The following is a 56,229-nucleotide window of genomic DNA, read 5'->3' on the forward strand; positions in this document are numbered from 1 at the left end:
GGCGTCGTTGCGGTCGAGGGCGCTCATCAGCACGTGCATGTCATGCCCCTTCGCGCTCGGCGTGAATCAGGAAATTGAGGCCGTCGCCCTCCGCCATCGGAGCGGGGCGCACGCGTACCTGCATGCCGCGTTGGCGAAGCGCCTCCGAGACCGCCGCCACCCGCCCGTCCCGGTCGTGGACGTCGAGGATCATGCGCTGGATCAGAGGCCAGTGTCGCGCGTCGATCCCCGACAGTACCTCCAGCTCCGAACCGGACGTGTCGACCTTCATCAGATCGATCCGGCGGTCGTCCGGCAGGTAGTCGGAAAGCCGTACGATGTCGACCGTGACCTTGTGTCCCTTGTACATGCGGTCGAGAACCCGACTCGGGAACGTGCGTTCCATGGACACCCGCAGATTCTCCTGAATGGCGGGGTAGCGGGTGGAGCTGCTGGGAAGCAGGGGATAGTACGTGAATTCCGCGCCCTCGCGCGGTTCCTCGCCGAGGGCGACCTGGTGCAGGGTCACGTCCTCGTACGAGTGCAGCTCGATGTTCCGACGCACGGTCTCGGCGAGCGCCGGCATCGGCTCGAAGGCGAGAATCGTGGCGGACTTCCTGCTCATCTTCACCTTGAGCATGAACATGCCGATGTTGGCGCCCGCATCCACGACGAAGGGTGCCTCCGGCAGGTCCAGATCACCGTAGCCGTCGAAGTCGAAGATCTCACGGCTGAGGAAGCGCGCGTCCAGGGCGCTCACGGTGTGCATCCGCACACCGTTGTCCAGGGTGACGATGGTCGTTGCGAGGTCCGGGGGCGGTTCGTCGCCGGTCACGCGCGGCCGACCAGGCGGTTGAGCCAGGTGTGCTGATGCTGGAGAGCCAGCTCATTGCGGCCGAAGATGAGATGCGAGTTGGCGCCACTGCCCAGGCTGGCCTGGGCGCCGTAGGCAACCGTGTAGTCCTCGTCTCGGGTGCCACGAAGCATCATGTCGGTGTAGGCATCGGCCATCTTGAACTGCTCCGGGGACTCGACGGGGTGCTTCGTCAGGATGATCTGCACGGTCTTGCTCTCGTCGATCCGCGTACCGGGCAGGATCTGCGACACCATCGCGAAGTCGTGCCAGGTACCGGCGATCGACACGTTCGGGAAGATGGTGTAGATCGGCGCCGCCGCGATGTCCGGATCCCACTCGCTCTCCGGCAGATCCAGCAGCTGGGGCAGCGACTTGGTGCCGAAGAGCACGCGCTGGTGCTTGCCGAAGGTGTCCGCCACCATCAGGTTGGTAATGGTGTTGGTGGCGAACGTCAGCTTGTGCAGGGTCTGGAAGTGGTAGCCCTCCAGGAATCCGTCATAGCAGAGCTTCCAGTTCGGGCCCGGGAACTCCTGGGTGGTGTAGAGATGCCACTTGTCCAGCTCCAGTTCGTCGAGCACCGGGCCGAAGTCGTCCAGCCAGGCGTCCAGGTCCATCGGCTCGTCAGGAGTCAGGGTCACCCAGATGATGCCGCTGCGCTCCACCGTGGGCAGCGCCCGCAGACTGAACTGAGCGTGGTCGATGTCGCCGAAGGTCTCCTCCCGCAGCACCGCCACCAGCGCGCCGTGGTCGTCGTAGACCCACGCGTGGTACGGGCAACGGAAGCGACGCCGGTTGCCGAGGCCGGGCTCGCACAACTGGGCGCCGCGGTGCCGGCAGGCGTTGAGGTAGCTGCGGACCACCCCGTCGTGACCGCGCACCATGAGCAGGGGTACGCCGTACACGTCCATGGCTTTGTAGTCGCCGCCGTTGCGCAGCTCGGCGGAGACCGCGAGCGCCTGTGGCTTCCGCTTGAAGATCGTCTCGATCTCGGCGCGCCAAAGATCCTCGTCGAGGTACTCCTCAACCGGAACCAGCATGGTGTCTGGCGCCTGGTCGGTCGTGCGGGACCTGAGGTGGGCGATGGCTCGCTTGAGCAGCCCGATTCGTTCGGCTCGATCGAACATCTTCACACCATGCCACAGAGGCGAGGGGCGGGCTACCCCGTGCCGCCGCCCGCGAGACCCTGCGGATTCCCTTGCCCAGAGCCGGATCGAGCCGGGCGGTGCAGCTCGGCGTCGATGCCGCGGCACCAGGAGAATTCCTGGACGGCGGTCTCCTCGACCATCCCTGCGACCCGTTCGACGGCCGCGGTCCCGTCCACTGTCGCCCCCGGGCGATCCTGGGCACTGAGCCGGATATAGAGGTAGTTGCGGACCTTCTCCCACTGGCGGGACAGTGCGGTGGACCGGTCGGCGTGCTCCTTCAGCGACGGCGCGGCCAGCAGATCCGCCGCCCAGGTCAGGAACGCCGCGTTCAGGGCGCGCTGGCTCGCCATGCCCCCGAACCAGGCGCTGATCTCGGCCACGTCGGTCTTCGTCCGCTGCGCCAGCCCGGCCGCGTCGGCGCGGATCTCCGCCGCACAGCGCAGCAGCAGGTCGTGCCCGCTGCCGTCGCCGTGCGCCCGCCCGGCCGACAGGTACTCCGTGACGTTCTCCCGCAGGGACCGGCGGGTGTGCTCCGCGGTGACCTCGGTCAGCGGGGCGTCCGGCACGGGCACGGTGATGACGGTGTTCCGGCCATCGATGAACATCCGCCGCGGGAACAACAGTCCGTCCGACGTCATCGCCGCGCACAGGTCGTCGAGGGCGAGCGCGCCCTCGTACCGGGAACCGCGGTAGCCGTCGCTGATGACGACCGAGTCCACTCCGTACGCGGTGAGCACGATCCGGTGTGGACTGTGCTGTTTGCCGAACTGCCAGCAGTACGGCAGGCAGAAGGCGTCGGCGACGACGACGGCCGGCTGACCGGCGTCCAGGGTGGCCCGGATCTGCCGTGTCGCGGCGTCCCAGTCCGGGTGGTGGGTCCACACCACCTGAAGGTCGTACCAGTCGGCCATCAGCTCGCACGGTGAGCGCCGGCTGGCGTTCAGCCGCTCGAACGGCCACTCCACATCGGCCTTCCGGCCCGGCCGGAAACCCCACTGTGAACCGAAGATCGCCGGTTCGCCGCCGAGGTGGCGCACCAGAGTGCCGTACGTCGAGGTGATGCAATCCGCCGATTCGAACGCGTCGACCTGCACTGTCATCATCCGACCACGCCCCCATGCCGTGTCGAGAACCGGTGGCCGGTGCGCGCGCACGGCCGAGGGCAGCATAGAACACCTTCAGTGCCCGGAAAGCTCCGAACGGTCCTTTTTAGGCCGACCGGGCCGGGCCGCGGGCACCTCGTCCGGGCGCGCGAGCCGCAGCGGGCGGAACCGGTTCGCGCCGCAGTTCGGACAGCCCTGCTCCTTGAGGGTGGCGATGTACGGCCACTGGCCGTGCGGCCCCACCAGGTGCCGGGCCGAGCAGTTCAGGCACAGGAACTCGCGGTCGGCGGCCCGCTTTTCGGCGGTGTAGAGCCGGCCCGAGTACGCGCCGTCCACCGTCGTCCGGCTCCGCTCGGTGGTGGCCAGATAGCGCAGGTGGCTGCGACCGCCGATCACGCCGGCGCCGAGGTACTCGTTGAAGTTGCGGTGCATCGCCTCGACGGTCAGCCCGAGCTCGCCGATCGACTGCTGGACGGTGAGTGAGTCGTCGGGGCCCTTCGCGCCGAACGAGAAGATGATGCTCCGGCCCGCTCCCGCGCGCAGCCCCTCCACCGCGCGGGCGAGGAACAGCCGCGCGCCCTCCGGCGTGTACGGCGGGTCCGTCATCGCCACCTCGAACCGTCCGGCCAGCCGTTGGTCCAGCGGCTGGCGCAGGTCCTGCTCGACCAGCTCGACGCGCTGGTCGAGCCGGGTCAGGTGGTCCTGACTGAAGTCCAGGATCTCGGTGGAGATGTCGACGATGCCGAGCCGGTGCACGAGCGGGCGGCCGAGCGCCGCCGAGACCAGCCCGATCGCGATCCCGACCAGGTCGTCGTCGCCGACCAGCAGCAGGTCGGAGGTCGGCAGCACGCCGTAGCGCAGCATCAGCAGCACCCGCCGGATCTTGGTCTCGGCGGTGCAGTGCGACTGGTCGAGGCTGAGGTCGGCGCCCGGCCCGGCCGCCATGATCTCGGTCAGCTCGGCCGCGACCGGGGTCAGCTCGGCCGGAATCAGCACCTCGTGCCCGCCGCAGCACGTGCAGGTCGGGTCCAGGCCGGTGTCGACCGGGAGATCGGCCAGTAGCCGCACGCCGTACGACGTGAGGTGGCTGGGCCGGTCCCGGGTGAGGATGCCGCGGGCGCGCAGCTCGTTGCCGACCGCCGCGACGAGCGGCAGCGGGAGCCCGGAGTGCCGGCTGACCGCCTTGGTCGAGGTGACGTCGAGCTGCCGGAACGCCTGCAGGACACGCTGCACGCCGACGCCGCCCTCCTGCAGCCGGACCGCCTCGGCCACCTGCTCCAGCAGTTCGGGAAGGGACGCGGAGGAGTCGTTCATCGCCATGGCGGGCCGGACGTCAGCGGACGTCGCGGATCGTCCGGACGATGTTCGACCGGGACGGTTCCAGCGTGGTGCGCAGGTGCTCGAGGATCAGCTCGCCGTGCAGCCGCCCGCAGGTGAGCAGGTCGAAGTTGGCGAGCCCCAGCTCCGGCCAGGTGTGCACGCTGAGGTGCGACTGGGCGAGGAGCAGGACCGCGGTGACCGCCCCGTTGGGGAAGATGGCCGAGGTGTGGTCGAGCACGGTGGCGCCGCCCGCCTTGGCCGCATCCCGCATGACCTGGACGAGGGTCGCCTCGTCGGTCAGAATGGAGATGTCATCGAACCACGCGTCGATGGCGTAGGAGCACATCTCCCTGATATTTTCGGGCGCGGGCTCAGTGGTGTGGACGGGCACAGCAGTCATAGTGTGACCAGTATAGCTTGGCGCCGTCCGGTCCCGGGTCTGCGCCTGTGCGTTCGCACCCCCGCCGCCGCGCGCCTTGCCGGGGCGTGTTCCGCTCCGATGATCAGGACATTTCCGTGACTTCACGCGCGTTCCGGTTCGGCACGGTCGTCTCCACCGATCCCGGCGGCGGCAACTGGCCGGACCTGGCCCGGCAGATCGCGGAGCGGGGCTACCAGACGCTGCTGATGACCGATCACGTCAGCGGCCAGCTCGCCCCCGGACCGGCACTCGCCGTGGCCGCCGCCGCCGCGCCGCAGCTGCGGGTGGGCAGCCTCGTCTACTGCAACGACCTCTACTCGCCGGTGCTGCTCGCCCGGGAGGTCAGCACGCTGGCGAGCCTGACCGGGGGCCGCTTCGAGTTCGGCCTGGGCGCCGGGTGGCAGGCTGTCGACTACCTGCGCACGGGGGTTGAGTTCCGGACCGCCGGCGTACGCGTCGACCGGCTCGCGGAAAGCCTCGAGGTCATCGAGAAGTGCCGGCTCGGGGAGGCGTTCGAGCACCACGGCCGGCACTACGACGTCGAGGTGGACCGGCGGGTCGTGCCGGCGGTCGACGCGGCACACCGGGCGCCGGTCATCATCGGCGGCGGCGGCCCGCGCGTGCTGCGGCTGGCCGGCCGCCGCGCCGACATCGTCTCGGTCAACCCCGCACTGCGCGACCCGGACGGCCACAGCTCCACCTTCTACCTGGACAACGACGCCGAGGCGACGGACCGCAAGCTGCGCTGGGTCCGCGAAGGCGCCGGCGACCGCTTCGCCGGGATCGAACTGGCCCTGACCGTGTACCTGGCGATGGTGTGCGAGGACCGCGACGCCGTCGCCCGCGTCCTCGCCCGGCGTGCCGGGGTGGACCCCGAGCGGCTGCTGGCGAATCCGCACGTGCTGATCGGCACCCCGGAGCAGATGGCGGACACCCTGAGCCGCCGGCGCGACCGCTGGGCCATCTCGTACGTCATGGTCGACCAGTGGCAGCACAAGATGCTCGGACGCGTGGTGGAGAAGCTGTCCGGTCAGTGAGCCTCGGCCGGCCGGGCAAGCTCGGCCAGCGCGGGGTTCCGGGCCAGCAGCGCCGCACCCGCCAGTGAGGCGGACTCGCCGAGCCGGCCCGAACCGACCAGCGGGAGGCGGTGACCGGGCCGGCCCATCGGCGCCAGCGCCGCCGCCACCCGCGCCGGCAGCAGCGGCAGCGCCGCTCCCAGCCCACCGCCGATCCGCACCTCGGCCGGCTGGACCAGCTCGCTGACGGCCAGGATCGCGCGGGCCAGCGTGCCCGCCGCCTCGTCGACGACCCGCAGCGCCCACCGGCGTCCCTCCGCTGCCCCGGCCACCAGCTCGCCGGTCGAGGTGTCGCGCCCGCGCAACCGGCCGGCCCGGTGCGCCAGGGCCGCACCGGAGACGCGGGCCTGGAGGCAGCCGCGGCGACCGCACCGGCACGGCGGCCCGGCCGGTTGGACGGGCAGGTGACCGAGTTCGCCGGCGCCGCCGTACGCGCCGAGGATCAGACGCCCGCCGAGCACCAGGCCGCCGCCGAGGCCGGTGCCCAGTCCGAGGTAGACCAGGTCGGCGCAGCCGCCGGCGTGCGCCTCGGCCAGCGCGGCCAGGCTGCCGTCGTCGACGGTCAGGACCGGCCCGCCGGCGGCGTTGGCCAGCACCTCGGTCAGTGCCGCGCCCACCCAGCTCGGGCGGCTCGGCCAGGCGACGACGGTCCCGGCCGGGTCCAGTGTCGGGGCCGCGGCGACCGCGACCCGGTCGAACGGCCCGCCGGCCTGTCGCCGAGCCGTCAGCACCACGTCGCGGAGCGCGGCGAGGTCGGCGGCGACATCGCCGGCCGGCCACCGGAGCGTGGTCGTCCACTCGCCAGAGTCCGTCTCAACGCGAACCGCCAGCTTCGTTCCACCTATGTCGACACCCAACCATCGCGACTCCGGCTGTGCCATGGCCGGAGCTTAGGGGACACCGCGGAACCGGCCGAGCCATTAGTCTGTCGCTATGTCAGCGGGTCCACCCCTCCGGCGTTCCCTTCGACCCCTCAGCGACACCGACCGGCCGCTCGCGCTGCCCCACCTCGAGACCGGAGACGGCCCTTTCCGTTTCCTCGGTCACGAGACGACGCTCGTCGACGAGCTGACTCTGCCACTGTGGAACGACTGCGCCGGCGCCCGGGAACTCGGTTCCTGGCCCGAGGCCGAGCGCGTGGTCATCGCCGGTTGGTACGCCGCCGGGCTGCTGGTGGCGGTTCCTCCGGCGCGTACCCGGGGCAGGGGCTCCTTTCTCGTCGTCTCGCCGCATCCGGACGATGCCCAGCTCGCCGTGGGTGGCCTGCTCGCCGCCGGGGGCGGGCACGTGGTCGACGTGTTCACCGAGGAGACGTGGACCAGGCGGGCGTACTACACCGAGCGGCCAGAGCTGACCGCGTCGCTGCTGCTGGCGGAGGAACGGGTCGCCTGCCGGGTCCTCGGGGCGGAACTGACCCTGCTCCGGCACGTCGACGGCGAGGCCCGCCCGGCGTGGAAGGAGTCCTTCTTCCTCGACGACCCGGCCCGGAGCCGGCCGCAGGACGTCGAGCCCGACCTGTTCGCCGCGCTGGTGGCCGATCTCGGCGCGGCACTGCCGCCGGCCGGCGACGTACTGGCGCCGCTGGGTGTGGGCGGGCACGTCGACCACGTACTCAGCCGGGAGGCGGTGCTGGACCTGGTCGCCGGCGGCGCCCTGGATCCCGCGCGGCTGGTCTTCTACGAGGACATGCCGTACTCGGTGTTCGGTGACGCGGGCGCCGCCGCCACCGCGCTCTCGGCCCGCCGGGACGTCGGCCCGCTGCGGTCGGTCCTCGTCCCCAGCCGGGCGGCGGACGTGAAGCGGGAAGCGCTGTGGGCGTACCGGTTGCAGACGACCGAGGGGATGACCACGCGCGTCATGCGGTACGGCGCGAAGCTCGTACCGGACCAGCCGTTCGCGGAACGGCTCTGGGTCACCCCCGAGCGGACCACGCCGCTGTTCTCGGCGACCACCGAATGAGCGAGAGGCGGAACGTGCCGACCGACCGATTGCGGTACGGCGTCGTGGGCGCCGGCCGGGTGTTTCAGCGCTTCCACCTGCCGGCGGTGACCGGCCATCCGGACTACGCCCTGGTGGCGATCTGCGACGCAGACCCGGCGCAAGCCCGCGCCACGGTCGGCGATGCCGGGCGGGATGCCGTCTTCACCGACAGCCTCACCGAGTTCTTCGCCTCGGGCCGGCTCGACGTGGTGGCGGTCTGCACGCCGAACGACTCACACGTGGCGCCGGTGCTGGCCGCGCTGGCGGCCGGCGCCGCCGTCCTGTGCGAGAAGCCGCTGGCGGCCGGGCTACCGGACGCCGAGCGCATCGCCGCCGCGGCCGGGACGTCCGTGTTGGGGGTGAATCTGCCCTACCGGTTCCACCCGCTGCTCCCGGCCTTCCGCGAGGAGATCGGTGGGCCGCCGGACCGGGTCACCCTGACCTTCACCACCGCCGGACAGCGCCTCTGGCGACCGGTGACGAAGTGGTACGGCGATCCCGCCCGTGCGGGCGGTGGCGCGCTGCTGGATCTCGGCCCGCACGCGCTGGACCTGCTCACCGCCCTGTTCGGGACGCCCGAGGTGGTCGGTTGCCGGCTCGACGGCGAGCCGGTCGAGGAGCGGGTCGACGCCGAGGTGCGGTTCGGCCGGACCCTGGCCCACCTGGTCGTCGACCGGGCCGCCCGCACCATGGGCCTGACGGTGGAGGCCGAGGCCGGCGGGCGGACGGTGACCCTGGACCTGCGCCGCAACGAGGTGCGCGCGGGGGCGGACGTGGTCGCGAGATCGGACGGTGCCGGCGTCGAGCGGGCCGCGATCGACCGCTTCCTGGACGCGGTGGCGGGCCGCGGTGGCGAGGTGGTCGGGGTGGCCGAGGCCGTCGCGCTCCAGCGCCTCATCGAGCAGATGTACGGGTCGGCGAAGGGAGTGGAGGCGCCGTGACAGATTCGGAGTCATTGGTGCGCGCGGCCTGTGCGGAGGCACAGGAGACACCGGTCGAGGCGGTCGACGTGGATGCCGACATCGAGTCCGTGCAGCTGATCAGGATCGTCATGCTGCTTCAGGAAAAGGTCGGCGCCGAGTTGCCGCTGGAGTCCATACTGGACTGCCGTACGGTGCGGGACATCGCCGCCGTCCTGGACTCCTCCCCGGCGGGCGCGTGACGTCGACCACACTCCGGTGCCGGTGGGATGGCATGCGGACCCCCCGGTCCGACATCGAAGACCCTGGACGCGCAGCGCCCGATGTGATTTGCTGACGGAACTCGATCCACCGTAAGCGAACAGCCGAACGCGATAGATGGGAAACGTTTAGTGGACCGTGATGAAGTATTGACGCTCGTACACAAGGCCGCCGCTGATTTCGCCGCGTCGAACGGCCGTGAAGTCGTGCCGGACACCGCTAACGACAATCTCCTCACCGCGTACGGCTTTTCGTCGCTGGACGCCCTGGAATACCTGCTGGTGCTGGAGGAGAAGTTCGGCATCACGCTGGAGGACGAGGACCTCACCGAGGACGTGTTGTCGTCCGCGACCAAGCTCTCCGACTACATCCTCACCAAGGATCCGGTCTAGCACGTCTCGGTTCGCGGCAGGTCACGCCTCGGGGGGAGAAACCGCATCATGCTCGCACTGGGTCTCGGCGGATCGAATCACGATTTCGCCGCATGCCTCGTCGACGGTGGCGACATCGCCGTCGGTATCGAGGAAGAACGTATCGGCCGGAAGAAGTATTCCGTCGGCGTCAATTCGATGTTCAATCAGTCATGGCGGTACTGCCTGGACGCCCACGATGTGCGCCTGGACGACGTCGACCACATCGTCGCCGACGACACGCTGCTCGCTCCGGCCTATTTCCATTTCCGCAGTCGTATCACGCTGATCCGCCATCACCTCGCCCATGCCGCCAGTGCGTTCTATCCGTCACCGTTCGGCCGCGCCGCCATTCTGGTCGTCGACGGAGCCGGCAGCCTGTTCGACGGCCAGGGCGTGGAGACGCTGACCACGGCGGTCGGGGACGGCACGACCATCACCGAGCTGTCCAAAGTGTTCGGGGTCAACTGGAGCACCGACGGCCTCAGCCGGGCGCGGGTCTACCAGGCCGGCGACAGCGACAACTCGCTGGGCTACATGTACAAGGCGGTCAGCCGCGCCATCGGCTTCGTGCTCTACGAAGAGGGCGACTGGTACCTGACCGAGGACGGCAAGACCATGGGTCTCGCGCCGTACGGCACCGACCGGTACTGCGCGAAGTTCCGCGAGTACGTCGATCTCCTGCCGGACGGCCGCTACACGTTGCACCTGAAGAACGGCGGCCTGCTCGACTTCATCGAGACGGCGCTGGACGGTCTGCAGGGTGACGAGCGGTTCGCTCGGGCGGCCGATCTGGCGTACGCGGGTCAGGATCTGCTCGAAGAGACGTTGCTGCACACCACGCGGCAGTTGCACCGCGACACCGGGCTGACCGAGCTCTGCCTCGCCGGAGGGGTGGCGCTGAACTGCGTCGCCAACGGGCGGCTGCTGCGCGAGACACCGTTCGAGAACGTCTTCGTGCAACCGGCCGCGGGCGACGGCGGCTGCGCCGTGGGCAACGCGTACTACGGCTACCACGTGCTCGGCGGCCAGCCCCGCGATCGCGGCCCCAGTTCACCGCAGCGGCCGCAGCGGCACGCCTATCTCGGGCGTACGTACGTCGACTCCGAGGTGGTCGCCGCGCTGGAGGCGTCCGGGCTGCCGTACCGGAGAACCGACCGGCCGGCCCGGATCGCCGCCGAGGTGCTGTCTCGCAGCAAACTGATCGGCTGGTTCACCGGCGGCTCCGAGTTCGGCCCGCGCGCACTGGGGCACCGGAGCATCCTGGCCGATCCGCGGCAGGCCGAGATGAAAGACATCCTGAACGCGAAGGTGAAGCACCGCGAGGGTTTCCGCCCGTTCGCGCCCGCTGTTCTCGCCGAACACGTCAGCGAGTTCTTCGACATCGCCATCGAGTCGCCGTACATGCTTCTGGTGGCGCCGGTGCGGGCCGAGAAGCAGCACCTCGTCCCGGCGATCGTGCACGTCGACGGAACCGCCCGGGTGCAGACCGTCACGCGGGCGGAGAACGGCCGGTACCGGGAACTCATCGAGTGGTTCCACCGGCTCACCGGAACGCCGGTGGTGCTCAACACGTCCTTCAACGACCGGGGCGAGCCGATCGTGGAGACCCCGGAGCAGGCGTTGAACTTCTTCGGCCCGAGCCGGCTCGACTACCTGTTCGTCGAGGACTACATCGTGGCGCACAGCGAGGAGGAGCTCGACATCGCGGTCGAGTACGCCCGTACGGCGGGGGGATCCTGACCATGCCCGTGGCCGGCGAGCGACCGGAGCCGTTCTACGAGCCGACCCGGGGCCTGGCGCTGTGGGACTCGACCGAGGTGGACGCGGCCGTGGAGGTGCTGCGGTCGCGGTCGTTGTTCCGGTACTACGGGCCCGAGCTGCTGCACCGCACCGACGAGTTCGAGCGGCGGTTCGCCGAGCACCTGGAGGTGCCGCACGCGATCGCGGTGTCGTCCGGCACCGCGGCCATCACCACCGCCCTGATCGGGCTCGGCATCCCGGCCGGCGCCGAGGTGATCATCCCGGCGGTGACGTTCGTCGGCTGCGTCAACGCGGTGGTCCAGGCGCGCGGCATCCCGGTGTTCGCCGACATCGACGACACGCTGACCCTGGACCCGACGTCGGTCGAGGAGCGCATCACCGACCGCACGTTCGCGATCATGCCGGTGCACCTCGCCAACGTCGCCGCCGACCTCGACCCGCTGCTGGAGGTGGCCCGCCGGCGCGGCGTGAAGGTGCTGGAGGACGCGGCCCAGGCCGCCGGGGTGCGGTACCGCGGCCGCCGGGTCGGTGCGATCGGGGACGCCGGCGCGTTCTCGTTCCAGCTGGAGAAGAACATCACCGCCGGTGAGGGTGGGACGGTGACCGCGCTCGACCCCGAGGTGGCCGACCGGGCCCGGCGCTACCAGGACCAGGGCGGCCAGTTCACCACCTCGCGGGGCCAGGAACGCGGTGGCGTCGCCGACGCTCCGTTCGTCGGAGCCAATCTGCGGATGACCGAGCTGGCCGCGGCGCTGCTCACCGTGCAGCTGAGCCGGCTCGACCCGATGCTGGACCGGCTGCGCGCGGTCGCCGCACACGTGCGGTCCGAGCTGGCCGACCTCGGACTCACCTGGCGCCGTATGCCGGACGAGGCGGGCAGCGGCGGCGACCTAACGCTGCTCACCGCCGGCCGGATGGAGGCCCGCGCGCTGGTCGGGGCGCTGGCCGCGGAGAGCGTCCCGGCCGGGACGCTCTACCAGGGCCAGGGGGTGTACGCGAACCCGGCGGTCAAGGCCGGCCGCACCCCGTGGGGCCTGGAGTGGCCGCCACCGGCCCGCCTCCGGGCCAGCGAGCAGATCGCCGGGCGGGCGGTGACCGTCAGCCTGGGCGCGGCAATGACCGACCAGGACGTGGACCGCCTGGTGGCCGCGATCCGCAAGGCACACGCCAATTCGGGTACGGCGCGATGACGGCCGGCGTGCACGCCGTCGTGTTCGACCTCGACGGCGTGCTCATCGACAGCATCACCGTGATGCGGCAGGCGTTCGACCTGGCCTACAAGGAGGTCGTCGGCAAGGGCGAGGCGCCGTTCGAGGACTACCTGCCGCACCTGGGCCGGCACATGCCGGAGACGCTGCGGATCATGGGACTGCCGGCGGACATGTACCCGGCCTTCGTCCGGCACAGCCACGACCTGGTGGGCGAGGTGCCGCAGTGCGCGGGCGCCGCGGCGCTGCTGGCCGGGCTCCGCGCGCGGGGCCCGGCCCTCGCGGTGGCGACCGGCAAGACCCATGACCGGGCGGTGCACGTGCTGGCGGCTGTGGGACTGCTCGACTCGCTGGACGTCGTCGTCGGCAGCGACGAGGTGCCTCGCGGCAAGCCGGCGCCGGACATCGTGCTGCTCGCGCTCGCCCAGCTGGGGGTCGACCCGGCGCACGCGTTCATGGTCGGTGACTCCCCGCTCGACCTGCTGGCCGGCCGAGCCGCGGGAACCCGGGTGGCCGCCGCGCTGTGGGGCCAGGGCGCGGAGGCCGACCTGCTGGACTGCCGGCCGGAGCTGACCGCCGTGTCCTGCGCCGACCTCGCGAGCCGGCTGCACGACCTCCCGTTGCAGGCGCCGCCCCGGAGCGCACGATGAGCGACCTCCTGCTGCTGAACGGCCCCAACCTCGGCACCCTCGGCACCCGCCAGCCGGAGGTGTACGGCACCACGACGCTGGCTGAGATCGAGGCGGAGGTGCGCGCGTCCGTCGCGGCCGAGGGCTTCGGCCTGCGGGCCGAGCAGCACGACGACGAGGCCGGGATGCTGGCCGCGCTGCGCCGGCACGCCGGCACGGTCGGCGCGGTGGTCAACCCGGGCGCCTTCATGATGGCCGGATGGTCCCTGCGGGACGCGTTGGCCGACTACCGCTCCCCGTGGGTCGAGGTGCACATCTCCAACGTGTACGCCCGGGAGAGCTTCCGGCACGTCTCGGTGCTGTCCCCGCTGGCCACCGGGGTGATCGTCGGGCTCGGCACGGCCGGTTACGCGCTGGCCGCCACCGCGTTGATCCGGCACGTACGCGCCGCGAACGGCGACCGATGAGCACCGACCTGATCGATCGGATCCTGGCCGCCGGGCCCACCATCGGCGAGCATTCCGGCGCGGAGCTGGGACGGGTCCTGGGCCGGGTGACCGATCAGCTGGTCGCGGCCGGCGTGCGGCCCGGCGAGGCGGTCGGGTTTCGCGGCGCGAACCGTCCGGAGTGGCTGGTCGCACTGCTGGCCCTGCTGCGGGTGGGTGCCCGGCCGCTGCTCATCGCCCACGACAGCCCGGAACCCGACGTCCTGCGCACGCTTCGCACCGCCCGGGGCGGTCGGTGCCTGGTCGTCGACGACCTCGACGCGCTCACCTGGCTGGAGGCGCCGGCCGGTGCGGTCCCCGGGGCGAGCGGGGAGGCGCCGGCCGTGCTGCTGGCCAGTTCCGGCTCCACCGGCGCGCCGAAGATCGTGCCGCGCAGCCCGGCGAGCCTGCTCGACGAGGGCCTGCGATACGTCAACGCGGGCCTGGTAAGCCGCGCCGACAGGGTCGTCGTGCCGCTGCCGATGAGCCATTCGTACGCGCTGGGCTGGGTGGTCGGGGCGTTGCTGGCGGGCGCCCGGGTGCAGCCGCTGCCCCCGCAGGCGCTGGGCGCCACGCAGCGCGCACTGGCCGACGGCGCGACCGTCCTGACCGTGGTGCCGGGCCTGGCCCGGCTGTTGCTGCGTCGGCTCGGGCCCGCCGCGAAGACGCCCGACCTGCGGCTGGTGATGGCCGGCGCCGGTTACGTGGACGCCGAGCTCGACGCCCGCTGGGCGGCCGCGACCGGCGTGGGCCTGTCCCGCAACTACGGCTCGACGGAGACCGGCGCCGTGCTGTCCGGTCCGGCCGGCCTGCCGTCGGGGTTCGTCGGCGCCCCGATGCCCGGCGTCGACCTGCGGTTGCGCTCCGACGACGGGGCGGGTTCCGCTGAACCGTCGGTGGGCGAGGTGGTGGTCACCCTGGAGGACGGGTCCACGCACGCCATGGGCGACCTGGCCCGCCGCGACGAGTCCGGCTGGGTGCAGATCATCGGCCGGCGCACCACCAGCGCGGTACGCCGGGGCGCGCGCTGGGTCAGCACCCTCGAACTGCGGTCCGTGCTCGCCACCGCCTACGGTGTGGCCGATGTGGCGGTGACCGGGTCGGCCACCGACGACGACGACCAGACGCTGACCGCGGAGTTCGTGCCGGCCGGGGCGACTGTGACCGCCGCCAGCCTCGCCGAGTACGCGCGGGCGCACCTCGCGCCGTACAAGGTCCCGAACGTGTTCGTGCCCCGGCGGCGGATCGTGCGCAACCCGCTGGGCAAGACGCCGAAGCCGCCGGCGTACCGGCTCACCTCCGCGGCCGTGGTCGCCGAGGCGGTGTCGGCGTACCGGCGTAGCGAGTTGGTGCTGGCCCTGGCCGAACTCGGGGTGCTGGAGCGCCTGGCCGACGGCCGGACCGCCCCGGAACTGGCCGACGACCTCGGGCTGGACGTGGATGCGGTCACCGAGCTGATCGCCGTGGCGCACCACCTGGGCCTGGTCACCACCGGTGAACCGGGCGAACCGGTCGACCCTGCCGCGATCACCGGCCTGGTCGACGCGGAGCGGGAGCTTCGTACCGGGCTGACCGCGGCCGCGCTGACCTCCGCCACCCGGGGCGAGGATCCGGTGGCGGCGCCCGGCCGGAGACCGCGCGACGCGGCGCACATCGCCGAGGTGCGCCGGCTCGCCGCCGCGGGTCCGCACGACGTCGCGGCGCAGTTCGGTCCGGGCCCGGCGGACTACGCGGCACCCGGCGACCCGGCGGCCCCGCCGGAGTCCTACGACGTCTGCTACGTCGTCGACGCGGTGCACGGTCCCGGCGCCGATCTCGTCTGGCTCGCCGAGCGGCTGCGGGTGGGCGGCCGGCTGGTGGTCGAGGACCGGTTCATCGACGGGCCGGGACAGTTCGACCTCTCCGTGTCGCTGGCCTGGCTCGCCGGCGGCAGCCACGCCTGGTGGTACCTGAGCGACTTCCAGGCCGGCCTCGAATCGGTCGGGCTCGCGGTGGAGGCCGTGGAGAGCGTGCCGGACCCGCCGCGCATGGTGGTCGTGGCCCGCCGGGGCACCCCGTGACGGCGAGCGTCGTCGTGCCGACCCGCAACAAGGCGGACCGGCTCCGGCTGACGCTGCGCGGCCTCGGTCGCGGCGCGTCCCGCCCGCACGAGGTGATAGTGGTGGACGACGGCTGCACCGACACCACCGGCGAGGTGCTGGCCGAGGCCGCGGCGACCGGTCTGCCGATCCGGGTGGTGACCGGACCGCAGCGGGGCCGGGCCGCCGCCCGCAACGCCGGGGCCGCCGCCGCCACCGGACGGCTGCTCGTCTTCCTCGACGACGACATCCTGGTCGGCCCGCAGTTCGTCGCCGCGCACGAGAAGGCACACGAGGACGGCTACGGAAGCCGGATCGGCGCGGGGGCGTCCGGGCAGCCGGCCGTGGTGCACGGTCCGCTGCGCGAACTGCCGATGGCCGCCAGGCTGGTCGCGGCGGCGCCGCCGGACCCGTACCGCAGCGCCACGGACCGGACGTTCGGGCGCACCGTGGTCAACGCGCTGGAACGGCTCATCCTCGCCATGGCCGAGCGGTCCGCCCCGCCGGTCGCGCCGTGGCTCGTCTGCGTGGGCGCCAACGTCTCGCTCCCGGCATCGCGCTGGCACGCCGACGGCGGGTTCGACGAAAACTTCGGCACCACCTGGGGCTGCGAGGACCTGGAGTACGGCTACCGGCTCTGCGCCGCCGGCGCGGCGATGGTCGTCGCGCCGGACGCGGACGGCGTGCACCTCACCCACGTACGGGCGGACCGGTGGGAACAGCACACCGTGAACCTGCGCCGTTTCGTCGCGCTCCACCCCGATCCCGCCGTGGCGGCGCTCACCTCGCTGCTCGCCCCGGACGGCAGCCCCGCGCGATATCTACAGGCCGCACAGACGACTCCGCCCGATCCGGAATCCGTGTGAAGGAGTGCCCACGATGAACCTCGCCGTGCACGGTGGCCCACCCGTACGCACCACGCCGTTCCCCGAGTGGCCCCAGTTCGACGACACCGAGCGGACCAACCTGCTGCGCGCCCTCGACCAGGGCCAGTGGTGGCGGGTCGGCGGCTCCGAGGTGAGCGCCTTCGAGGAGGAGTTCGCGGCGTTCCACGGCGCGCCCGCGGCGCTGGCCATCAGCAACGGCACCCACGCCCTGGAACTCGCCCTGGAGATGATCGGGGTCGGGCCCGGTGACGAGGTGATCGTCCCGGCGTTCACGTTCATCTCCACGTCGAACGCCGTGCAGCGGCTCGGTGCGGTGCCGGTGCCGGTGGACGTGCTCAGCGACACGTACTGCCTGGACCCGGCGGCGCTGGACGCGGCGCGGACCGCGCGTACCCGGGCGGTCATCCCGGTCCACCTGGCCGGTCAGGTGGCCGACATGGACGCCATCGACGCCTGGGCCGCCCGGCACGGCGTCGTGGTCATCCAGGATGCCGCGCACGCCCACGGCGCGTTGTGGCGCGGTCGCCGCCTCGGCGAGCTGGGCAGCATTGCCTGCTTCAGCTTCCAGAACGGAAAGCTGATGACCGCCGGCGAGGGCGGTGCGCTGCTGCTGCCCGACGCGGAGATGTATCCGGACGCTTTCGCCCGGCACAGCTGCGGGCGCCCGATCGGTGACACGCATTACCGGCACACCACCCCGTCGTCCAACTTCCGGCTCGGCGAGTTCGGCGGGGCGGTGCTCCGGGCCCAGCTCGCCCGCCTGCCGGGGCAGACCGAGCGGCGCGAGGAGCAGTGGAAGCACCTGGCCGCCGAGCTCGCCGAGATCCCCGGCGTGGTCCCGCAGGGGCGGGACTCCCGGTGCGACCTCAACCCGCACTACATGGCCATGTTCACGCTGGAACCCGGGGTGCTGCGCGGGTTCGCCGCCGACCGCGTCGTCGACGCGCTGAAGGCCGAGGGCATCCCGGCCTTCGTCAACTACCCGCCGGTCTACCGTACCCAGGCGTTCTGGATCGGCCCGCACGCCGGCCTGCCGGCGGCGGAGGAGCTGGCCGAACGGTGCCCCAACAGCGAGCTGCTCGGCTCCTCCGGGCTCTGGCTGCACCACCGGGTCCTGCTCGGCGGTGAGCAGGAGGTGGCCGACGTGGTCGCCGCCGTGGCCAAGGTGCTGAGCGGACTGCCGGGAACCCCGTGAGGACGGTGGTGATCGGGCTCGGCTGGGTGGCCCGCGAGGTGTGGCTGCCCCGGCTGCTCGGGCATGCCAAGTTCGACGTGGTGGCCGCGGTGGAGCCCGATCCCCGGGCCGCCGCGCGGGCGGCGGGCCTGCTGGGCCAGATCCCGGTGCTGTCCCGGCACACCGAGGTCGACATCGAGCAGGTTGACCTGGCGTTCGTGCTGACCCCGAACCACACCCACGGCGCGCTCGGGGAGTGGTTCCTGCGGCGCGACTGCTCGGTGTTCCTGGAGAAGCCGACCAGCCCGGATCGCGGGCAGCTCGAACTGTTGCGTACGGCCGGCCGGCAGGGCCGCGGACGGCTGGTACTCTCCGCCGCCGCCCGGCACCGGACCGACGTGGCCGCGTTGCGCCGGCTGGTGGCCGAGGGTCGGATCGGCACGCCACGCCTCGCCGAGGCCAGCTGGGTACGCGCCCGCGGCATCCCCGGCAGCGGCTGGTTCACGCACCGGGCGACCGCCGGTGGGGGCGTACTGCTCGATCTGGGGTGGCATGTCATCGACGTCGTGCAGGAGTTGTGGGGCAGGTCACCGGTCCGGTCGGCGGCGGCGGTGACCGGCGCCGACTTCCTCGGCCGGCGCGGCTGGGACGCGGGGTGGCGCGGCGACGCCGGGGACACCGCGGCCGAGCCGGACGTGGAGGACCAGCTGACCGCGCTGGTCACCACCGACGCCTACGCCCTGCAACTGCGGCTGGCCTGGGCGTCGCACGAGGAGGTCGACGTGACGTCGATCGCGCTGCACGGCAGCGAGGGGTCGGCGTCGCTGCGGACGACGTTCGGGTTCAGCCCGTTGCGGGTGCCGGAGCCGGCCCTGGTGCTGAAGCAGAACTCCACGGTGGAGCGGGTGCCGTTGGACGCGCCGGAGGTGGGCGCCGAGTACGACACCCAGCTCGACGCCGTGGTCGGGGCCCTGGAGCGGCCCGACACCACCCAACAGTCCTTGGCCGATGCGACCGGCGCGCTGGCCGTCGTGGAGGCGTGTTACCACGCCGCCAGGTCGCGCTGAGATCACCCGCTTTCATTGACCGTCATGGAAGACCTGCCTACTCTCGGACGAGAGCGCGGACTTCACAGCAGACGACCACTGCGCAAGGGATGCCTTCTTTCGCCCGCGCGCCAACGCCCTCGGGCGGAAACGGGGAGAGTCACGTGCGAATGAAGGAGCGGTTCCGCGAGGTGGCGCTGAACCAGCGCGACGAGCACGGGCGCGTCAAGTTCCTGATGAACGACATGGTCATCGAGGAACAGCTGTGTCAGATGAAGTGTTCGTACTGCCTCACCGAGGAGTACAACCTGCTGATGAACGTGCCGGACGCGCGGCTGCGGCTGACCACCGATCGCCGCAGCGACTGGCACAAGGTGCTGGACGCGTACCACGAGCATGTGGACAGCCCGGTCATGCGGCTGTCCGGCGGTGAGTTCTTCTGGCTGAAGGGTTCCACGGAGTTCGTCGAGGAGTGCGGCCGGCGGTACGAAACCGTTCAGGTGATCACCAATGGCGTGTTCCTCAACCCGCAACGGCTGGAGGCGCTGGCGGCGATCGGCAACTGCCAGCTCAACATCTCGCTGGACGGGCACACACTGGAACTGAACCGGCACCGGCTCCCGGAGAAGCAACACCGGCTGCACGACGTCATCATGAAGAACCTTGACGCGGCGGTGAAGATCGGCCTGCGCGTCGAGATCCAGTCCGTTCTCACCGACGCCAACGTGCAGGGTCAGGTAGCGTTCGCCGAGTTCCTGCGCGAGCGTTACGACGGTCGGGTGATGCTGTACTTCTTCCCGGTCCGGGGCGACACCGCGAAGCGCATGGGTCCGCCGCCCGGCCCGCACCTCGATCCGCTGCTGGAGCACTACGACGAGTTCGCCGGGGTGCTGCCGCCGAAGGCGTACGTGGCGCACATGGTCGAGCAGTTGCGCGACAACGTACGCACCCTGCCCTGCTACATCACCGCGACCATGGTCCAACTGTTCGGGCAGGGCGACGTGTCGGCCTGCCCGCACGCCTGGGTGAAGCCGATGGGCAACATCACCCAGAACGTCCCGCTGGTGCTGGAGCAGTACGGCAGCCACCAGCACTACGACCTGTTCATGCAGGAGCGTCCCCGGTTCGCCTTCTGCAAGACCTGCGCGACCCCGTCGGACGTGATCAACCTGTACTTCCTCGACCGGATCAGCGACGAGGAGATCGGCTCGACCGCCCTCTACTCCGGGCCGCGCACCCGGGCCCGGCTGCGGGAGATGAAGGAGAACTTCCGTCCGGTGATCGCCGCTCCGGTGGCCTGATCCGGGCGGTCCGGGTGGTGCGGCGACAGGCATCGCACCACCCGGACCCGGGTCTCACTCCTCGACCGTCCGGATCACGTCGTCGATCAGCTCGGTCATGATCTTCTCGTCGTAGCCGCCCTCGGGATACATCAGGGCGACCAGGTTCCGCTCCGGGCTGAGGTTCGCGTACAGCATCACGCCGCCCATCACCATCTCGAACGGCTGGATCCCGCGGTCGTACGGCGACGACTCGATGCCGCTGAGCGTGAGCAGCGGCGCGGGGTCCGGCCCGTCGATTCGCAGCTCGAACGTGGCCGTGCCCCACAGGCCGCTCAGTTCCCGCACCCGCTCCGGCGGCGGCTGGCCGAACATGCCGGAGAGCAGGGCGTGCGCACCGGTGAGCATCGGCAGGCTGTCGTCGATGGCGGCCACGGTCGCCGCGGTGACCCGCCGCACCACCTCGGGGAACGAGGTTGCGTCGTCGAGGTCGGCCCAGATCGGTATGGCGGGGGCCAGCAGCCCCACCAGCCGCTCGGTGCTCGGGTCGTCGCGGTCCGCCAGGGCGACGACCGTTCCCAGCCGGGACTCGCCGGTCAGCCGGGCCCGGGCGGCGGTGTACGCGGCGAGCAGCACGTTGAACGCGGTGGTGTGATGCTCGGAGGTCTTCCGTAGCAGGGTGGTCAGCCACTCGCCGGGCAGTTCCCGGATGACGACGTGCGCGGGTGCGGCACGGCCACCGTGCTCGCCGCCGAGCGCGGGCAGCGCAGCCGGGGGGAAGACGCCGTCGCGGGCGTACCGGTCGGCCCAGACCTTCAGGCGCCGTCGCCCCTCGGGCCCGTCCAGAAACGCCCACTGCCGGTCCACCCACTCGGCGTACGACGGGGCCGGCGGCAACCGGGGCGCGATTCCGGCCGTGGCCGCGTCGTGGACCTCGGCCACCTCCTGGAGGAACACCGCGTGGGATTCGAGGTCGTACACCATGTGGTCGACGGTCAGGACGAACAGCCAGTCCTCGGCGTCCAGTTCCAGCAGCAGGGCGCGCAGGCGCGGACCCCCGACCAGATCGTGCGGTGTGCCAGCGTGTGCGTCGATCCGCGCGTCCACCTCGCTCTGGTCCGCGCCGATCAGGGAGGCGACCTCGAAGCTCAGCGCCTGTTCCGGCTCGGCGAGGGAGACGGTCACTACGGCCCGCTCGTCCGGGCTGCCGGTGAACTGCCGCGGCGACGCGCTGGTGCGGAACAACATGCGCAAGCCGTCGTGCCGGCCGGTCACCGTCAGCAGGGCCTGGCGCAGCAGCTCCGGGCGCAACGGACCACGCAGCCGTACGGTCGTGGTCATGCCCTCCTGCGTGGCGCCGCGCTCGTCGTAGTAGCGGAGTCGTTCGATCTGCAGGATCGACGGCTGCGGGACGACCCGGCCGGCGCTGTCGTCGTCAACCGGGACCGGGGCGTGCTCGTCCGCCAGGGCCTGGACGAAATCCTCGAACCGGGGGTTCTGGAACAGCGTCTTGAGCGGTACCCGCCACGCCAGGTCACGCTTCAACCGGGTCAGCGTGCGCAGGGCGCCCAGCGAGTCGCCGCCGAGCTGGAAGAAGTTGTCCGCCGGGCCGACCTCCGTCTGCAGAGTGTCCTGCCAGGCCGCCCGCACGGCGTGCTCGATTGTGGCGTACTCCATCGCCGCCATGCCTCTCTGTGCTGTGGTGGGCCGGCTCAGGTTCCGGCCAGCCGTTCGGCCACCGGCGCCAGCGCCTGGTGGATGAGCTCGTCGGCGATCACGTAGGACACGCCCCAGTCGTCGCGGCGGCGGCGCAGGGTGTCCGCGATGTGGTCGACCGAGCCGACCAGCACGTGCGCGGACCGCAGTACCCGCTCCGGGTCGGTGCCGATCTGGCGCGCGACCAGCCGGGCCGCGCGGTCCGTGTCCGGGGTGACGAAGGCGGCGTAGACGCTGACCGACAGCTCGATCCGGTCCATCCGGTCGCCGGCGCCCTCGCGGACCAGCGCCACCTTCGCGGGCATGTCGTCGACGTCCGCCGGGTTGATCATACCGCCGGTGACCGTGTGCGCCCCGAGCCGCGGATTGACCGAGACGATGTCGGCGAGCTCGCCGGCCAGCCGCAGGGCCCGCGGCCCGCCGGCGCCCACGATGATCGGCGGGCCCGGCGGCTCGACCGGCGCGACGGCAGGTTCGTCCATCCGCACCTGGTAGTGCGCACCGGTGAAGCTGAACGGCTGCCCGGCGAGATAGCTGCGGACCAGGCGGATGCTCTCCGCCAGCCGGGCCAGCCGGACCGCCGGCCGTTGCAGCTCGACACCGAGCGGGTCGTAGTCGCGCGGGTCCCAGCCGGCGCCCAGGCCCAGCTCGAACCGGCCCTCCGACAGGTGGTGCAGGGTCGCCGCGTCCCGGGCGATCATCGCCGGCCGGTAGAAGTCGTTGTTCAGCACCAGGCAGCCCAGCCGGACCGTGGGCGACGCCATCGCCGCCGCGGCCAGCGCGGGCGTGGGAGACAGCTGACCGTCCATGTGGTCGGTCAGGAGCACCGTCTGGTAGCCCATGCCCTCCAGGTTGCGGACGTACTCCGGCCAGGGCTTCTTCGGCGGCGGCCCGGAGTGGACCATGCCGAAGCGGAACATTCGTTGCGTGCCGGAGCCGGCCAATGTCGGAGCCTTTCGTCGCACGGGCGGACGGGGTCAGGTGCCGGCCGGGATCACGAAGGAGACCAGGCGCGGGGTGTCCGTACCGTCCTGGTGCACCACGGTGACCGCATCGGCCACGGCCGGATGCCGGCGCAGCAGCGCGGAGATCTCGTCCAGCTCGATGCGGTGGCCGTTGATCTTGACCTGGTTGTCGGCCCGACCCAGGATGACGAATTCCCCACTGGCGGTCAGCCGGACGTTGTCACCCGTGCGGTAGAGGCGTTCCCCGGACGGGCCGGTCACGAAGCGCTGCCGAGTGACCTCCGGCAGGTCGTGATAGCCGACCGCCAGGCCGGCCCCGCCGATGCAGAGCTCGCCGGCCACCCCGATCGGCGCGAGTTCGAGGTGCCCGTCCAGCACCCAGGCGGTGGTGTTCTCGATCGGACGCCCGATCGGCACGACCCCCGGGTCGCCGGCGGTCAGCGGGGCGATCAGCGACCAGACGGTGGTCTCGGTCGGGCCGTACATGTTCCACGCCTGCTCCGCGATGGCGGCCAGGCGGTCGGCCAGCGGCCGGGTCAGCCGTTCGCCGCCGCACAGGGCCAGCCTGATCCGCAGGTCGCCGGCCACCCCGGTCAGCTGGTTCCACGTCACCGGGGTGGCCTGGACGACGGTGACGCCCTCGTCGCGGATCAGCGCGGCGAGCCGGACCGGGTCGACTGCCTCCTCCTGGCTCGCCACGACCACCACCCCGCCGACCAGCAGCGGGAGGAACAGCTCCAGCACGGCGATGTCGAACGACGGACTGGTCAGCGCCAGTACCGTGTCGTCCGCACCGCAGCCCGGCAGCCGGGACATCGAGGCCAGGAAGTTGACCACCGCCCGGTGCGGCACCTCGACGCCCTTCGGCGCCCCGGTCGAGCCGGACGTGTAGATCAGGTACGCGGCGCTGTCCGGGCGGCTGCCGCCGCGGTCGACGGTGACCGTCACCGGCGGGCCGGCGGCGATGAGAGCCGCGACGTCGACGACCGGAAGGTCGAGTTCCGGCAGCTCGTCGGGATGGCCGGCCGGATCGGTGACCACCAGGCAGGCCCCGGCGTCGGCCAGCATGTACCCGGTCCGCTGCCGCGGATAGGTCGGGTCGACCGGCAGGTAGGCGGCACCGGTCTTCCAGGTCGCGAGCATGGCGGCGAGCATCTGCCAGGACCGGCCGAGGTGCAGGGCGACGACCGTTCCCGGGCCGGCGCCCTCGGCGCTCAGCCGGGCGGCCAGGCGGTCGGCCACCGCGTCCAGTTCGGCGTACGTCAGGGTGGTCCCGCCGGCCCGGACCGCCACGGCACCCGGCCGGCGCCGCACGGTCGCCTCGATCAGGTCCATGGTGCTGGGCACGGCCGGCAGCGGCACCCGGGGTCCGGCGGCGAAGCCGTCAATCATCGCCCGTTCCGCGTCGTCCAGCAGCCGGAGCCGGCGCACCGGGCGGGCCGGGTCCGCCGTAGCGTCGTCGAGCACCTGCACGAAACGCGCGAGCATCCGGCCCGGCACGGACGGCTCGAACAGGTCGGCCCGGCACTTGAGGGCGATCCCCGTCGCCGGCCCGGCCGGGCTGTCCTCGACGGTCAGCACCAGGTCGGTCTCGGCGTACGAGGTGTCGACCGCCACCGCGCGGGCGGCGACTCCCGGCAGGCGCAGCTCGGCCCGGTCGCCGTAGGACAGCAGGGTCTGGAACAGCGGCGTCCGGTTCACGTCGCGTTCCGGCTGCAACTCCTCCACCAACCGCCCGAACGGCACCCGGCCGTGCGCCTCGGCGGCCCCGATCTCGTCGTGGACCCGGCCGACGAGTTCGGCGAAGGACTGCTCGTCGGCCACCCGGACCGGGACGGGAAGGACGTTGCGGAACGAGCCGACGATGCCCGCGGGAGCGGCGGTGACCGGCATCCCGACGGCGAGTTCCGGTCCCGCGCCGTGCCGGCACAGGGTGGCGGCCCACGCCGCGGTCAGCACGGCCGCCGGCGTGACCCCGCTCGCCGCGGCGTACGCGTGCAGGCGCGCCCGCACCTCGTCGGGCAGGACGGCGGCGGCAGCGAAGGACCGCAACGTCGGATGCGCCGGGCGGGTCCGGTCGGTGTGCAGGTCCAGCTCGGCGGGAATGCCGGCGAGCGCGGCACGCCAGTGGTCGAGGTCGGCACGCCACCGGTCCGGCGGCGCCTGATCGGCGTACGCCGCAGGGACCGCCTCGGGCGACCAGTGTCCGACGTCCCGCAGCGCCCGGTAGGCCGCGCCGAGCTCGGCGAGGACCACCCCGAGACCGGCCTCGTCGGCCACGATCCGGTGCAGCACCAGCACCAGCAGATGCCGGGTCTCGTGCACCCGCAGCAGCGCCGCGCGCCACGCCCCCCGTTCGCTCAGCCGGAACGGCCGGTCGGCGATCTCCCGGGCCCGGCGCAGAGCCTCGTCGTACGACCCGGCGTGCTCCTGCTCCCAGTGCACGACGGCCTGCTCGGACACGGTCACCACCGGCGTGCCGTCGACCTGCGGGAAAGCGGCCCGCAGCCCGTCGTGCCGGCCGGCCACCGCGCCCAGCGCCCGTTCGAGCGCGGCCGCGTCGACCGGCCCGGACAGCTCGGTCGCCGAGACGAGGTGGAAGGCCGAACCGCCGGGACCCAGCTGCTCGGAGATCCACACCTGTTCCTGCGTCGGCGACAGGCGCCGGTGATCAGCCATCGTGATCGTTCTTTATGTAGGCCGCCAGCGCCGCGACGGTGGGTTGCTCGAAGATGACCCGCACCGGCACCGTGGTGCGATAGGTCTTGCGCACCTCCGACGCGATCCGCATGACGTGCAGGGAGTGCCCGCCGAGCCGGAAGAAGTGGTCGTGGATGCCGACCCGGTCCCGGCCGAGCAGCCCGGCGCAGAGGACCGCCAACTCGCGTTCGAGGTCGCTCTCCGCGCGGCCGTCGTCCGCCTCCAGCTCGTCCCGATCGGGCACGGCGGCGGCCAGGGCGGTGGCGTCGACCTTCATGTTCGGGGTGAGCGGGAACTCCGGCACGGTGATCACCGCCGCCGGCACCATGTACCGCGGCAGGTGCTGGCGGAGGTACTCGATGAGTTCCGCTTCCACGTCAGATCCGTTCGCTCGGGGTGCGGGTGCGCCGGGGCCACCCGCACCGGTCGGTGCGGGCCGGGTACGGTCAGGACCGGCCGGTCAGGCACCGGGCGACCGCGACGGCCACGGCGGGGTCGGCGAGCAGATCCTCCCGGGACACCCCGAACACCTCGTCGGCCGCCCAGCCGTCCGGCGCGGTGTGCTCCGCCGACGTCAGCACGACGGTGCGCGGCGGCCGGGACCCCTTCACGCCGGCCTGGGCGGCCAGCGCCAGATAGCTCAGGTAGAGCTCGAAGTAGTCGGTGAACTGCTCCGCCAGCTCGTCGTCGAGGCCCAGCAGGTCGCTCGACGCGGTGACCACCCGTTCGTACCCGGCGGCGATCGTCGCCACCGTCGTCGCCGGGTCGTCCAGCGCGCCGGGCGCCCGGGCGGCGGCCAGGGCTTCGGCCCGCACCCCGGCCATCTCGTCCGGGTCGACCACGTCGGCGAACGACTCGACGGCCGTCTCGAAGTTGGCGTACAGCCCGGCCGAATCGATCACCAGCGGGTCGAGCAGTACCACCACCGGGGCCTCGACCGCCGCCGAATAGGCCAGTTCGTCGGCCAGGCCGCAGGCCAGCGCCGCGCCCGCGCAGTAACCCAGCAGACCCACCACGGGGCGTCCCCGGTCGCGCAGGTCGGCGGCCCAGCCGGCGATGTGCTCGGCGACCGGCCGCCTGAGCAGGTCGTCGCGGGCGCCGTCGAAGATCGGTTCGAGGATGGTGGGACCGGGGCCGAGCGCGCCGGCCAGATCGGCGAAACTCGCCTCCCGCCGGCCGGGACCGAAGTCCATGGCGACGACTACCCCGGAATCGTTGCCTTGTCGAACTTCTTTCCAACGAAAGTCGCTCATGCAACCCCCCGTGAGTCGCGCCCTGTACCGATGCCCCGACCGGAACCTATCGACGCAGCTCAGCAGTGGCGCCGGGATCCATCGATGAACATCGGGGATGCTACTAGTCGGGCGCAAGCTTGGAAACCCGGGCCACCCGGCGGCAGCAAGGGCGTCCGGAGGCCCGCAGTACGATGGCAGGCACCATGACGCCGCACGTACCGATCCGCACCGACTTGAGTGCCCCGGCGGACATCACGGTCATGTATTCGTTCGCGATGGACGCCTGGTTCGACGACGCGGCGGTGCTGACCGACGAGCCGCTGCTGACCTCGCTGATGCACGAGTCCTGCGAGGCCGGCGGTGCCGTCGTGCTCGACTGCACCTCGGCGATCGGGCCGGACGGCGCGATCACCGCGGCGCTGCTGCTGTCCCAGTCGCACTTCAGCGTGCGAACCTGGCCGGCGTCCAAGGTCGCCAACTTCGACCTGCTGACCTGCGGCCGGTTGGACGGCGACCACATCCTGGAGCACCTCGAGGCCAAGATCCGGCCGGTACGGTGCAGTGTCGTCCGGACCGTCCGGCGGGTCAGATGAGAAAGCGGCGTTCGTAAAGCGTGATGAATGGCGCATCTTTGTTCGTTGTCCGGCAGGCCGCAGAGCGCGATCTCGACGCCCTCACGGCTTTCGAGATCACCATCGCGAAGATCTCGTTCGGTGACGGGGCGATCACTGATCCCGCCGTGCACCGGGGGAAGCTCGAAAAGGCTCTGGTGCGTGAGCAGGAGAACATGTTCGTGGCGGCCGACGCGGAGGACCGCGCGGTCGGTTTCCTCTGGCTCGCGCTCAACATCAACTTCCTCACCCAGGACCGGTACGCCAACCTGCGCTCGCTGGCGGTGGACCCGGCCCGCGAGGACCGGGAGCAGATCGGGCAGGCGTTGCTGGACGAGGGCCTGGCGTTCGCCCGCCGGGCCGGCGTGACCACGGTGACCGGCAAGGTGCACGTCGACAACTACCCGATGCGGATGCTGTACCGCCGGACCGGCTTCCTGCCGACCACCCTGACGATGCGCGCCCGGCTGGACGACGGGGACGGCGCTCCGGCATGACGGTGGTCAAGTGTGTCGTCTGGGACCTGGACGACACCGTGTGGCGAGGGGTCGCGATCGAGACCCGGGACCGGTCGGCGCCGCCGGTCGACCCGGCGGTGCTGCACGCCCTCGACGTCCTGGAACAGCGCGGCATCGTGAACAGCGTGGCCAGCCGCACCGACCCCAGCCTCCGGCCCGTGCTGGACGCACACCCGCAGCTCGGCGGCCGGTTCGTGGCGCCGCAGCTGAGCTGGGCGCACAAGAGCGGGGCCATCACGGCGATCGCGGCCGAGCTGGGCATCGCCACCGACGCGGTCGTCTTCGTCGACGACAGCGCGTTCGAACGCGCCCAGGTGGCCGCCGACCTGCCCGAGGTGCGGGTGTTCTCGCCGGCCGAGTTTCTGAGCCGGCTGGACACCCCCGAACTCCGGCCCGAGGTGGTCACCGACGACGCCCGATCGCGTCCGCGGCGCTACCGCGAGGAGGCGGCCCGGCGGGCGGCGGCCCGGGACTTCACCGGGCGCACCGAGGCGTTCCTGCACGACAGCGACATCCGCCTGGAGCTGCGGGCCGCCCAGGAACCGGACATCGACCGGGTGGTCGAGCTGATCGCGCGGACCCACCGGCTCAACACCACCGGCGAGGAGTGGTCGCCGGAGCAGGTGCACCGGGTGGTCGCCGACCCGGGCTGGTTCGTGCCGGTGGCGCGGCTCTCCGATCGCTTCGGCGACTACGGGCTGATCGGCGCCGCGCTGGTGGACCGTACGGCGGCCCAGGACTGGCGGCTCCGCCTGTTCACCGTCTCGTGCCGTGCCGCCGGCCGCGACGTGCCGGGCGCGTTCCTCAGCCGGGTGCTGGCCGCCGCGCGAGCCGCCGGAGTCGGGTGGCTCACCTGCGACCTGCGGCCCAGCGAGGCGAACCTGGAACTGCGGGTGCTGCTGCGCGCGGCCGGATTCGTCCCCGCGCCGGAACCCGCGGCGGACAGCCTGCTCGCGCTGCGCCGCCGGACCGACGCCGACCTCAACCCGCCGTCCTGGTTGACGATCACCGAAGGATTCGATCGTGCCTGACATCGTCGACACCGACCTGCGGAAACTCCTCGCCAAGGTCACCGCGCTGCCGGCCGCCACGGTGGACGCGCTGGCCGACGACACCCCGCTGCTGACCGGCGAACTCGGCATCAGCTCCCGGGCCGGCGCTCAACTGCTCCTGGCCGTACGGGACCGGTTCGGGGTGGACGTCGGCCAGGAGGATCTGGCGCTGACCTCGCTGGAATCGATCGGCAGCCTCAGCGCCTTCATCCGCGCCCGGCTGCACTGACCGCGACGCCGCCCCCCTCCAGCAGTGCGGCGGCGTCCGCCATGACGACGTCCAGTCGCCCGGCGGCCAGCACCGTGACGGCGCCGGCGTAGCCCGGTCCGACCGGCAGATCGGCCATCGCCGCCGGAACGTCGCCACTGGGATAGCCGCGCAGTGCGGGCGGTTCGCCCGCCCGGCCCACCAGCACCCGGGCCAGCGGCACGGCGATGCCGTCGCCGGTCGCCTTCACCACCGACTCCTTGCGGCACCAGTACGTGAAGAAGTCCTCGTCGCGCTCCAGCGGTTCGCCGGGCGCGAGGCACAGCGTGGACAGGCCGGCGATGTCCTTCGGCTTGATCTCCTCCAGGTCGACGCCGACCGGCGCCACCGAGGTCAGGGCCACGGCGACCCGCGCGCCGCTGTGCGACACCGAGGCGTGCAGATCCGTACCCGGCAGTTGCGGTTTGCCGTGCGGGCCGGAACACCGCCGACAACGGCGATCGATGCGTACCGCCGCGGGTGGGGTCGCCGTGCGCGCGCCGACCGCGAGCCGCAGCAGGGCGACGGCCGTGGTGAACCGCACCCGGTCCTGATCCTGCCGGAAGCCGGCCCGGCGCTCGCGCTCCTCGGCGTTAAGCAGGGCGGAGTGCCGGTTTTGCGCGAGTACCGTGTCGGCGACGAATACGTGACAGGTGATCCGGTCCACCCGGCGATGCTAACCCGGGGCGCCGCGAAGAGGGCCCTGCGTGCGCGGGATGCGCTGCTATGGTCGGCGCATGACTTTGACGCCTGGCGATGTGGCTCCCGACTGGGAACTCCCCACGGCCGACGGTTCGACGCTCCGGCTGAGCAGCCTCCGGGGACGGCGGGTCGTGTTGTACGCCTATCCGGCCGCGATGACCTCCGGATGCACCACCCAGGCGTGCGATTTCCGGGACTCGCTCGCCTCGCTGACCGGCGCGGGTTACCAGGTGGTCGGGATCTCGCCGGACCCGCCGGACCGGCTCGCCGAGTTCGCCGAGCGTGACAGTCTGACGTTCCCGCTGGTGTCCGACACGGGGTCGGCGGTGCTCAAGTCCTACGGCGCTCACTTCCAACGCGAGCGCAACGGCCGTACGCTACAGGGGGTCGTCCGGTCCACTTTCGTGATCGACGAGGAGGGTCGCATCGAGCGCGCGTTGTACAACGTGATTCCGACCGGCCACGTCGCCGCACTCCGTGCCGAACTCGGCGTCGACTGATCGAGTCGCCCCCGAACGCGAGACCTCGACTTCATTGAACTCCGCGGACGTGTCGTGGGCGCCGACGGCGCACGGGCGGCATCCGCAACGGGAGGGATGTATCAGTGGCCGACGTCGTTCTCCTCACGCCCCGCGAGATTTCCACCGGCGGGCCGAGCATCAACAACCAGGAAGTCTCGATCAGCGACGGGGAATATCTCCGCCTGGACCCGAGCCTGCGCCTGTTCTACGAGAAGGTGCGCGAGAACCTGGGACTGGCCTGCATCACCGGGCACCTGCGGCACGCCGGCTACTCGGTGCGCATGACGAACCTGCACGGCCGCAGCCCCAGTGACGAGGCGATCGTCGAGCTGATCCGCCAGGAACGCCCGCGGTTCGTCGGCATCAGCATCATGTACGACCTGCACATCATCGACGCGCTCCGGCTGGTGCGCTGCGTCCGGCGCGCCGACCCCGACGTGGTCGTGTCCATCGGCGGCGCGTTCTGCACGTACAACGCGAAGCTGATCGCCGGGCTGGCGCCCGAGGTGGACTTCGTGGCGTTCGGCGAGGCGGAGAACACCGTCGTCGGCGTCATGGACGCGATCGACGCGGGCACCGACTGGCGCCAGGTCCCGGGCCTCTACTACCGCGACAACGGCGAGATCCGGACCAGCGGCATGCCGGTGCTGGTTGATCTGTCCCAGTCGGTCTGGCCGGCCCGCGACCTGCTGGAGACCCACCGGGCGGCGGGCATCCCCACCCGGGTCGCGTCGACCTTCACAAGCCGGGGCTGCCACGCCAAGTGCACCTTCTGCTACGCGCCCCGCCAGCCGGGGATCACCGACGGGCCGTGGCGGCTGCGCCCCGCGGTCGACGTGGTCGACGAGATCGAGTACCTGCAGCGCGAGTTCGGCACCCGGTTCGTGTGGTTCAACGACGACAACTTCGGCGGGGCGTTCGCCGACGGGTTCGGCCACGCCGTCGAGTTCGCCGAGGCGGTGGTCCGGCGCGGCCTCAAGTTCAGCTTCCACGCCGAGTTCCGGGTCGACTCGGGGCTGATCGATCACTCCGCGCTGGACCTGCTGCACCGCGCCGGGATGAAGTCCGCCCTGCTGGGTCTCGAGTCCGGTTCGGCGGGGGTGCTGAAGCGGTTCAAGAAGGGCACCACGGTGGCGTACAACTTCGACGCCGCCCGGATCTTCCGCAACAAGGGCCTGGAGCTGGACCCGGGCTGGATCATGGTGGAGCCGCAGACGTCGTTGGACGACCTGTGGGAGAACCTGCAGTTCATCGTCGCCTCCGACGTGCACCAGTCCAACCACACCGACAACCCGTTCCTGTTGATGAACCGGGCCATCGCGCTGCGCGGCACGGAGATGTTCGACGCGATCACCGACCCGCTGCCGCCGCCGGAGATGGCGGATATGGACGAGGCGGCGTACAAGGTGCTGCTGGAGGCCCGCCGCGACTACCGCATCCCGGACACCCGGGTCGAGGCGCTGTGGTCGGTGTGGAGCGACGTGGCGGGGGAGCTGAGCGACCGGCGGGAGAACCGGCTGCCGTTCCTGGCCAACACGCTCGCGGTCACCTGCCGCGCCCGCGGTGCGGAGGCCGGGCCGGCGAAGGCCATGCTGGCCGCGCTGCGGCGTTGGCGCAACGACCTGCCGCAGCTCTTCGCGGCGTACCTCAATCTCGGTCTGGTGATGGCCGACCAGAACCCGTCGGGGGTCCAGGGGCGGTTCGACAGCGAGGTTCGGGCGATGGTGGCGGAGTTCGACCAGATACACCTGGGCATGTCGTTCGCCGAGTTCGAAGCGGCCGTGGACCGGGCGGCCGGCCAGCCGGAACCCGTCGCGGCCGGGTAGGCCGCCACCGGCGACCGCATGTCTCAACGGGGAGAAACCACCACATGATCGTCACGGACGACCGTGATCTCGATCGGCTGCTGCTGATCCGGCGGTTCGAGGAGAACCTGCTGCGGCTGTTCGCCGACGGTGCCGTCGCCGGCACCACGCACACCTGCCTCGGCCAGGAGTACATCCCGGTCGCGCTGGCCCCGCTCGCGCCGGACGCGTTCGTCTTCAGCAACCACCGGGGCCACGGGCACTACCTCGCCCACTGCGACGACCCGGAGGGTCTGCTCGCCGAGCTGGTCGGGCGCGCCGGCGGCGTGTCCGGCGGGTACGGCGGCAGCCAGCACCTGCGACGCGACAGCTTCGTCTCCACCGGCATCCAGGGGGAGAGCCTGCCCGCCGCGGCCGGCGTGGCCCTGCACTTCAAGCACACGAACCAGCGCCGGATCGTGCTGGTCTACATCGGCGACGGCACCTGGGGCGAGGGCGCGGTGTACGAGGCGCTGAACCTCATCCAGCTGTGGCGCCTCCCCGTCCTGCTCGTCGTGGAACACAACGGGATCGCCCAGTCCACGCCCACCGACCGGCAGATGGCCGGGACCGTCCCGGCGCGGGCGGCGGCCTTCGGCATCGGCTGCACCGAGATCACCACCACCGACCCGGCCGCCATCCGCGCGGAACTGGCCCCGCACGTCGACCGGGTCCGCGACGATCAGGTCCCGCACGTGGTGGTCTTCCACACGGTCCGGCTCGGCCCGCACAGCAAGGGCGACGACTCGCGGGACCCCGAGGAGCTGGCCGCGCTGGCCGAGCGGGACTGGCTGCGGCACTACGCCCGGGACCACCCGGAATCGTTCGCCGACACCGACGCGCGGGTCCGCGAGCGGATCCGGCGGCTGACCGAGGACGTGCTGGCCCGTCCGGCGGCCGGGGACGCGTGGTGAGCGCCGGCAAGCGGATCGCCGAGGAGCTGAACGAGGCGCTGCACGCCGCGTTCGCAGCCGACCCGGGGGCGTTCCTGCTGGGCGAGGACATCGCCGACCCGTACGGCGGGGCGTTCCGGGTCACCAAGGGCCTCTCCACCGCGTACCCGGACCGGGTGCTGAGCACGCCGATCAGCGAGGGCGCGATGCTGGGGGTGGCCGGCGGTCTGGCGCTGTCCGGTCACCGGGTGATCGTCGAGGTGATGTTCGGCGACTTCCTGGCCCTCGGATTCGACCAGGTGCTCAACTTCGCCACCAAGTCGGTGTCGATGTACGGCACCCGCACCCCGATGCCGCTGGTGGTCCGCGCCCCGGTCGGCGGCGGGCGGGGCTACGGCCCGACGCACAGCCAGAGCCTGCAGAAGCACTTCATCGGCATCCCGCACCTCGCCCTGTACGAGCTGTCGCCGCTGCACGACCCGGCGGAGACGCTGACCGCCGTGCTGGCCCGCGACGAGCCGTCGATCCTGTTCGAGGACAAGATCCTGTACACCCAGCGGCGCTACCGGGACGGCCGGGTGGACGACCGGCTGACGTTCGGTCACCTCGACGCCGAGCGGTGCTGGGCGCACGTGCGCGCGAGCACGCCCGGCCGCAACGGGAGGGTGGTGCTGATCGCCACCGGCGGCGTGGCGCACCGGGCGGTCGCCGCCGCGCACCAACTGCTCGTCGAGGACGGCCTCGACGTGCACGTCCTCGTGCCGTCCCTGCTGTACCCCGCGGACCTGGCAGCGGTGCTGCCGCTGCTCGACGATGCCGACAGCGTCTGGGTCGCGGAGGAGAGCACCGCCGGCGGCACCTGGGGGGCCGAGGTCGCGGCCGGGTTGCACCGCGACGCCTGGCACTCGTTGAAGCAACCGGTGCGCCTGCTGCACTCGGCGGACCGGATCATCCCGGCCGCGCCGCATCTGGAACGCCGGATGCTCCTGCAGGCCGAGACCATCCGGGACGCGATCCGGGCGGAGGCCCGCCAGACTCCCCGGCAGCCTCGCCCGCGACCGACCGCCACCGTCCCGACACCTGCCGAGGCGGTGCCGAGTGCCGAGGTGGCCCAGGTGACCCCGTCGTCGCCGGCCGTGCGCGTGCCGAAGCTGAACAACAACGACGACACGTACGTGCTGACGGAGTGGCTGGTGGAAGACGGTGACCCGGTCCTCGCGGACACCGCCGTCGCGGTCGTGGAGACGTCCAAGGCGGCGGAGGAACTGGTCGCGGGCGTGGACGGCAAACTCCGGATCCGGGTGCCGGCCGGGGACAACTGCGCCCCCGGCGATGTCATCGCGCTGGTCTCCGCACCGACCGACCACCGCGGCGAGCCCGAGGCGCCCGGCGTCGCCGCGCCGGACGAGGTCACGATCCACCCGCTGTCCGATTCCCAGCTTCGAGGGCTGGCCGCGGCGACCGCGTCGCACCACGAGATCCCGCCGGCGTTCAGCCTGGTCCGGGTCGAGGTGGTGGCGGCGTCGGCGACCGCCCTCACCGAGCTGGCCGTGCAGGCCCTCGGTGAGCTGCGCGCCGAGTTCCCGCTGCTGTACTCCACGCGGCTGGCCGACGGGCGGGTGCGGATCGCCGCCGGCGCCCACGTCGCCGTGACCGTGGACCTGCCGGTGGGGACGGCCCTGCCGGTCGTCCGGGACGCCCACCGGCGCACGCTCAGCGAGATCCGTGACGACCTGGCCGCGCTGCGGCTCGCCTCCCACCGGGGGGAACTCGGCGAAGGCGACGACCAGGGCGCGAACATCGCCCTGTCGCTGCACCGGGAGCCCGAGGTGGTGTTCGTCCAGCCGGTCATCCCGCCCGGCATGATCGGCATCGTGTCGATCGGCGGCGACCTCACCGACGTGCGCCTGGACGAGCACGGCAACGCCGTCGAGCGGACCACCGCCGGGGTCGGCCTCACGTACGACCACCGGGTGGTGAACGGGCAGCTGGCCAACGGTTTCCTCAGCCGGCTCAAGGCCCTGCTGGAACACCCGGCCTGACCGCAGGACCGGTCCCGGCCGGTCCCGTCACCCCGCGTACGCGCGCCGCTGGATGTCGTACAGCTCCGCGTAGGTCCCGCCCGCGGCGATCAGCTCGTCGTGGGTGCCCCGCTCGATCACCCGACCGGCGGAGACCACCAGGATCAGGTCGGCCATCCAGATGGTGGAGAACCGGTGCGACACCATCAGCGTGATCGTCCCGTGTTCCGCGCCGAGCCGCCGGGCCAGGGCCGCGTGCCGTTCGAAGATGGCGTGCTCGCTGACCGCGTCGAGGGAAGCGGTCGGCTCGTCCAGCAGCACCAGCACCGGGTTCTGCCGCATCGCGCCGCGGGCCAGGGCGACCCGCTGCCACTGACCCTCGGACAGGTCGACGCCATCGAAGCGCCGGCCCAGCTGGGTGTCCAGGCCGTCCGGCAGCCGGTCGATGATCTGTACGGCGTCGGCCTCCCGCACGGCCTGCCGCAGCCGGTCCTCGTCGTCGAGGGCCGGCAGGTCACCGATGCCGATCGCGTGGCCGGCCTTGATCTCGTACCGGACGAAGTCCTGAAAGGCGGCCGAGGTCGCGGCGCGCCACTGCTCAGTGTCGATGTCGTCCAGATCGACGCCGTCCACGGTGATCCGCCCCTGCTGCGGGCGGTAGAACTTGCTCAGCAGCTTGACCAGCGTCGTCTTGCCCGAGCCGTGCTCGCCGACGATCGCGACCACGCCGCCGGCCGGCAGGTCCACGGTGAGTGGCCCGAGCACGGTGTCCGGGTTCCCCGCGTAGTGGAAACTCACGTTCTCCAGGCGGATGCCTCTCTCCAGCCGCTGCGGCGCGGGCCGGCCGGGCTTCGGCGCCTGCGCCTGCGCGTGCGCCACCAACCAGCGGTACGGCGTCGCGAGCGCCATCCCCCGGCGCATGTGGGTGAGGTTGTACTGCACCCACTGGAAGTCGCCGCGAAGCTGACCGGCCAGGATGATGACGAGGATGAGGTCACCGATGCTGCGGCGGCCGTCCGCGACCAGGTACACCACGAAGGCCAGGCCACCGGCGTACCCGACGACGAACAGGGCGGAGCTGAGCACGGCCAGCCCGGCGGCGCGGGCCCGGGCGGCGGTCTGGAGCCGGCTGACCCGCCGCCACGCGTCGTCGGCCGTCTTCATCAGCGTGCCGGCCGTGCCGTTCACGCGGATCTCCTTGCCGGCCGACGCCCGCGTGGCGATCTCGTGCATGTGCTGTTCCACCCGGGCGTCCTCGGCGCTGGCCAGGGCGGCCTCGCTCACCCCGTGGTACGCCCGGCGGTTCAGCAGCACGGCCGGGACGGTGAGCACCAGCAGGAGCAGCAGCAGCGGGTGCACGCTGCCGAGCAGGATCAGCGTGACGCCGAGCTGCACGACCAGCGCGACGGTCTCCGGGACCGCCCAGCCGGCCGCGGCGATCTCGTAGCCCTTGCCGCGGAGCATGTTCAGCCGGTCCACGTAGTCGGCGCGTTCCAGGTGGCCGAGGCCGTCGATCCTGGCCGCGATGTTCTGGATCTCCGGGTCGATCTGCAGGTACCCGATCCGGTCCGCCAGGTCGGAGCGGAGTTCGAACTGCACGTACGCCCCGATGGTGGCGAGCCCGAAGCCGAGCCCGCCGACCAGGGCGGCGAGGAACACCCCCTCCAGGGCGCCGTCCGCCACCTGGTCCACGATGGCGCGGATGGCCAGGCCGGTGGCGGCGAACGCGCCGACCTGGGCGACCAGCAGGAACCCGATCAGGGCGGTGATCCGGCGGTCCAGCCGCCAGGACCGGGCGACGATCTCCCGCCAGACGCTGACGGTACGGCCGGCGCTCATCGGGCGTTCCCTTCGAGGGCGGACCCGTCGGTGGTCTCGAACCGCTTGGCCTGCACCTTGAACATGGTCGCGTACTCCCCGTCCAGGGCCATCAGCTCGTCGTGGCTGCCGGACTCCCGGATCACGCCGTCGCCGATGACCACGATCCGGTCCGCCTCCCGCACGGTCGACAACCGGTGCGAGATGAGCACCACCGAGACGTCGCTGGCCGCGCTGATCACCTTGCGGAACACCTCGAACTCGGTACGGACGTCCAGGTGGGCGGTCGGCTCGTCGAGCACCAGGATGCGCGCTTCCTTCCGGACCGCGTACAGGGCGCGGGCAAGGGCCACCCGCTGCCACTGACCGCCGGAGAGGTCCACGCCGCCGGACCGGGCCGGGGAGAGCGGTGTGTCCCACCCGGACGGCAACCCGGCGACCAGATCCTCGATGCCGGCGTCGGCCCCGGCGGCGCGGACCGTCTCCGGGTCGGCGTCGCCCTGCCGGCCGAGCGCGATGTTGTCGGTCAGAGTCAGTTGATAGCGCAGGAAGTCCTGGAAGATCACCGAGAGCCTACGGCGCCAGGAGCTGATGTCGAGCTCGCGCAGGTCCACCCCGTCCACGGTGATCCGGCCCGCGTCCGGTGCGTAGAGGCCGGCGAGCAGCTTGGTCAGCGTCGTCTTGCCGGCGCCGTTGAGGCCCACCACCGCCAGCACCTCACCCGGCCGGATCTCCAGGTCCAGGTCCTGCAACACCGGCCGGGTCGTACCCGGGTAGGCGAATCGGACCTGCTCGAAGCGCACCAGCGGGATGCCCGCCGGCGCGGCGGCGGTCCCGGTCACCGGCATCGGCGCGGGCCAACGGCGCAGCCGCCGCAACGCGAGCAGCGGCGGCTGGCCGGCCTCCAGGTGCAGCATCTCCGGGTTGACCGCGGCCTGCCCCAGCAGGGCGGCGACCGCCGCCAGGTTCGCCGCGAGGTGCGCGATCGACATCTGCCCGTCGGCCGCCATGCTGCCGAGGGCGAACAGGCTGCCGACACCGGCCGCGACGATGGCGAGGAACCAGATCCACTGGCGGCGCAGCTTCGCCATCTTCGCCGCCCGGAACGGCCGCAGGTGCGCTTCGGCCGACTCCCGGTGGTGCCGGGCGGCCCAGCCGGCGAGGCCGAAGATGCGGATCTCCTTGGCCGGGCCCGGCTCGGTCAGCACCGAGGTCCAGTACTCGGCGCGGCGGCGGTCGGGCAGGCCGGCCACCCAGGCGCGTACCGGGCGCAGCAACTCCCGGCGCTGGGTCGTCCGATAGAGGAACAGCAGGGCGACGAGGGCCAGTGCCAGCCACAGGGCATCGCGGGCGATGACCGCCGCCGCCAGGACCACGCCGATGTACCCCGACGCCACGCACATCTGGGCCCACACCGCGGCGCCCGGGGTGCCCTCGGTCCAGTTGTCCGGCTCGCCGGCCGCCCGGCGCAGATCCTCCTGGTACTCCGCCGACTCCAGGTGGGCGATGCCGGTGGGTCCACAGGCGACGGCGGCCACCTCACGCCGGTGCGCGCCGTCGATCCGCCTGATCAGCGCGTACTGGATGGGGTCCATGCCCTGCTCGATCACCTGGCTGAACAGCATCACCAGCACCAGCGGCACCAGCGCGGCCCACGCGCCGACGTCGGCGGCCAGCCGGTCCACCACCCCGGCCGCGGCGAGGGCGATGACCGCCGGCACGACGGCCTGGGCCAGCAGCATGGCGGAGGCGCCGATCAGCAGGCCGGTGCCCATCCGGGGAAGCAGGCTGAGCAGCAGGAGACGCCGCCGCAGCGGGGACAGCTCATCATCGGTACCGGCCGGCACCCGGTCCTCCTTCCTGATCAAGGCGCGATCGGCTTCAGGGCGAGGAGGTAGTGCTCCAGGGCGCGCTCGTCCAGGCTCTCGACGAAGCCGGCGGCGGCCGTACGGGACCGGGCGGAGATGTCGGCGTAGTGGCCGGGGTCGTCGACGAGCCGGCGCACCGCGGACACCCACGGCGTCAGGTCCTGGTCGGGCAGGTCCGGCACCGGGCGGGCGCGGTCGGCCGTGGCGTCGTAGGACTCGATCCGCCGCACCGGCAGTGAGTAGGGAACGCCCAGTTTGGCCTCGACCAGGCCGGCGATCGAGGCGGCGAGGACGGGGACTCCGCGCAGCATCGCGTCCACACAGCTGAACCCGAACGTCTCGTCCCACAGCGACGGCACCACGAGCATCCGGGTACGCCTCAGCAGGACGTCGATGTCGTCCACCGGCTCGGTGATCTCGATGTTCGGCACCCCCGCCAGCCGCTCCCGATCCTCGGCGGTGGTGCCCCAGGTGGGCACCGCGAGGAAGGGCAGCTCGGGGAGTGCTTCGGCCAGCCCCAGGAAGATCGGCAGACCCTTGTACCCGCACGGGTTGATCATCGTGATCGAGCCGGTGTCCCCGGCCGCGCCGCGCACCTGCGGCACCGGCCCGTAGACCGGCAGGTAGATCAGCTCCGACGGCAGGCCGCCGTGGTCGGAGAGGTACGACCCGACGGCCCGGCTGATCGCCACCACCCCGGCGGCCCGGCGGACCAGGCTCGCCCCGGCCGTGCTCGGGTAGAACGCGGCCGGGCCGAACGGCAGCTGCTGGATCGTGTACGCCAGGTACACCACCCGGCCCGGGGCGGCGCCCAGCGCGGCGGCGAGCACCATCCCGCCCGGGTCGTCGGAGGGCACCACGATCCAGTCCGGCTCCACCTCGGCAGCCACCGACTTGATCCGACGCATCAGCCGGGACGGCGACCGGACCGAGTGCACCGTCACCCCGCCCAGGTCGTAGACCACGGCGGTGTCGTCCGTCCGGACGTCCTGCGCGCCGAGCCCGGCCAGCCGCTCGGCCGGGTCGCCGCCGGTGGCCATGACCCCGGTCAGCGGCGCGACGACGTGGCACTCGTGGCCGTTGGCGACCAGGCTCTCGGCCAGCAGCCGGTTGGCCTTGTTCGCGCCGCCGTGCGCCGGCACGTGGATCATGTTCTGGGCGAACAGGACCTTCACCGCGTCGCCCCGTCCGTCGAGCCGGCCACGTGCCGGCCGGAGTCCGTCGCCACCAGTGCCTCCAGTGCCTCGCCGGCGCGGCGGACCGCGACGGCGGGATCGTCATCGGCCAGTTGTGCCGCCGCGCGGTCGCCGAACCCACTGTCGTCCAGCGCCCGGCGCAGCAGGTCCCCCGTCGTGGCCGGCGCCCAGTCGGCCGGACCGGCCCATTCCGCCAGGCCGCGGGCGGCCAGCCGGGCGGCGTTGTCCGGCCGGTCCAGCCCGTGCGCCAGGATCAACTGCGGCGTGCCGGCGCGCATCGCCCGCATCGCCGTGCCGATGCCGCCGTGGTGGACGACCGCGTCGAACCGGGGCAGCGCGGCCGTGAACGGCACCCGGGGCACCCACCGCACGCCCTCCGGCAATCGCTCGGGCAACAGGTCCCTGTGCGGGGTGACCACCACCGCGGTGCAGCCGGCCGCCGCCACCGCCGCCAGCGCGGCCGGATAGAACTCGGCGTGCAGCATCCGGCCGGTGCCGCCGGTGACCAGGACGGCGGGCCGCTGGGTCCCGGGCAGCTCGGCGTCGTCGGCGGAGCCGGTCTCGGCGTCGTCGCCGGGGATGAAGCCGGCGAGGTGGGTGTCTGCCGGTGCGCGGATCCCGGCGTCGTCGAACCACCGCGGCCACAGCGCCAGGGTCAGGCCGGCCGAGCGCGGCCAGGCTCTCCGGTCCGGCACCGGGCCGAGCCCGAACTCCGCCCGGATGTGGTCGAGGTCGTCGCCGAGGCCGCGCATCAGGAAGTGGGCACCGACCTCGGCGGTGATCAGTTGTGACGGGTACAGCGCCACCCAGGCCGCCGGCGCGCCCAGCAGCTCGGCCGCGATCAGCACCGACAGGGCCGACCCGTGCCGTCCAACCAGGACGGTGTCGCCCGGCCGGTGCCGGGCGGCCATCTCGGCGATCTCGGCGCGGAGCTGCGCGAACAGCCCGTTGCGGTCATAGAACTCACGCAACGCGCGTGGGCTGCGAAGATTCAGAAGATCCGGGGTGTACGCCAGGTGCCGCTCGTACTGCTCGTCGGTGTCCAGCGGGACGAACTCGGCCCCGGCCGCCGCGACCCGCTCCGCGTACGGCGCGTGGGTCATCAGCACCACGTCGTGCGCGCGGGCCCGCAGTCCCTCGGCCAGCCCGATCATCTGCAGGATGTCGCCCGCGGTGCCGCGGGTGACGAGGAAGACCAGGCTCATCGGCCGGCGACCGCGGCGGCGCGGGCCCGGTCGATGGCCCGGGCGCTGGCGGCCACCGTGAAGTCGTCCTCGAACAGGTCCGCGATGTCCACCTCCACCTGGTAGAGGTCCCACACTTCCTGGAGGAACCGAACCAGTCCGAGCGATTGGCCGCCGAGATCGAAGAAGTCGGCATCGCCCGAGGTGGGCGTCACGCCGAGAATGGTGGTCCAGATCCGGACGACCGTTTCCTCGGTCGCGGTGAATCGCTCAGCAGCCATTGCTGTCCTTTCGTGCGTGGCCGGCCGATCAGAGATCGCGGATCAGCGCGGCCAGGGCGGGATAGCCCGCGGACGACATGATCGATTGGTGGTCGCCGGGGAGGCGGCGCACGGTCAACCGCGAGATCTGCGGCGACCAGGGGTCGGGAGCATCGGATGACCCGCCAGCCGGATCGGAGCTGCGGATCGACAGCACCGGGCCGGGGTAGGGCCGTGGGCGGTAGGCGGCCGCGGCGGCCTCGTTGTGCCGGCAGACGTCAAGAATGCGGCCCAGGCGTTCGAGAGGGTACCGCGGCGGGACGCGCCGCTGGGCCGCCGCGGCGGCGCGTACCTCGGTCAGTGCCGCCTCCCTCGGCAGCGCGGAGAATCCGTCGGTCACCAGATCGACGTTGAGCACCTGATTGGTCAGGATCGACCAGGCCGTGTCGGAGCCGGTCGACCGGTACGCGGGGTCACCGTCGACGGCCACCACCAGCGGCGGCTCGTCGAGCAGGTCGGCCAGCAACCGGGCGGCCTCCAGCGCCAGGACGGCGCCGAGGGAGTAACCCAGGAACAGGCTGCGCCCGGCGGGCGGGTCGGCGGCGATCTCGGTGGCGTACCGGTGTGCCATGTCGAGCACCGCCGGATCGCCGGACTCCTCCTGGCTCAGCCCGGCCGACTCCAGGCCCAGGACGAGCCGGTCGCGCCCGATGTGCGGGGCCAGCTCGCCGTACGGCGCGACGGTGCCGCCGAAGGCGTGGAAGCAGTAGAGCGGCGGACCGGCCGTGCCCTTCTGGACCACGGTCATGCAGCGGGCCGGCGCGGATGGTGTTTCTGCCACGGGCACCCCGCTTCGATCGGGCGGGAAGGTCGATCAGGCGCACGCCCGGCTCGTCGGGGCGCCGGCCCTGTCGCGTCCCCGCGTACGCAGCCCGGGTCAGGCACAACCTGATCTTGACATCGATGTCGTGCAATGCTCGCGGATCGCTGACGTCCGGTCAACGGCGATGCCGCGCTCCGCAGTGGAGGGTATACGACGGACGCCCGGCGGGGCGTCCCCCGCGCACCCGCTGTGGTAGGAAGGAGGTCACCGGTCGATGATGATCGCTTTCTGGGGATGCTGATGGCGGAAGACGACCGGGTGTCCGCCCACCCGGCGTGGTCGGTGCGGGCAACGGAATGGACCCTGCGTGGCTACAGCACGGCACGGCCCGCGCGTGCCGCCGATCGCGGTACGGCGGTCCTGCTGCTCCCGGCCGAGCCCGAACCGGCGACCCGGGTGCGCGCCGCCTACCGGCTCGCCGGGTACCGCACGTCGGAGATCGGCGCCGATCCGGCCGACGAGGACGCCTGGCGTGCGGTGTTCGACGCCCCGGTGACCGCGCTGGCATACGCGACGTTCTTCGGCTGCTCACCCAAGGGCAGCCGGGACGGCCTCCGCGCCTGTATCGAAGCCGTCGCGCACGCACAGCGCCGCCCGATGACCGTGACGGTCCTGGCCACCCACAGCGTCGACGTCACCGGCGCGGAGCACCTCGATCCCGCCGTGGCCGCGCTGCACGGCCTGGTGGAGTGGGCCGGGCGTGAGCATCCCGACCTGCGGATCAGCGTGATCGACGCGGAGCCGGCCGTCAGCCCCGACGTCCTCGCGGGCCGGCTGGCCGACGGCTCCGAGCCGGTCGTCGCGCTGCGGGGCACCTCGGTCTGGACCCCGGCGTCGAGAACGCTGCACCTGCCGTCCCCGACGAGTCCCCCGCCGCTGCGCCGCCACGGCGTCTACCTGATCACCGGTGGTCCCGGCCGGATCGGTCCGGCGGTCGCCCGCAGCCTGGCCGCGACCGGTATGCAACCCCGGATCGTCCTGCTGGACACCTCGGCCGCCCCGTCCGGGGCCGAGGCGCTCCACGTGCGGGCCGACGTGACCGATCCGGTGTCGCTGCGCCGGGCCCTCGACACCGTCACCGGCAGGTCCGGGCCGGTGCACGGCGTGGTCCACCTCGCGGACGGCGACGGAACCGACGTCCTCGCGCTGGACGAGGTGTTCCGGGACCAGTCGCCGCTGGACTTCGTGGCGTTGTGTTCCACCGCGGCGGCTCAGACCGGTCCGTGGGAGGCCGCACTGGCCTTCCGGGATGCGTACGCCCGACAGCACAGCCGTGGCCCCACCCGTACGGCGTCGGTGCTGTTGCCGGTGCAGCCCGAGGAGACCGAATCCGGCGCCGATCCGGCCGAGTACCGCCGGGTGCTGAGCGCGGCGGCGGACTGGGCGCTGGACGAGCACCGCTGGGGCAGCCGTCCGGTGGTTCCGCCGTCGCTGCTCGTGGAGCTGGTCGTGGTGGCGGCGCGCTCACGTGCGATCGTGCCGCAGGACCGGGGTGTCGAGCTTCGTGACGTCGCTCAGCTGTCCGGGGTGGACGGCCGTCGTCCGGTCGAGGTGGGCGTCTCCTTCCTCGGGACCGGTGACGACTGTCGGTTCCGGGTGCGCTCCCGTCGAGCGGACGGCTCCGGCCCGTGGATCTGGAACGTCAGCGGCCGGGTCGGCGCCGCCCCGGACCGCGGCGAGCCGGTGGACGTCGACCGGTTGCGGCGCACCGCCCGGCGTGCCGGACCGCCGCCGGTCGGTGACGGATGGCTGACCCTCGGCCCTCGATGGGACTTCGGCGGCACCATGTCCGCCACGCCGGACGGAAGCCTGCTGTCGTTGTCGCTACCGGCGGCGTTCCACCGTGACCTCGCCGCACATCCGCTGCACCCGGGCCTGTTCGACCGGGCGCTGACACCACGGCAGGAGCGCGCCGGCGACCGGCAGGGTCCGGTCGTCCCGTTCGTGCACGGCCGGGTCAGCGTCCATGCGCCGCTGCCGGCCGACATCCTGGTGCATCTGCGGCCGGCCGGGACCACCGGCGACGTCGACGCCCGGGACGCCGACATCTATCACCCGAGGACCGGTGAGCTGCTGGTCCAGGTCCGGTCCTACACCGACCGGCGGGTGTCCCCGGCCGAGTACGACCGGCGCACGTCCGCCCCACCCGCCAGCGGACCGGCCCGGCCGGATCCCGATGACGCGGTGGCCGCGCTATGGACCGTGTTGACCGGCCCGTATCCGCCGGCGATCGCCCTGGTGCCGGCCGGTGACAGCCCCACGCCGGCCGGAGCCGTTCCTGCCGTGCCGCCGTCGGTGACGGCTCCCGCCGGTGGCGACGACCTCGAAGACCTGCTGCTCGACTGGTGGGGGCAGGCGCTCGGCGTCAGCGGCATCGGCCCCTCGGACGACTTCTTCGATCTGGGCGGGGACTCGCTGACCGCGGTGCGGGTCGCGGCGCGCCTGCGGGAGACGTTCGGCGCGGACCTGGGCATCGGCATCCTCTTCGAGGCCAGCACCGTGGGCCGGCTCGCGGAGCGGCTACGGGCACACGACCGGAAGGAGATCAGATGAGCTTCGGGCTCGTGTCGTTCGGGCAGACGCTCGGCGAGCCGACACCGGTGGCCGACGCGGTGGCCGAGTACACCGGGGACGAGGAGCGGATCCTCGGCTACGGGTACCGGACGATGCACCGCTGCCCGCCGGAGGTCGGCCTGACCGACCTGGCCGTGGAGGCCGGTGCGAAGGCGCTGACGGCGAGCGGCACCGACCCCGGTGAGCTGGATCTGGTCGTGATCGCCATCACCGACATCGTCGAGTACCTGTACTGGGACGCGGCGGCGAAGGTGGCGCACCGGCTGGGGGCGTCCCGGGCCGAGGCGGTGTTCCTGACCCAGGCGTGCACCACCGGGGTGATGAGCCTGGACACCGTGGCCGGGAAGTTCGCCACCCATCCCGGCTACTCGACGGCTCTGGTGATCGCGGTCAACCGCACCTGCGAGCCGTACTGGAACCGGATGGACGTCCAGCCCGCGGTGTTCTCCGACGGCGCGGTCGCCACGGTGGCGCGGCGGGGGCACCCGGCGCTGAGATGGCTGGCGACCGAGGTCACGACCGACGGTGCGTACGCCGACTTCTACCGGATGGAGGCCGGCGGCGCGGCGGCCCCGTTCCGGCCGGGCGGCACGGTTGACCCCGCCGACCTGAGGGTGCGCGACGCCTGGGACCTGATGGAGTTCTTCAACTACGACGGCGAGCGGTTCGAGGCGTTCGTCCGGATGCTCGACGAGCGCGGTGCCGAGACGATCCGGCGGGCCTGCGCCCGGGTCGGCGCCGACCTGAACGACGTGGCCCGTTTCATCCTGCCCAACGACAACGTGCGGGCGATGACCTCGATGGCTGCCGTCCTGGGCGTCGAGCTGGCCCGCACCAACGCCGACCTGTCCGCGGGGTACGGTCACCTCGGCGCCGCCGACCAGCTGTTCTGCCTGGCCGAGTACGCCGCGACCGGAGCCCTGGAACCGGGCACCAAGGTCGCGCTGTTCTCGATGGGCCGGGGCATGCACTGGGCGTGCAGCCTGCTTGAGGTGTGACGTCAGCCGTCGGCCGGGAGGTCGCGCAGTGGCCGGTCGAGCGCCCCGTCCAGGCCGACGAGCAACGCGTCGAACCGGTCGAGCAGGGTCCGTACGTCGGTCGCCCGGAACGCGTGATCGTTGTAGCGCGCCTCCAGCACCGCACCGCCGCCGCGCACGGCGAACACCAGCAGATCCAGGTCCAGCCGGCTGAACCCGGTGTGCACGGGGACCTGCGCGAAACTGTCCCGCCCGGCCTGCACCTCCGGCGGGAGGTAGTTGAACATGTACCGGAACAGCGGGCGCCCGTCGGCGCCGTCGTACGCACCGGGGAAGATCTCGTCGATCGACGCCCCGGAGTGCAGCAGCGCGGCGAGGAAGACGTCCCGCCCGGCGGCGACGAGCCGACGGAACGTCGAGGCCGGGTCGACCCGGGCCCGGATCCCCACGATGTTGACGTGGTAGCCGATCGAGTTCCCCGCCGCGGCGTCCCGGGCGTCCAGCGGCGAGCCCACCACGATGTCGTCACCGGCGCCGTGCCGGGCCAGCAGCAGGTGGTACGCGTTCAGCAGCACGACGTTCTCGGTGACCCGCAGCTCCGCGGAGATCGAGGCGAGCGCCCGGGTCGCGCCGGCCGACAGGGGGTGCCGGACGTGACCGCCGGTGAAACTGTCCGTCGGCCCGTCCGACCGGGCCAGGTCCAGCGGGCGGCCGGAGTCCGCGGCGCCAGCCAGTTGCTCACGCCAGTACCGGATGCTCTCCTCGGCCGGCGGCGGCTCGACGAACCGCTCGACCGGACCGACGAGCCGGTCGGGGATGGGGCGGTCCGCCGACAGGTGCCCGTACAGCTCGATCAGCTCGTCGGCGAGGACGCGCGTCGACCGGGCGTCCACGACGATGTGCGGGAGCACGAGACACAACACGTCGCCCACGTCCTCGCCGGTGAGGTGCGCGGCCCGTACCGGCAGGTCGGTGGTGAGGTCGAAGGGCCGGCCGGCGAACGCGCGCAGGTCGGCGTCGAGGGAACCGGCCGTCACGGCGATCGGCTCCACCTTCACCGCCGTACGCGGGTCGCCCGGGTCGAGGACCTGCCGGCCCGGGGTGCCGTCCTCATTGGGAAACAGCGTGCGCAGCGCCGGGTGCCGGCCGATCAGGTGTTGCAGCGCCGTGTGCACGGGCCACCAGCGAAGGCGGTGCGGAAAACGCAGCGCCACCGGGATGTTCAGGATGCCGTGGTCGGGCTCGTACTCGTGGAACAACCAGAGCGCGAGCTCCTTGCGGTTCAGGTCGAACTCGACGCTCGGCATTCGTTGGACCCTAACACGCAGATACTCAGCCAAGCCGATACGCTCGATCGTGGCTGCCGACCTGGGGAAGTGACATGGACCAGAGCGTGACCGTGGTGGAGCTGCCCAGGTCGCAGGCCGGTGTGGCGGCGGCCGTCACGGAGTCGCGCCGGACGATCCCGCCGGGGTTCGCGGCGATCGTCGTCCGGGTCGGCGCGGCGCAGGCGCTCGGCCGCCGACTGACCAAGGCGCACAAGCGGCTCATCGGGCTGCCCGAACTGGTGATGAAGGCGGTCGGCGACCGGCACCGGCAGTTCCCGCTGTGTTTCGGCGCGCTCGACGTCGCCGCCGGGGTGGTCCGGGTGGGCCCGCACGCCGACGTCGGCCTGACCATGGACGTCGGCGGCGGCCTCAGCGTGCCGGTGGTACGGGCCGTCGACGCGATGAGCGTGCCGGACGTCGCGGCGGAGATGATGGCGCACCGGATGACCGCACTGCGGGGCCGCTTCCGGCCGGCCGACCTCACCGGCGCCAACGTGGTGCTGGCCCTGCACAACGACGCCGACGTGCAGACCGCGGTGCCGATCATCCACCCTGGACACACCTGCGTGGTGTCGCTGGCCGCGACCGCTTCCCGGGTGGTGCTCAAGCCCGATGGCGGTCTGGGCACGGAACCGGTGGCTCAGCTCGGGCTGGCGTACGACCACCGGGTGCTGACCGGCCGGCACGCCGTCGCGTTCCTGTCCTCGCTCAAAGCGTCGATCGAGGCTCCGGAGACGTCGATCGGGCGGTGACACGGTCGAGCCCGAAGAAGCGCCGATAGTGCTCGAGTTGGTGCCGCAACATCGGCAGGCCCGGTTGCGTCCGGTGGCCCAGCGCCCGGGCCTGCCGCAACAGGGCCGTCTCGGCCGGCTCCATGATGATGTCCGCGACGGTCGCTCCGCGCGGCACCAGGTGCGGATCGAACGGGAGCGGGTCGCCGGGACGCAGCCCGAGCGGGGTGGCGTTCACGGCGATATCCACCCCTCGAAGGTCTGGTTCGGTCGTGCCGGTGACCTGGCCCGGCCACCGGGTCGCCGCCCGGGCGAGGAACGAGCGCAGCCGCTCGTCGTCTCGATCGCACACCGTCAGACGCCGGACCCCGTCCTGCAACAGGGCGACCGCGATGGCACTGCCCGCACCGCCGACGCCGACCAGGGCGACCTGTCGGCCAGTGACGGTTACGCCGGACGCGGCCAGCGCGGACACGAAGCCGGCCCCGTCGAAGTTCTCGGCGAGCCAGCGCCCGTCCGGCTGCCGGCGCAGCGCGTTGGCGCAGCCGGTGAGCTGCACGGTGGTGCTCCATTCGTCGGCGACCCGGCACACCGCCACCTTGTGCGGGACGGTGATCAGCAAGCCGTCGACGTTGCCTGTGGCCCGCAACCCGTGGACCACCGTGTCGAGGTGTGCGGGGCTGACCTGGACGGGCACCAGGACGGCATCGTGGCCCAGGTCGGCGAAGAGCGCGTTCATCAGCCGCGGGGCCTGCACCTGGACCACCGGGTCACCGAGCACCGCGAACAGCCGGGTCCGGCCGGTGATCGCACGGGCAACGTCCATGGCCGTCAGGCCGCCGGCCGACTCGTGCGGCCGATCCGGTTGGTGATCACGAAGCGACTCGCGGCGGCGGGTCCGTGATTGTCCTTCGGCACTCGCCCACGGTGCCATGCGGTGCTCGGCCCGAGCAACACGACTGCTCCGACGGCCGCGTGGGCGGACTCGCTGGACAGCGCACTCCGGCCCAGGACGCGAACGTCCTGGGCCGGAGTGGTGGCGCGGCTGTCGATCCTGCCGATCAGGCGATATTCGATCAGGAGATGTTGATGTCGCTGCACCACATGTAGGCCTGGTCGAGGTGCGATGCCTGCCAGATCACGAAGAGGACGTGGGGTCCGGTGCGCCCGGAGGTCGACACGTTGAACGAGATGTTCTGCGCCGGCGCGTAGCGTCCGGTCGTCGTGATCAGATCGAGGTTTCCCCACCCGACGCGCTGGGTGGCGGGGTTGAACCCCTGCTTGGTGACGTAAGCCCGGAAGAAGTCGGCACCGTGGCTGGCCTGGTCGTACAGCTGGACCGTGAAGCTGCGGCCGACGTTGGTCCTTCTCCACTCTCCGGGCTGGTTCAGGCTGTTGTTCCTGGAGAGGCCGTTGCTGCACAGCGACCCGTCCGGAGTGCTGCCCTGGTAGTTCCCGCCGAGGCCGTCCCGGAGCTGGCTCATCCAGTTCCACATGGTGTCGGGGTTGGCCTGGAACGCCTGGTAACACATCGGGTCCTGCTGCTGCATGGCCGGGTTCGTGTGGCTGCTTCCCCAGGCTTGCCAGCACTGGTAGGCGCGAGATGCCGGGTTGACGATGGTGCCGTGGGCCTGGGCTACGCCGGACCAGGGCAGCATGCCGACCATCATGGTGAGCACCAGAGCAAGCACTCGAAGGGGCTGGCGGACGGCTGACCGGGTTCGCCCGCCGGATTGATCGAGCTTGCGAGAAGGCATGGTACGTCCTCCGTTCTTTGACGGTGGGGGATCGGTGTGGGAGCGCTTCCGGTAGTGTCGCATCGACAGTTGCAAATATCAACAATGATCTTGTCCGGTCCGTCGTGCCGGCGCCGAGGCCACGGCGATGCCCTCTGCGCCGAGTTGGCCGGAGCCGCCGTCGGTGCAGCTCAGCACCGGTCCACCCCGATCAACCGGGGGTCAGTGCCGTCCGTTGTCCACGAGGGCCAGCGCCAGGTCGTACGCCTCGACGAACTTGCCGTGTGCCACCCAACTCTTGGTGCGCATGTGCCGGGGCCAATCCTCCCGGCGGTCGAGCAGGCGCGCCAGCGGGATGTGGTACGGCCGCTCCACGCAGTGCAGCCCGTCGGTGGAGATCACCCACTGGTCGTTGGGCATCTCGACGACCGGCCCCAGTTCTACCGGCAGCCGGCCGGTCTGTGCGGCGACCGCCGTCCGCAGGGTGTGCACCAGAGCGCCGGTCCATCCGCCGAGCAACGCGTCGGCCTCCACCGCGAGGGCCGCCGCGACCCGGCCGGTGAGGTCCGCCGCGCTCTCTCCGGCGCGCCAGTCGAGCATGTCCAACGGTTGACCGTCGGCCCGTTCCAGCCCCACCGGCAGGCTCGCCGCCTCGGCCGGGGAGCGGGGCGCCCGGATCCGCAGCCGCGCGCCGGACCCGCGCACCTTCACCCGTACCCCGTTCGGCGCGATCGCCGAGACGGAGTCGGCCTCGGCAAGTACCCGGGCCACGGCGCGCTGGGTCGGTGACCGGTCGGCGGCGGCGAACGCCTCGTCCCGGCGTTCGCCGAGCCGCTCGATGTCGTCGCGGCTGGTCGCGCTCAACGCGTCGATCATCGCGGCCGTCGCCGAGACCTCGGTACGCACCTGGGCCAGGTCGCTGGAGATCGACCGGGTCTGCTCCTCGGTACGGCGCATCCGCGCCTCCAGCATCCGGCCGAGGAACAGCAGCGGCATCAGCATCACCAGTGCCGAGCCGAACTGCTGGAGCAGGCCGGGCAGGTAGGACCGGCCCTCGATCAGCCAGCCCGCCACCACCATCCCGGCCCCGACAAGTGTCGCGAGGATCGGCAGGGTGGTGTTGGGGTCGCGGGCGTGTCGCCAGAGCCTGACCAGCATCTGCCTCATCCCCTGGGTGGCGGCGCTCGGTTATCGTCGGGAAGGGACGGTGACGGTCCGGTGTCCTGGACCGCAGGTTCGCTCCATCATTCCGGGCGGTGCCGATGCGCGCGACCGAGACCAGAGTGGTCGGTGTTCCGGTGGCCTACGGGCTGGAGACCTTCCGCAACCGGGTCGATGAGATCGACCACGTCGTCGAGGCGCTGGCGCGGCCCGACACCCGCGTCGTCACCGTCGTCGGCCGGCGTGGCATCGGCAAGAGCGCCCTCGCTGCCAAGGCCACCGAGCGGCTGGTGACGGCCCTCGACGGACACCGTCCCGGCGGCATCGTCAACGTCAGCTCCCGTACCTCCGGGATCAGCCTGGAGCGGATCTTCCTCGACGCCGCCCACCTGCTCGGCCCCGCTGAGGAGGAGCGCCTGCTCCAGGTCTGGTCCAGCGGCCGTTCGGCGGCCGACAAGGTACTCGAACTCTTCACCGCGCTGGCCCCGCTGCGCTGCCTGATCATCGTCGACAACCTGGAGGACCACCTCACGGACGAGGGGGAGGTGACGGACGAGGGCCTGCGGCTCCTGCTCGACCTGGTCTTCCGGGCGCCGGACCCGCCGCGCCTGCTGATCACCAGCCAGGTGCCGCCCGCCCTACCCACGGCGGTCCGCCGCTACGAGGCCCGCCTCCGGCTGGACCAGGGACTCCCCACCGAGGAGGCGGTCGAACTGCTGCGCGACCTCGACCGCTCCGGGACGACGGCGCTGGGCGACGCCAGCGGTGCCGAACTTGCCGAGATGGCCCGCAAGGTGCACGGCATCCCCCGCGCGCTGGAACTGGTCTTCGCCGCGATGAGCGACGACTACCTGACCATGCCGTCGCTGGACGAGATGCTGACCTCCTTCGCCGGGCGCGGCGACATCGTGGCCGGCCTGGCCCAGGACCGCTACCACCGCCTCGACGAGCCGGCCCGGATCGTGCTGGACGTGCTCGCGGTCTTTCACCGGCCGGCGTCGGTGGAGGCGATCGCCTGGGTGCTCCGGCCGATCGCGCCGGCCGTCGACGCCGCTCCGGCCCTCGCCACGTTGGCGCGTACCCACATGGCGACGCTGGACCGACGGTCCCGCACATTCGTGCTGCACCCGCTCGACGCCGACCTGGCGTACGCCGGCCTGCCGGAGTCCGGCGTACTCGGCCGGCGGTCGCTGGAACGGCGGACCGCGCAGTGGTACCTGCACGAGGCACCGGACGAGTCGCGGTGGGAGGTCGTCGACGACGTGTCGGCGTACCGCTGGGCGTTCCAGCACTGGGTCAAGGCGTACGACTACGGCCCGGCCGCGCGGTTGCTGGAGCAGATCGGCGAGTTCATGGTCTGGCGCGGCTCGACGGCGGCCGTCATCGAGATGCACGCCGACATCGACGGCCACCTGACCGACGACGACACGATTCTGGGGCACCTGCTCGGGTACGGTTTCGCCCGCACGATCGGTGGCCCGGTGGCCGCCGCGGTGCCGTTGCTGGAGCGCGCCGAGGAACTGGCCCGGGCCGACGGGGACGAGCGGAAGGTGGAGAACGCGCTCCGCCTGCTCGCCGGCGCGTACCGGCCCGCGGGCCGGCTCCGGGACGCGATCGCCGCCGGACTGGCCGCCGCGGACCTGGCGCACGGGCTCGGCAACCACCACAACGAGAGCCACTCCCTGATCAACGTCAGCCTCGCCTACAGCTATCTCGGCAACATGGGCGACGGGCTGCGCACCGCCGAGCGGCTGCGCGAGCTGGGTGAGGCGCACGACGACGACCTGTTGGTGGCGCGGGCGCGGGACGCGAAGAGCGCCGCCTACCTCGTCGGGCGACGGTGGGAGGAGGCCCGGGACGAGGCGGTCGCCGCCATCGGCGCGTACGAGCGCACCCGGGTCACCGAGGCCATCGGGTACGCCCGTAACGTGCTGGGCCTCGCGCTGCTCGGGCTCGGTGACGCCGGGGCGGCGACCGACACCTTCCAGCTCGGCCTGGCCGACGCCTTCACCTCCGAGCAGCCGAGGGTCGAGGGCTTCTGCCGATACAACCTCGCCTGGGTCTACTGGTCGGCGGGGCGACTCCAGGAGGCCACCGGCGAGGCGCAGCTCAGTCGGCGCGCGTTCGAGCGGGCCGGCAGCGCCGAGGAGCCCGCCGCCGCCGCGCTCGCGCTCGCCGCCGCCGCGATGCTGGCCGGCGACGTACCCGAGGCGTCCGCGCGGCTGGCCGAGGCGGCCCGGCACGCCGGCGCGAACCCGGACCTCTGCCCGGCGGCATGGCTCAGCGCCGAGGCGGACCGACTGCGGAGAGCGGGTGCGGGATGAGTAAACCGGAGGACCTGGTGGGCGGGGCCGAGCTCGCCTACTTCCACGGTCGGGACCGCGAGGCCGTCACGCTGTGCGAGCAGGCGCTCGACCTGCTCGACGCCGAGCCGGTACGGCGACCGGAGCCCCGGGTCCGGGCGCTGCATGTGCTGCTCTCGGCCACCCAGCGCTGGTGGGGCGCCGAGGGGTCACCGCAGCGGTCGACCGCCGAGCTGGTGGCGGCGGAGCTGGCCACCGCGGACGACAGCGGCGACCCGCTGCTGAAGTCGATGGCCCGGCACGCGCAGGGCGCGCACCTGATCGCCACGAACAGCCTGCCCGAGGCGATCTCGGTGCTGGAGGAGGCGGTCCGGTACGCCCGGGAGAGCGGCGACCCGCTGGCACAGGTCGACGCCATCGCCGAACTCGGCCACCACATGGCAGGCCGGGATCTGGACCGCACACTGGAACTGCTCACCGAGGCACACCTGCTGGTCGACGGGCTGGACGGTCGCGACATCGGGGTGCTGGTGCGCTCGGGGCGGATCGCGGGCTTCCTCGGGGTCGGCCAGTTCGACGCGGGGAACTTCGACGAGGGCGAGCGCTGGTTGCGCCGGGCGCTCGCCGACCTGGAGGCCGCCGGCATCCTCGACCAGTTCCTCATGATGTCCAACTACCTCGGGCAGCTCCTGGTGGCCGCGGGCCGCTTCGCGGAGGGGCGGGAGATACTCGGCCGGGCGATCGACCGTACGCCCCGGGAGCCGGACGCCAGCACACACCTCGGCTACAACCTGGGCCTGCTCGGGAAGCTGGAGCTGGAGAGCGGCCGGCCGGTCGAGGCGGCCGGCCCGATCAACGAGGGGTGGCGGCACCTCCGCCAGACCCGGCACGCGAGCGTCCGCCCGATCCTGCGCAACTACCTCGCCGAGCTGCTCATCCACCCGGGCTACGAGCGGCGGGACCCGGCGGCCGCGGCCCGGCTGCTGGTGGAGAATGCGCAGGACGCGCGTCGCACCGGCTTCCTGCGCAGCGAACTCAACGCGCTGACCCTGCACGCCCAGGTGCGGCTCGAACTCGGTGACCTGCCGGGCGCCGTCACGCTGGCCGAGCAGGCGGCGGTCCGGTTGGAGAAGGCGGGGGCGCTGCCGGCGTTGCGCAGCGAGGAGGTCCACCTGGTGCACCACGACGTGCTGCGACGTGCCGGGCGGCACGCCGACGCGCAGCGGGCGCTCGCCCGGGCCCGGGAGATCCTGCTGGCCAAGGCCGGAACGATGGCCGCCGCCGAGCACCGCCGCACCTTCCTGACCCGCGTGCCGGTGAGCGCCGCCATCCTGGCCGCGACCGACCGCTGGGGGTCGTGACCCGGCCACGGGCGCCGACGTACCGGTCAGCCGCCGCCGGTCAGGTCGGACTGGGCGGCCAGCAGCGCCAGCCGGATCCGGTTGGCCGCGCCGGTCTTGGCGAGCAGGCTCGTCACGTGCGTCTTCACCGTCGTCACCCCGAGGTGCAGCCGGTCGGCGATCTCCCGGTTCGACAGGCCCACGCCGACCAGCGCCAGCACGTCCCGCTCGCGGGCGGTCAGGGTGCCCGGCAGTGCGGCCGGGATCTCCCCGACCCGGGTCCGTACCGCCTGGTCGACGAGTCGCCGCAGCACCGCCGGACTGAACGGCGTCTCCCCGGCCGCCGCCGAGCGCACCGCCGCCAGCAACTCGTCCGGGGTGGCGTCCTTGACCAGGAAACCGCACGCACCGGCGGCCAGCGCCGGGAACAGGTGGTCGTCGTCGTCGAACGTGGTCAGCACCACCACCCGTACCGCCGGCCGACTGGCGTGGATCCGGGCGGTCGCGGCCGTGCCGTCGACGAGCGGCATCCGCAGGTCCATCAGGACCACGTCCGGCGCCACCTGCTCGGCGAGCCGGATCGCCTGCTGGCCGTTCTCCGCCTCGCCGACCACCGCCATGTCGGGGGCCGACTCGCAGAGCATGCGCAGCCCGGCGCGGACCAGCCGCTGGTCGTCGACGAGCAGGACCCGGATCACTGCCGGACCCCGGCGGGCAGTACGGTCCGCAGCCGCCACCCGGTGCCGTCCGGGCCGGCGGTGAGGGTGCCGCCGAGCACCTCGACCCGCTCGCGCATGCCGGTCAGCCCGTGGCCGGGCTCGGCGTGGGTGCCCCGCACACCGCCACCGTCGTCGGTGATCTCCCAGTGCACCGCCTCGTCGACCATCCGTACCCGGAGCCGGGCCCGGGCCGCCGGGCCGGCGTGCTTCGCCACATTGGTCAGCCCCTCCTGGGTGAGCCGCAGCACGGCCAGCCCGCGCACGGTGTCCAGCCCCGCCACCGCCGGGTCGATCGTGGCGTCCACCGTCAGGCCGCTCCTGACGGCACGGTCCACGGTGCTGGCGAGTGCGGCCGGCAGCGCCCCCGGCTCGATCGGCACGTACGCCGACCCGTCGGCGACCATCGCGGGATTGCGGAGCACGGCCACCAGCCGGCGCAGGTCGGCCAGCGCGGCGGTACCGCTGCTGTGCAGGTCGTCGAAGACCTCGGTGACCCGGGGGTCAGCGTCGTGCAGCACGTGACGGGCCACGCCGACCCGCAGCACCATCGAGGCGACGTGGTGCGCCACGAGGTCGTGCAGTTCGCGCGCGATGGCGGCCCGTTCGCCGGTCCGGGCGGCGTGCGCCTCGACCGCCACCCGCTGCTCGGCCTGCCGGGCGAGCTGGTGGCTGGACCGGATGTTGATCCCGATCAGCGTCGGCACGCCGACCGTGATCGCGACGTCGTAGAGCCAGGTCAGCAGGTCGGACGGCAGGTGGTCGAGGAGGTGCGCCGTCGCCAGCGCCGCCACCCCGATGCCGACCCGTCGGATCGGGGCCCGCAGGGCCAGCTCCAGGACCGCCCAGGTGGCGCCGACCTCGGGCACCACCGGGGCGGCCTCGCCGAAGCAGACGGCGAGGCCGACGACCAGCGACGACGCCAGCGCGCCGGCCAGCGGCCACCGCGCGTGGAGCGGAACCAGCGAGAGGGCGACGGCGGCGAAGACCCAGTCGATCGTGGCGTACGGCTCGGCGACGTCGGCGCGCATCAGCAGGTAGCCGACGCCGCTCAGGGCCAGCAGGGTCAGTCGCAGCCACGCGTACCGGTCGTCGAACAGCCGGGAC

At 72.3% G+C, this 56,229-nt stretch carries 52 protein-coding genes (2 of these 52 running past the window's edge); 27 read left to right on the forward strand and 25 right to left on the reverse strand.

Features of this window, described 5'->3' with window-relative positions; all coding sequences use genetic code 11:
• The 6 genes from ACQEUR_RS07250 to speD form a co-directional block, all read right to left on the reverse strand.
• Positions 1-39: the start of a hypothetical protein gene (locus tag ACQEUR_RS07250; RefSeq protein ID WP_433027235.1), read on the reverse strand. Its footprint begins 591 nt before the window's first position; the window shows 39 of its 630 coding nt (coding positions 1-39); the start codon lies at positions 37-39; its stop codon lies beyond the left edge, outside the window.
• Position 40: 1 nt separating this feature from the next.
• Complete coding sequence (locus tag ACQEUR_RS07255) at positions 41-814, reverse strand: FkbM family methyltransferase (RefSeq protein WP_433027238.1); 774 nt, start codon at positions 812-814, stop codon at positions 41-43.
• Positions 811-1,959, reverse strand: coding sequence for an aromatic ring-hydroxylating oxygenase subunit alpha (locus ACQEUR_RS07260; protein WP_433027241.1), 1,149 nt, complete (start codon positions 1,957-1,959; stop codon positions 811-813). Before ACQEUR_RS07260 ends, ACQEUR_RS07255 begins: the two co-directional genes overlap by 4 nt.
• A 32-nt stretch (positions 1,960-1,991) precedes the next feature.
• On the reverse strand, positions 1,992-3,080 hold the full coding sequence (locus ACQEUR_RS07265; RefSeq protein ID WP_433027244.1) for a BtrH N-terminal domain-containing protein: 1,089 nt from the start codon (positions 3,078-3,080) through the stop codon (positions 1,992-1,994).
• A 78-nt stretch (positions 3,081-3,158) separates the two neighbouring features.
• Positions 3,159-4,403 (reverse strand): bis-aminopropyl spermidine synthase family protein, encoded by a 1,245-nt coding sequence (locus ACQEUR_RS07270; protein ID WP_433027247.1) that lies wholly within the window; start codon positions 4,401-4,403, stop codon positions 3,159-3,161.
• Positions 4,404-4,416: 13 nt separating this feature from the next.
• On the reverse strand, positions 4,417-4,803 hold the full coding sequence (gene speD / locus ACQEUR_RS07275) for an adenosylmethionine decarboxylase (protein WP_433027250.1): 387 nt from the start codon (positions 4,801-4,803) through the stop codon (positions 4,417-4,419).
• A 116-nt stretch (positions 4,804-4,919) separates the two neighbouring features.
• On the opposite strand from speD, the gene ACQEUR_RS07280 reads away from it, so the two are divergent.
• Positions 4,920-5,861 carry a TIGR03621 family F420-dependent LLM class oxidoreductase gene (locus ACQEUR_RS07280; protein ID WP_433027253.1) on the forward strand — a complete coding sequence of 314 codons (942 nt, stop codon included), beginning with the start codon at positions 4,920-4,922 and terminating at the stop codon, positions 5,859-5,861.
• On the opposite strand, the gene ACQEUR_RS07285 is transcribed toward ACQEUR_RS07280, so the two are convergent.
• Positions 5,855-6,781, reverse strand: a complete 927-nt coding sequence (locus tag ACQEUR_RS07285) for an ROK family protein (protein WP_433027256.1) — start codon at positions 6,779-6,781, stop codon at positions 5,855-5,857. The two genes, ACQEUR_RS07280 and ACQEUR_RS07285, sit on opposite strands and share 7 nt — an antisense overlap.
• A gap of 52 nt (positions 6,782-6,833) precedes the next feature.
• Between ACQEUR_RS07285 and ACQEUR_RS07290 the strand changes: the two genes are divergently transcribed.
• The 13 genes from ACQEUR_RS07290 (at position 6,834) to ACQEUR_RS07350 (ending at position 20,043) form a co-directional block, all read left to right on the forward strand.
• The gene (locus ACQEUR_RS07290) at positions 6,834-7,859 is read left to right on the forward strand and encodes a PIG-L family deacetylase (RefSeq protein WP_433027259.1); all 1,026 of its coding nucleotides are present in this window, start codon (positions 6,834-6,836) and stop codon (positions 7,857-7,859) included.
• Entirely contained in the window at positions 7,856-8,821 is a 966-nt protein-coding gene (locus ACQEUR_RS07295; protein WP_433027262.1) for a Gfo/Idh/MocA family protein, read from the forward strand. Before ACQEUR_RS07290 ends, ACQEUR_RS07295 begins: the two co-directional genes overlap by 4 nt.
• Positions 8,818-9,042 (forward strand): acyl carrier protein, encoded by a 225-nt coding sequence (locus ACQEUR_RS07300; RefSeq protein ID WP_433027265.1) that lies wholly within the window; start codon positions 8,818-8,820, stop codon positions 9,040-9,042. The genes ACQEUR_RS07295 and ACQEUR_RS07300 overlap by 4 nt, the downstream gene beginning before the upstream one ends.
• Before the next feature lie 225 nt (positions 9,043-9,267).
• The gene (locus tag ACQEUR_RS07305; RefSeq protein WP_433027268.1) at positions 9,268-9,453 is read left to right on the forward strand and encodes an acyl carrier protein; all 186 of its coding nucleotides are present in this window, start codon (positions 9,268-9,270) and stop codon (positions 9,451-9,453) included.
• Positions 9,454-9,501: 48 nt separating this feature from the next.
• Positions 9,502-11,214, forward strand: coding sequence for a carbamoyltransferase family protein (locus ACQEUR_RS07310; RefSeq protein ID WP_433027271.1), 1,713 nt, complete (start codon positions 9,502-9,504; stop codon positions 11,212-11,214).
• Between the two features lie 2 nt (positions 11,215-11,216).
• Positions 11,217-12,425 (forward strand): DegT/DnrJ/EryC1/StrS family aminotransferase, encoded by a 1,209-nt coding sequence (locus tag ACQEUR_RS07315; protein WP_433027274.1) that lies wholly within the window; start codon positions 11,217-11,219, stop codon positions 12,423-12,425.
• Positions 12,422-13,093: an HAD family hydrolase gene (locus tag ACQEUR_RS07320; protein WP_433027277.1), complete on the forward strand. Its 672-nt coding sequence runs from the start codon at positions 12,422-12,424 to the stop codon at positions 13,091-13,093. The genes ACQEUR_RS07315 and ACQEUR_RS07320 overlap by 4 nt, the downstream gene beginning before the upstream one ends.
• Entirely contained in the window at positions 13,090-13,539 is a 450-nt protein-coding gene (locus ACQEUR_RS07325) for a type II 3-dehydroquinate dehydratase (protein ID WP_433027280.1), read from the forward strand. The genes ACQEUR_RS07320 and ACQEUR_RS07325 overlap by 4 nt, the downstream gene beginning before the upstream one ends.
• Positions 13,536-15,617: a class I adenylate-forming enzyme family protein gene (locus tag ACQEUR_RS07330; protein WP_433027283.1), complete on the forward strand. Its 2,082-nt coding sequence runs from the start codon at positions 13,536-13,538 to the stop codon at positions 15,615-15,617. Before ACQEUR_RS07325 ends, ACQEUR_RS07330 begins: the two co-directional genes overlap by 4 nt.
• Positions 15,614-16,501 (forward strand): glycosyltransferase family 2 protein, encoded by an 888-nt coding sequence (locus ACQEUR_RS07335; protein ID WP_433027286.1) that lies wholly within the window; start codon positions 15,614-15,616, stop codon positions 16,499-16,501. Before ACQEUR_RS07330 ends, ACQEUR_RS07335 begins: the two co-directional genes overlap by 4 nt.
• 13 nt (positions 16,502-16,514) lie before the next feature.
• Complete coding sequence (locus ACQEUR_RS07340) at positions 16,515-17,717, forward strand: DegT/DnrJ/EryC1/StrS family aminotransferase (protein WP_433027289.1); 1,203 nt, start codon at positions 16,515-16,517, stop codon at positions 17,715-17,717.
• The gene (locus ACQEUR_RS07345; RefSeq protein WP_433027292.1) at positions 17,714-18,763 is read left to right on the forward strand and encodes a Gfo/Idh/MocA family protein; all 1,050 of its coding nucleotides are present in this window, start codon (positions 17,714-17,716) and stop codon (positions 18,761-18,763) included. The genes ACQEUR_RS07340 and ACQEUR_RS07345 overlap by 4 nt, the downstream gene beginning before the upstream one ends.
• 149 nt (positions 18,764-18,912) lie before the next feature.
• A complete protein-coding gene (locus tag ACQEUR_RS07350) occupies positions 18,913-20,043 on the forward strand; it encodes a radical SAM protein (RefSeq protein ID WP_433027789.1) in 1,131 nt (376 codons plus the stop codon).
• Between the two features lie 54 nt (positions 20,044-20,097).
• On the opposite strand, the gene ACQEUR_RS07355 is transcribed toward ACQEUR_RS07350, so the two are convergent.
• From ACQEUR_RS07355 to ACQEUR_RS07375, 5 genes are all read right to left on the reverse strand, one after another.
• Complete coding sequence (locus ACQEUR_RS07355) at positions 20,098-21,699, reverse strand: condensation domain-containing protein (RefSeq protein WP_433027295.1); 1,602 nt, start codon at positions 21,697-21,699, stop codon at positions 20,098-20,100.
• A gap of 35 nt (positions 21,700-21,734) precedes the next feature.
• Positions 21,735-22,703 (reverse strand): TIGR03621 family F420-dependent LLM class oxidoreductase, encoded by a 969-nt coding sequence (locus ACQEUR_RS07360; RefSeq protein WP_433027298.1) that lies wholly within the window; start codon positions 22,701-22,703, stop codon positions 21,735-21,737.
• A gap of 12 nt (positions 22,704-22,715) precedes the next feature.
• The gene (locus tag ACQEUR_RS07365) at positions 22,716-25,382 is read right to left on the reverse strand and encodes a non-ribosomal peptide synthetase (protein ID WP_433027300.1); all 2,667 of its coding nucleotides are present in this window, start codon (positions 25,380-25,382) and stop codon (positions 22,716-22,718) included.
• Complete coding sequence (locus ACQEUR_RS07370) at positions 25,375-25,779, reverse strand: phosphopantetheine-binding protein (RefSeq protein WP_433027303.1); 405 nt, start codon at positions 25,777-25,779, stop codon at positions 25,375-25,377. Before ACQEUR_RS07370 ends, ACQEUR_RS07365 begins: the two co-directional genes overlap by 8 nt.
• 70 nt (positions 25,780-25,849) lie before the next feature.
• On the reverse strand, positions 25,850-26,596 hold the full coding sequence (locus ACQEUR_RS07375; RefSeq protein ID WP_433027306.1) for a hypothetical protein: 747 nt from the start codon (positions 26,594-26,596) through the stop codon (positions 25,850-25,852).
• A gap of 233 nt (positions 26,597-26,829) precedes the next feature.
• Here ACQEUR_RS07375 and ACQEUR_RS07380 point away from each other — a divergent pair, with 233 nt between their 5' ends.
• The 4 genes from ACQEUR_RS07380 to ACQEUR_RS07395 are packed head-to-tail and all read left to right on the forward strand — an operon-like array spanning position 26,830 to position 29,048.
• The gene (locus ACQEUR_RS07380; RefSeq protein WP_433027308.1) at positions 26,830-27,231 is read left to right on the forward strand and encodes an S-adenosylmethionine decarboxylase family protein; all 402 of its coding nucleotides are present in this window, start codon (positions 26,830-26,832) and stop codon (positions 27,229-27,231) included.
• A 23-nt stretch (positions 27,232-27,254) separates the two neighbouring features.
• Positions 27,255-27,746 (forward strand): N-acetyltransferase family protein, encoded by a 492-nt coding sequence (locus tag ACQEUR_RS07385; protein WP_433027311.1) that lies wholly within the window; start codon positions 27,255-27,257, stop codon positions 27,744-27,746.
• Complete coding sequence (locus tag ACQEUR_RS07390) at positions 27,743-28,798, forward strand: hypothetical protein (RefSeq protein WP_433027314.1); 1,056 nt, start codon at positions 27,743-27,745, stop codon at positions 28,796-28,798. The genes ACQEUR_RS07385 and ACQEUR_RS07390 overlap by 4 nt, the downstream gene beginning before the upstream one ends.
• Complete coding sequence (locus ACQEUR_RS07395; RefSeq protein WP_433027317.1) at positions 28,791-29,048, forward strand: acyl carrier protein; 258 nt, start codon at positions 28,791-28,793, stop codon at positions 29,046-29,048. Before ACQEUR_RS07390 ends, ACQEUR_RS07395 begins: the two co-directional genes overlap by 8 nt.
• On the opposite strand, the gene ACQEUR_RS07400 is transcribed toward ACQEUR_RS07395, so the two are convergent.
• Positions 29,026-29,733: a 4'-phosphopantetheinyl transferase family protein gene (locus ACQEUR_RS07400; RefSeq protein ID WP_433027320.1), complete on the reverse strand. Its 708-nt coding sequence runs from the start codon at positions 29,731-29,733 to the stop codon at positions 29,026-29,028. The two genes, ACQEUR_RS07395 and ACQEUR_RS07400, sit on opposite strands and share 23 nt — an antisense overlap.
• Positions 29,734-29,803: 70 nt before the next feature.
• On the opposite strand from ACQEUR_RS07400, the gene ACQEUR_RS07405 reads away from it, so the two are divergent.
• The 4 genes from ACQEUR_RS07405 to ACQEUR_RS07420 all read left to right on the forward strand — a co-directional run bounded on the left by ACQEUR_RS07405 (position 29,804) and on the right by ACQEUR_RS07420 (position 35,068).
• Positions 29,804-30,268, forward strand: coding sequence for a peroxiredoxin (locus ACQEUR_RS07405; RefSeq protein ID WP_433027323.1), 465 nt, complete (start codon positions 29,804-29,806; stop codon positions 30,266-30,268).
• A 104-nt stretch (positions 30,269-30,372) separates the two neighbouring features.
• The gene (locus tag ACQEUR_RS07410) at positions 30,373-32,115 is read left to right on the forward strand and encodes a B12-binding domain-containing radical SAM protein (RefSeq protein ID WP_433027326.1); all 1,743 of its coding nucleotides are present in this window, start codon (positions 30,373-30,375) and stop codon (positions 32,113-32,115) included.
• Between the two features lie 44 nt (positions 32,116-32,159).
• On the forward strand, positions 32,160-33,047 hold the full coding sequence (locus tag ACQEUR_RS07415; RefSeq protein ID WP_433027329.1) for a thiamine pyrophosphate-dependent dehydrogenase E1 component subunit alpha: 888 nt from the start codon (positions 32,160-32,162) through the stop codon (positions 33,045-33,047).
• On the forward strand, positions 33,044-35,068 hold the full coding sequence (locus tag ACQEUR_RS07420) for a 2-oxo acid dehydrogenase subunit E2 (RefSeq protein ID WP_433027331.1): 2,025 nt from the start codon (positions 33,044-33,046) through the stop codon (positions 35,066-35,068). The genes ACQEUR_RS07415 and ACQEUR_RS07420 overlap by 4 nt, the downstream gene beginning before the upstream one ends.
• A 27-nt stretch (positions 35,069-35,095) precedes the next feature.
• Here ACQEUR_RS07420 and ACQEUR_RS07425 read toward each other — a convergent pair whose 3' ends face one another.
• From ACQEUR_RS07425 to ACQEUR_RS07450, 6 genes are read right to left on the reverse strand one after another with little or no spacing between them, the layout of a single operon-like run.
• A complete protein-coding gene (locus ACQEUR_RS07425) occupies positions 35,096-36,886 on the reverse strand; it encodes an ABC transporter ATP-binding protein (protein ID WP_433027334.1) in 1,791 nt (596 codons plus the stop codon).
• Complete coding sequence (locus ACQEUR_RS07430; protein ID WP_433027337.1) at positions 36,883-38,712, reverse strand: ABC transporter ATP-binding protein; 1,830 nt, start codon at positions 38,710-38,712, stop codon at positions 36,883-36,885. The genes ACQEUR_RS07425 and ACQEUR_RS07430 overlap by 4 nt, the downstream gene beginning before the upstream one ends.
• 17 nt (positions 38,713-38,729) lie before the next feature.
• A complete protein-coding gene (locus ACQEUR_RS07435) occupies positions 38,730-39,908 on the reverse strand; it encodes a glycosyltransferase (RefSeq protein ID WP_433027340.1) in 1,179 nt (392 codons plus the stop codon).
• Positions 39,905-41,134, reverse strand: coding sequence for a glycosyltransferase (locus ACQEUR_RS07440; protein WP_433027343.1), 1,230 nt, complete (start codon positions 41,132-41,134; stop codon positions 39,905-39,907). The genes ACQEUR_RS07435 and ACQEUR_RS07440 overlap by 4 nt, the downstream gene beginning before the upstream one ends.
• Positions 41,131-41,394, reverse strand: coding sequence for a phosphopantetheine-binding protein (locus ACQEUR_RS07445; protein WP_433027346.1), 264 nt, complete (start codon positions 41,392-41,394; stop codon positions 41,131-41,133). Before ACQEUR_RS07445 ends, ACQEUR_RS07440 begins: the two co-directional genes overlap by 4 nt.
• Before the next feature lie 28 nt (positions 41,395-41,422).
• Positions 41,423-42,214, reverse strand: a complete 792-nt coding sequence (locus tag ACQEUR_RS07450) for a thioesterase domain-containing protein (protein WP_433027349.1) — start codon at positions 42,212-42,214, stop codon at positions 41,423-41,425.
• Between the two features lie 282 nt (positions 42,215-42,496).
• On the opposite strand from ACQEUR_RS07450, the gene ACQEUR_RS07455 reads away from it, so the two are divergent.
• Positions 42,497-44,809, forward strand: coding sequence for a phosphopantetheine-binding protein (locus tag ACQEUR_RS07455; RefSeq protein WP_433027352.1), 2,313 nt, complete (start codon positions 42,497-42,499; stop codon positions 44,807-44,809).
• Positions 44,806-45,828: a 3-oxoacyl-ACP synthase III family protein gene (locus tag ACQEUR_RS07460; protein ID WP_433027355.1), complete on the forward strand. Its 1,023-nt coding sequence runs from the start codon at positions 44,806-44,808 to the stop codon at positions 45,826-45,828. The genes ACQEUR_RS07455 and ACQEUR_RS07460 overlap by 4 nt, the downstream gene beginning before the upstream one ends.
• Positions 45,829-45,830: 2 nt before the next feature.
• Here the strand turns inward: ACQEUR_RS07460 and ACQEUR_RS07465 are convergent, their stop codons facing one another.
• The gene (locus tag ACQEUR_RS07465) at positions 45,831-47,114 is read right to left on the reverse strand and encodes a condensation domain-containing protein (RefSeq protein WP_433027358.1); all 1,284 of its coding nucleotides are present in this window, start codon (positions 47,112-47,114) and stop codon (positions 45,831-45,833) included.
• A 74-nt stretch (positions 47,115-47,188) separates the two neighbouring features.
• On the opposite strand from ACQEUR_RS07465, the gene ACQEUR_RS07470 reads away from it, so the two are divergent.
• Positions 47,189-47,887: a 2-oxo acid dehydrogenase subunit E2 gene (locus ACQEUR_RS07470; protein ID WP_433027361.1), complete on the forward strand. Its 699-nt coding sequence runs from the start codon at positions 47,189-47,191 to the stop codon at positions 47,885-47,887.
• Here the strand turns inward: ACQEUR_RS07470 and ACQEUR_RS07475 are convergent.
• The 3 genes from ACQEUR_RS07475 to ACQEUR_RS07485 all read right to left on the reverse strand — a co-directional run bounded on the left by ACQEUR_RS07475 (position 47,844) and on the right by ACQEUR_RS07485 (position 50,760).
• On the reverse strand, positions 47,844-48,692 hold the full coding sequence (locus tag ACQEUR_RS07475) for a shikimate dehydrogenase family protein (RefSeq protein WP_433027364.1): 849 nt from the start codon (positions 48,690-48,692) through the stop codon (positions 47,844-47,846). The two genes, ACQEUR_RS07470 and ACQEUR_RS07475, sit on opposite strands and share 44 nt — an antisense overlap.
• A 250-nt stretch (positions 48,693-48,942) precedes the next feature.
• Positions 48,943-49,557, reverse strand: a complete 615-nt coding sequence (locus ACQEUR_RS07480) for a lytic polysaccharide monooxygenase auxiliary activity family 9 protein (RefSeq protein ID WP_433027367.1) — start codon at positions 49,555-49,557, stop codon at positions 48,943-48,945.
• 267 nt (positions 49,558-49,824) lie between these two features.
• Entirely contained in the window at positions 49,825-50,760 is a 936-nt protein-coding gene (locus ACQEUR_RS07485) for a hypothetical protein (RefSeq protein ID WP_433027370.1), read from the reverse strand.
• A gap of 98 nt (positions 50,761-50,858) precedes the next feature.
• Between ACQEUR_RS07485 and ACQEUR_RS07490 the strand changes: the two genes are divergently transcribed.
• Positions 50,859-53,087: a hypothetical protein gene (locus ACQEUR_RS07490; protein ID WP_433027373.1), complete on the forward strand. Its 2,229-nt coding sequence runs from the start codon at positions 50,859-50,861 to the stop codon at positions 53,085-53,087.
• Positions 53,084-54,427, forward strand: coding sequence for a hypothetical protein (locus tag ACQEUR_RS07495; protein ID WP_433027376.1), 1,344 nt, complete (start codon positions 53,084-53,086; stop codon positions 54,425-54,427). Before ACQEUR_RS07490 ends, ACQEUR_RS07495 begins: the two co-directional genes overlap by 4 nt.
• Before the next feature lie 26 nt (positions 54,428-54,453).
• Here the strand turns inward: ACQEUR_RS07495 and ACQEUR_RS07500 are convergent, their stop codons facing one another.
• Together ACQEUR_RS07500 and ACQEUR_RS07505 are read right to left on the reverse strand one after the other, a co-directional pair.
• On the reverse strand, positions 54,454-55,104 hold the full coding sequence (locus ACQEUR_RS07500) for a response regulator (RefSeq protein ID WP_433027379.1): 651 nt from the start codon (positions 55,102-55,104) through the stop codon (positions 54,454-54,456).
• Positions 55,101-56,229, reverse strand: the 3' portion of a protein-coding gene (locus tag ACQEUR_RS07505; protein WP_433027382.1) for a sensor histidine kinase. It continues 17 nt past the right edge of the window; the window shows 1,129 of its 1,146 coding nt (coding positions 18-1,146); its start codon lies off the right edge, out of view — the gene reads right to left on this strand; the stop codon is at positions 55,101-55,103. Before ACQEUR_RS07505 ends, ACQEUR_RS07500 begins: the two co-directional genes overlap by 4 nt.

Source organism: Plantactinospora sp. CA-290183, from assembly GCF_050936375.1.
GTDB lineage: Bacteria > Actinomycetota > Actinomycetes > Mycobacteriales > Micromonosporaceae > Plantactinospora.

Excerpts from the sequence above, each read along its gene's own strand:
- ACQEUR_RS07260 (WP_433027241.1), bottom strand. The coding sequence starts at position 1,959 with ATGTTCGATCGAGCCGAACGAATCGGGCTGCTCAAGCGAGCCATCGCC.
- ACQEUR_RS07265 (WP_433027244.1), bottom strand. The coding sequence starts at position 3,080 with ATGACAGTGCAGGTCGACGCGTTCGAATCGGCGGATTGCATCACCTCG.
- ACQEUR_RS07270 (WP_433027247.1), bottom strand. The coding sequence starts at position 4,403 with ATGGCGATGAACGACTCCTCCGCGTCCCTTCCCGAACTGCTGGAGCAG.
- speD (WP_433027250.1), bottom strand. The coding sequence starts at position 4,803 with ATGACTGCTGTGCCCGTCCACACCACTGAGCCCGCGCCCGAAAATATC.
- ACQEUR_RS07285 (WP_433027256.1), bottom strand. The coding sequence starts at position 6,781 with ATGGCACAGCCGGAGTCGCGATGGTTGGGTGTCGACATAGGTGGAACG.
- ACQEUR_RS07290 (WP_433027259.1), top strand. The coding sequence starts at position 6,834 with ATGTCAGCGGGTCCACCCCTCCGGCGTTCCCTTCGACCCCTCAGCGAC.
- ACQEUR_RS07295 (WP_433027262.1), top strand. The coding sequence starts at position 7,856 with ATGAGCGAGAGGCGGAACGTGCCGACCGACCGATTGCGGTACGGCGTC.
- ACQEUR_RS07310 (WP_433027271.1), top strand. The coding sequence starts at position 9,502 with ATGCTCGCACTGGGTCTCGGCGGATCGAATCACGATTTCGCCGCATGC.
- ACQEUR_RS07315 (WP_433027274.1), top strand. The coding sequence starts at position 11,217 with ATGCCCGTGGCCGGCGAGCGACCGGAGCCGTTCTACGAGCCGACCCGG.
- ACQEUR_RS07320 (WP_433027277.1), top strand. The coding sequence starts at position 12,422 with ATGACGGCCGGCGTGCACGCCGTCGTGTTCGACCTCGACGGCGTGCTC.
- ACQEUR_RS07325 (WP_433027280.1), top strand. The coding sequence starts at position 13,090 with ATGAGCGACCTCCTGCTGCTGAACGGCCCCAACCTCGGCACCCTCGGC.
- ACQEUR_RS07330 (WP_433027283.1), top strand. The coding sequence starts at position 13,536 with ATGAGCACCGACCTGATCGATCGGATCCTGGCCGCCGGGCCCACCATC.
- ACQEUR_RS07340 (WP_433027289.1), top strand. The coding sequence starts at position 16,515 with ATGAACCTCGCCGTGCACGGTGGCCCACCCGTACGCACCACGCCGTTC.
- ACQEUR_RS07350 (WP_433027789.1), top strand. The coding sequence starts at position 18,913 with ATGAAGGAGCGGTTCCGCGAGGTGGCGCTGAACCAGCGCGACGAGCAC.
- ACQEUR_RS07355 (WP_433027295.1), bottom strand. The coding sequence starts at position 21,699 with ATGGAGTACGCCACAATCGAGCACGCCGTGCGGGCGGCCTGGCAGGAC.
- ACQEUR_RS07365 (WP_433027300.1), bottom strand. The coding sequence starts at position 25,382 with ATGGCTGATCACCGGCGCCTGTCGCCGACGCAGGAACAGGTGTGGATC.
- ACQEUR_RS07375 (WP_433027306.1), bottom strand. The coding sequence starts at position 26,596 with ATGGACTTCGGTCCCGGCCGGCGGGAGGCGAGTTTCGCCGATCTGGCC.
- ACQEUR_RS07380 (WP_433027308.1), top strand. The coding sequence starts at position 26,830 with ATGGCAGGCACCATGACGCCGCACGTACCGATCCGCACCGACTTGAGT.
- ACQEUR_RS07385 (WP_433027311.1), top strand. The coding sequence starts at position 27,255 with ATGAATGGCGCATCTTTGTTCGTTGTCCGGCAGGCCGCAGAGCGCGAT.
- ACQEUR_RS07390 (WP_433027314.1), top strand. The coding sequence starts at position 27,743 with ATGACGGTGGTCAAGTGTGTCGTCTGGGACCTGGACGACACCGTGTGG.
- ACQEUR_RS07405 (WP_433027323.1), top strand. The coding sequence starts at position 29,804 with ATGACTTTGACGCCTGGCGATGTGGCTCCCGACTGGGAACTCCCCACG.
- ACQEUR_RS07415 (WP_433027329.1), top strand. The coding sequence starts at position 32,160 with ATGATCGTCACGGACGACCGTGATCTCGATCGGCTGCTGCTGATCCGG.
- ACQEUR_RS07425 (WP_433027334.1), bottom strand. The coding sequence starts at position 36,886 with ATGAGCGCCGGCCGTACCGTCAGCGTCTGGCGGGAGATCGTCGCCCGG.
- ACQEUR_RS07440 (WP_433027343.1), bottom strand. The coding sequence starts at position 41,134 with ATGAGCCTGGTCTTCCTCGTCACCCGCGGCACCGCGGGCGACATCCTG.
- ACQEUR_RS07445 (WP_433027346.1), bottom strand. The coding sequence starts at position 41,394 with ATGGCTGCTGAGCGATTCACCGCGACCGAGGAAACGGTCGTCCGGATC.
- ACQEUR_RS07455 (WP_433027352.1), top strand. The coding sequence starts at position 42,497 with ATGGCGGAAGACGACCGGGTGTCCGCCCACCCGGCGTGGTCGGTGCGG.
- ACQEUR_RS07460 (WP_433027355.1), top strand. The coding sequence starts at position 44,806 with ATGAGCTTCGGGCTCGTGTCGTTCGGGCAGACGCTCGGCGAGCCGACA.
- ACQEUR_RS07465 (WP_433027358.1), bottom strand. The coding sequence starts at position 47,114 with ATGCCGAGCGTCGAGTTCGACCTGAACCGCAAGGAGCTCGCGCTCTGG.
- ACQEUR_RS07470 (WP_433027361.1), top strand. The coding sequence starts at position 47,189 with ATGGACCAGAGCGTGACCGTGGTGGAGCTGCCCAGGTCGCAGGCCGGT.
- ACQEUR_RS07475 (WP_433027364.1), bottom strand. The coding sequence starts at position 48,692 with ATGGACGTTGCCCGTGCGATCACCGGCCGGACCCGGCTGTTCGCGGTG.
- ACQEUR_RS07485 (WP_433027370.1), bottom strand. The coding sequence starts at position 50,760 with ATGCTGGTCAGGCTCTGGCGACACGCCCGCGACCCCAACACCACCCTG.
- ACQEUR_RS07495 (WP_433027376.1), top strand. The coding sequence starts at position 53,084 with ATGAGTAAACCGGAGGACCTGGTGGGCGGGGCCGAGCTCGCCTACTTC.